Origin of the sequence: Kocuria sp. ChxB (assembly GCF_044359605.1) — a bacterium.
Lineage (GTDB): Bacteria > Actinomycetota > Actinomycetes > Actinomycetales > Micrococcaceae > Kocuria > Kocuria rhizophila.
Window position 1 is genome coordinate 921,321 of sequence record NZ_CP121123.1, and the last position, 57,158, is coordinate 978,478.

At 71.2% G+C, this 57,158-nt stretch carries 52 protein-coding genes and 1 tRNA gene (2 of these 53 cut by a window edge); 20 read left to right on the forward strand and 33 right to left on the reverse strand.

Annotated elements, in window-relative coordinates; genetic code table 11:
• The 3 genes from P8S73_RS03985 to ychF all read right to left on the reverse strand — a co-directional run.
• On the reverse strand, positions 1-41 hold the 5' portion of the coding sequence (locus P8S73_RS03985) for a site-specific DNA-methyltransferase (RefSeq protein ID WP_290147449.1). The gene continues 2,095 nt to the left of window position 1, outside the view; 41 of the gene's 2,136 nt are visible here — the first part of the coding sequence; it begins with the start codon at positions 39-41; its stop codon lies beyond the left edge, outside the window.
• A 125-nt stretch (positions 42-166) separates the two neighbouring features.
• Entirely contained in the window at positions 167-916 is a 750-nt protein-coding gene (locus tag P8S73_RS03990; protein WP_396350522.1) for a hypothetical protein, read from the reverse strand.
• Positions 917-1,071: 155 nt separating this feature from the next.
• Positions 1,072-2,175, reverse strand: coding sequence for a redox-regulated ATPase YchF (ychF, locus tag P8S73_RS03995; RefSeq protein ID WP_290147446.1), 1,104 nt, complete (start codon positions 2,173-2,175; stop codon positions 1,072-1,074).
• Positions 2,176-2,311: 136 nt separating this feature from the next.
• Between ychF and P8S73_RS04000 the strand changes: the two genes are divergently transcribed.
• The 5 genes from P8S73_RS04000 to P8S73_RS04020 all read left to right on the forward strand — a co-directional run bounded on the left by P8S73_RS04000 (position 2,312) and on the right by P8S73_RS04020 (position 7,326).
• Positions 2,312-3,238: an ABC transporter ATP-binding protein gene (locus P8S73_RS04000; RefSeq protein ID WP_396350523.1), complete on the forward strand. Its 927-nt coding sequence runs from the start codon at positions 2,312-2,314 to the stop codon at positions 3,236-3,238.
• Positions 3,239-3,346: 108 nt separating this feature from the next.
• Complete coding sequence (locus P8S73_RS04005) at positions 3,347-4,108, forward strand: ABC transporter permease (RefSeq protein WP_121241168.1); 762 nt, start codon at positions 3,347-3,349, stop codon at positions 4,106-4,108.
• A complete protein-coding gene (locus tag P8S73_RS04010; protein ID WP_121241170.1) occupies positions 4,105-5,445 on the forward strand; it encodes a sensor histidine kinase in 1,341 nt (446 codons plus the stop codon). The genes P8S73_RS04005 and P8S73_RS04010 overlap by 4 nt, the downstream gene beginning before the upstream one ends.
• Entirely contained in the window at positions 5,442-6,053 is a 612-nt protein-coding gene (locus P8S73_RS04015) for a response regulator transcription factor (protein WP_121241172.1), read from the forward strand. Before P8S73_RS04010 ends, P8S73_RS04015 begins: the two co-directional genes overlap by 4 nt.
• A 70-nt stretch (positions 6,054-6,123) precedes the next feature.
• Positions 6,124-7,326, forward strand: coding sequence for a DNA recombination protein RmuC (locus P8S73_RS04020; protein ID WP_257744376.1), 1,203 nt, complete (start codon positions 6,124-6,126; stop codon positions 7,324-7,326).
• 163 nt (positions 7,327-7,489) lie between these two features.
• On the opposite strand, the gene P8S73_RS04025 is transcribed toward P8S73_RS04020, so the two are convergent.
• Both P8S73_RS04025 and P8S73_RS04030 read right to left on the reverse strand, forming a co-directional pair.
• Positions 7,490-8,569 carry a 4-hydroxy-3-methylbut-2-enyl diphosphate reductase gene (locus P8S73_RS04025; RefSeq protein WP_019309567.1) on the reverse strand — a complete coding sequence of 360 codons (1,080 nt, stop codon included), beginning with the start codon at positions 8,567-8,569 and terminating at the stop codon, positions 7,490-7,492.
• The gene (locus P8S73_RS04030; protein ID WP_019309568.1) at positions 8,553-9,479 is read right to left on the reverse strand and encodes a hypothetical protein; all 927 of its coding nucleotides are present in this window, start codon (positions 9,477-9,479) and stop codon (positions 8,553-8,555) included. The genes P8S73_RS04025 and P8S73_RS04030 overlap by 17 nt, the downstream gene beginning before the upstream one ends.
• Before the next feature lie 58 nt (positions 9,480-9,537).
• Here P8S73_RS04030 and xseA point away from each other — a divergent pair, with 58 nt between their 5' ends.
• Both xseA and P8S73_RS04040 read left to right on the forward strand, forming a co-directional pair.
• Positions 9,538-10,857 carry an exodeoxyribonuclease VII large subunit gene (xseA, locus tag P8S73_RS04035; RefSeq protein ID WP_019309569.1) on the forward strand — a complete coding sequence of 440 codons (1,320 nt, stop codon included), beginning with the start codon at positions 9,538-9,540 and terminating at the stop codon, positions 10,855-10,857.
• Between the two features lie 102 nt (positions 10,858-10,959).
• Positions 10,960-11,250, forward strand: a complete 291-nt coding sequence (locus P8S73_RS04040) for an exodeoxyribonuclease VII small subunit (RefSeq protein ID WP_019309570.1) — start codon at positions 10,960-10,962, stop codon at positions 11,248-11,250.
• A 13-nt stretch (positions 11,251-11,263) separates the two neighbouring features.
• Here P8S73_RS04040 and P8S73_RS04045 read toward each other — a convergent pair whose 3' ends face one another.
• The 3 genes from P8S73_RS04045 to P8S73_RS04055 all read right to left on the reverse strand — a co-directional run bounded on the left by P8S73_RS04045 (position 11,264) and on the right by P8S73_RS04055 (position 14,159).
• On the reverse strand, positions 11,264-12,481 hold the full coding sequence (locus tag P8S73_RS04045; protein ID WP_019309571.1) for a pyridoxal phosphate-dependent aminotransferase: 1,218 nt from the start codon (positions 12,479-12,481) through the stop codon (positions 11,264-11,266).
• A gap of 110 nt (positions 12,482-12,591) precedes the next feature.
• Complete coding sequence (locus tag P8S73_RS04050) at positions 12,592-13,644, reverse strand: glycine betaine ABC transporter substrate-binding protein (protein WP_121241176.1); 1,053 nt, start codon at positions 13,642-13,644, stop codon at positions 12,592-12,594.
• Positions 13,641-14,159: an NUDIX hydrolase gene (locus P8S73_RS04055; RefSeq protein WP_019309573.1), complete on the reverse strand. Its 519-nt coding sequence runs from the start codon at positions 14,157-14,159 to the stop codon at positions 13,641-13,643. The genes P8S73_RS04050 and P8S73_RS04055 overlap by 4 nt, the downstream gene beginning before the upstream one ends.
• 37 nt (positions 14,160-14,196) lie before the next feature.
• Here P8S73_RS04055 and corA point away from each other — a divergent pair, with 37 nt between their 5' ends.
• Both corA and P8S73_RS04065 read left to right on the forward strand, forming a co-directional pair.
• Positions 14,197-15,228, forward strand: coding sequence for a magnesium/cobalt transporter CorA (gene corA, locus P8S73_RS04060; RefSeq protein WP_019309574.1), 1,032 nt, complete (start codon positions 14,197-14,199; stop codon positions 15,226-15,228).
• Between the two features lie 128 nt (positions 15,229-15,356).
• Entirely contained in the window at positions 15,357-16,433 is a 1,077-nt protein-coding gene (locus tag P8S73_RS04065; RefSeq protein WP_396350524.1) for a mechanosensitive ion channel family protein, read from the forward strand.
• A gap of 108 nt (positions 16,434-16,541) precedes the next feature.
• Here P8S73_RS04065 and P8S73_RS04070 read toward each other — a convergent pair whose 3' ends face one another.
• The gene (locus P8S73_RS04070) at positions 16,542-17,558 is read right to left on the reverse strand and encodes a LysR substrate-binding domain-containing protein (protein WP_019309576.1); all 1,017 of its coding nucleotides are present in this window, start codon (positions 17,556-17,558) and stop codon (positions 16,542-16,544) included.
• A 109-nt stretch (positions 17,559-17,667) separates the two neighbouring features.
• Between P8S73_RS04070 and P8S73_RS04075 the strand changes: the two genes are divergently transcribed.
• From P8S73_RS04075 to P8S73_RS04090, 4 genes are all read left to right on the forward strand, one after another.
• Positions 17,668-17,740: transfer RNA gene (locus P8S73_RS04075), tRNA-Ala, on the forward strand.
• Between the two features lie 170 nt (positions 17,741-17,910).
• Entirely contained in the window at positions 17,911-18,552 is a 642-nt protein-coding gene (locus P8S73_RS04080) for a pyroglutamyl-peptidase I (RefSeq protein ID WP_124109772.1), read from the forward strand.
• Between the two features lie 196 nt (positions 18,553-18,748).
• A complete protein-coding gene (locus P8S73_RS04085) occupies positions 18,749-19,228 on the forward strand; it encodes an ArsR/SmtB family transcription factor (RefSeq protein WP_396350525.1) in 480 nt (159 codons plus the stop codon).
• Positions 19,228-20,157: a cation diffusion facilitator family transporter gene (locus P8S73_RS04090; protein WP_019309579.1), complete on the forward strand. Its 930-nt coding sequence runs from the start codon at positions 19,228-19,230 to the stop codon at positions 20,155-20,157. The genes P8S73_RS04085 and P8S73_RS04090 overlap by 1 nt, the downstream gene beginning before the upstream one ends.
• Positions 20,158-20,191: 34 nt before the next feature.
• Here the strand turns inward: P8S73_RS04090 and P8S73_RS04095 are convergent, their stop codons facing one another.
• The 6 genes from P8S73_RS04095 to P8S73_RS04120 all read right to left on the reverse strand — a co-directional run bounded on the left by P8S73_RS04095 (position 20,192) and on the right by P8S73_RS04120 (position 26,683).
• Positions 20,192-21,376, reverse strand: coding sequence for a M20 family metallopeptidase (locus tag P8S73_RS04095; protein WP_124109773.1), 1,185 nt, complete (start codon positions 21,374-21,376; stop codon positions 20,192-20,194).
• 169 nt (positions 21,377-21,545) lie between these two features.
• Positions 21,546-22,730, reverse strand: a complete 1,185-nt coding sequence (locus tag P8S73_RS04100; protein WP_019309581.1) for a M20 family metallopeptidase — start codon at positions 22,728-22,730, stop codon at positions 21,546-21,548.
• A gap of 30 nt (positions 22,731-22,760) precedes the next feature.
• Positions 22,761-23,474 (reverse strand): DUF3253 domain-containing protein, encoded by a 714-nt coding sequence (locus P8S73_RS04105; protein WP_180956155.1) that lies wholly within the window; start codon positions 23,472-23,474, stop codon positions 22,761-22,763.
• Entirely contained in the window at positions 23,471-24,421 is a 951-nt protein-coding gene (locus P8S73_RS04110; protein ID WP_019309583.1) for a WcbI family polysaccharide biosynthesis putative acetyltransferase, read from the reverse strand. The genes P8S73_RS04105 and P8S73_RS04110 overlap by 4 nt, the downstream gene beginning before the upstream one ends.
• The gene (locus tag P8S73_RS04115) at positions 24,414-25,652 is read right to left on the reverse strand and encodes a glycosyltransferase family 2 protein (RefSeq protein WP_396350526.1); all 1,239 of its coding nucleotides are present in this window, start codon (positions 25,650-25,652) and stop codon (positions 24,414-24,416) included. Before P8S73_RS04115 ends, P8S73_RS04110 begins: the two co-directional genes overlap by 8 nt.
• Entirely contained in the window at positions 25,649-26,683 is a 1,035-nt protein-coding gene (locus P8S73_RS04120) for a hypothetical protein (protein WP_039102058.1), read from the reverse strand. Before P8S73_RS04120 ends, P8S73_RS04115 begins: the two co-directional genes overlap by 4 nt.
• Before the next feature lie 130 nt (positions 26,684-26,813).
• On the opposite strand from P8S73_RS04120, the gene P8S73_RS04125 reads away from it, so the two are divergent.
• Positions 26,814-27,434 carry a TetR/AcrR family transcriptional regulator gene (locus tag P8S73_RS04125; protein ID WP_396350527.1) on the forward strand — a complete coding sequence of 207 codons (621 nt, stop codon included), beginning with the start codon at positions 26,814-26,816 and terminating at the stop codon, positions 27,432-27,434.
• Complete coding sequence (locus tag P8S73_RS04130; protein ID WP_039102060.1) at positions 27,431-29,239, forward strand: MDR family MFS transporter; 1,809 nt, start codon at positions 27,431-27,433, stop codon at positions 29,237-29,239. Before P8S73_RS04125 ends, P8S73_RS04130 begins: the two co-directional genes overlap by 4 nt.
• A 111-nt stretch (positions 29,240-29,350) precedes the next feature.
• Here P8S73_RS04130 and P8S73_RS04135 read toward each other — a convergent pair whose 3' ends face one another.
• The 4 genes from P8S73_RS04135 to galU form a co-directional block, all read right to left on the reverse strand.
• Positions 29,351-31,258 (reverse strand): CYTH and CHAD domain-containing protein, encoded by a 1,908-nt coding sequence (locus P8S73_RS04135; protein ID WP_135009761.1) that lies wholly within the window; start codon positions 31,256-31,258, stop codon positions 29,351-29,353.
• Between the two features lie 84 nt (positions 31,259-31,342).
• Positions 31,343-32,041, reverse strand: a complete 699-nt coding sequence (locus tag P8S73_RS04140) for a hypothetical protein (RefSeq protein ID WP_135009759.1) — start codon at positions 32,039-32,041, stop codon at positions 31,343-31,345.
• A gap of 450 nt (positions 32,042-32,491) precedes the next feature.
• Entirely contained in the window at positions 32,492-33,136 is a 645-nt protein-coding gene (locus P8S73_RS04145) for a GNAT family N-acetyltransferase (RefSeq protein WP_135009757.1), read from the reverse strand.
• Between the two features lie 13 nt (positions 33,137-33,149).
• On the reverse strand, positions 33,150-34,058 hold the full coding sequence (gene galU, locus P8S73_RS04150; protein WP_059280932.1) for a UTP--glucose-1-phosphate uridylyltransferase GalU: 909 nt from the start codon (positions 34,056-34,058) through the stop codon (positions 33,150-33,152).
• Positions 34,059-34,168: 110 nt separating this feature from the next.
• Between galU and P8S73_RS04155 the strand changes: the two genes are divergently transcribed.
• The 3 genes from P8S73_RS04155 to cpaB all read left to right on the forward strand — a co-directional run bounded on the left by P8S73_RS04155 (position 34,169) and on the right by cpaB (position 36,094).
• Complete coding sequence (locus tag P8S73_RS04155) at positions 34,169-34,786, forward strand: 5-formyltetrahydrofolate cyclo-ligase (protein WP_135009755.1); 618 nt, start codon at positions 34,169-34,171, stop codon at positions 34,784-34,786.
• Positions 34,787-34,891: 105 nt separating this feature from the next.
• Positions 34,892-35,278: an FmdB family zinc ribbon protein gene (locus P8S73_RS04160; protein ID WP_135009753.1), complete on the forward strand. Its 387-nt coding sequence runs from the start codon at positions 34,892-34,894 to the stop codon at positions 35,276-35,278.
• Between the two features lie 141 nt (positions 35,279-35,419).
• On the forward strand, positions 35,420-36,094 hold the full coding sequence (cpaB, locus tag P8S73_RS04165; RefSeq protein WP_135009751.1) for a Flp pilus assembly protein CpaB: 675 nt from the start codon (positions 35,420-35,422) through the stop codon (positions 36,092-36,094).
• Between the two features lie 90 nt (positions 36,095-36,184).
• Here the strand turns inward: cpaB and P8S73_RS04170 are convergent, their stop codons facing one another.
• From P8S73_RS04170 to groES, 10 genes are all read right to left on the reverse strand, one after another.
• A complete protein-coding gene (locus tag P8S73_RS04170) occupies positions 36,185-36,349 on the reverse strand; it encodes a hypothetical protein (protein ID WP_235005026.1) in 165 nt (54 codons plus the stop codon).
• A 37-nt stretch (positions 36,350-36,386) separates the two neighbouring features.
• Complete coding sequence (locus P8S73_RS04175) at positions 36,387-40,229, reverse strand: ATP-binding protein (RefSeq protein WP_135009749.1); 3,843 nt, start codon at positions 40,227-40,229, stop codon at positions 36,387-36,389.
• Between the two features lie 96 nt (positions 40,230-40,325).
• Positions 40,326-41,924, reverse strand: a complete 1,599-nt coding sequence (gene guaA, locus P8S73_RS04180) for a glutamine-hydrolyzing GMP synthase (RefSeq protein WP_039102069.1) — start codon at positions 41,922-41,924, stop codon at positions 40,326-40,328.
• A gap of 42 nt (positions 41,925-41,966) precedes the next feature.
• The gene (locus P8S73_RS04185) at positions 41,967-42,560 is read right to left on the reverse strand and encodes a DUF3817 domain-containing protein (protein WP_124109781.1); all 594 of its coding nucleotides are present in this window, start codon (positions 42,558-42,560) and stop codon (positions 41,967-41,969) included.
• Entirely contained in the window at positions 42,553-43,533 is a 981-nt protein-coding gene (locus tag P8S73_RS04190; protein WP_124109782.1) for an SURF1 family protein, read from the reverse strand. The genes P8S73_RS04185 and P8S73_RS04190 overlap by 8 nt, the downstream gene beginning before the upstream one ends.
• 52 nt (positions 43,534-43,585) lie before the next feature.
• On the reverse strand, positions 43,586-44,707 hold the full coding sequence (locus tag P8S73_RS04195; protein ID WP_039102071.1) for a GuaB3 family IMP dehydrogenase-related protein: 1,122 nt from the start codon (positions 44,705-44,707) through the stop codon (positions 43,586-43,588).
• Positions 44,708-44,755: 48 nt separating this feature from the next.
• Positions 44,756-46,252 carry an IMP dehydrogenase gene (guaB, locus tag P8S73_RS04200; RefSeq protein ID WP_257744181.1) on the reverse strand — a complete coding sequence of 499 codons (1,497 nt, stop codon included), beginning with the start codon at positions 46,250-46,252 and terminating at the stop codon, positions 44,756-44,758.
• Between the two features lie 155 nt (positions 46,253-46,407).
• Positions 46,408-48,501: an acyltransferase family protein gene (locus P8S73_RS04205; protein WP_396350528.1), complete on the reverse strand. Its 2,094-nt coding sequence runs from the start codon at positions 48,499-48,501 to the stop codon at positions 46,408-46,410.
• A 198-nt stretch (positions 48,502-48,699) separates the two neighbouring features.
• Positions 48,700-50,286, reverse strand: a complete 1,587-nt coding sequence (gene groL, locus P8S73_RS04210; protein WP_039102073.1) for a chaperonin GroEL — start codon at positions 50,284-50,286, stop codon at positions 48,700-48,702.
• Positions 50,287-50,393: 107 nt separating this feature from the next.
• On the reverse strand, positions 50,394-50,690 hold the full coding sequence (gene groES / locus P8S73_RS04215; protein WP_012397747.1) for a co-chaperone GroES: 297 nt from the start codon (positions 50,688-50,690) through the stop codon (positions 50,394-50,396).
• A gap of 314 nt (positions 50,691-51,004) precedes the next feature.
• On the opposite strand from groES, the gene P8S73_RS04220 reads away from it, so the two are divergent.
• Positions 51,005-52,285 (forward strand): class I SAM-dependent methyltransferase, encoded by a 1,281-nt coding sequence (locus P8S73_RS04220; RefSeq protein WP_039102074.1) that lies wholly within the window; start codon positions 51,005-51,007, stop codon positions 52,283-52,285.
• Between the two features lie 84 nt (positions 52,286-52,369).
• Positions 52,370-53,515, forward strand: coding sequence for a glutamate--cysteine ligase (locus P8S73_RS04225; protein ID WP_039102075.1), 1,146 nt, complete (start codon positions 52,370-52,372; stop codon positions 53,513-53,515).
• A 52-nt stretch (positions 53,516-53,567) separates the two neighbouring features.
• Here P8S73_RS04225 and tsaD read toward each other — a convergent pair whose 3' ends face one another.
• From tsaD to P8S73_RS04245, 4 genes are all read right to left on the reverse strand, one after another.
• Entirely contained in the window at positions 53,568-54,650 is a 1,083-nt protein-coding gene (tsaD, locus tag P8S73_RS04230) for a tRNA (adenosine(37)-N6)-threonylcarbamoyltransferase complex transferase subunit TsaD (protein ID WP_039102076.1), read from the reverse strand.
• The gene (gene rimI, locus P8S73_RS04235) at positions 54,637-55,308 is read right to left on the reverse strand and encodes a ribosomal protein S18-alanine N-acetyltransferase (protein ID WP_039102077.1); all 672 of its coding nucleotides are present in this window, start codon (positions 55,306-55,308) and stop codon (positions 54,637-54,639) included. Before rimI ends, tsaD begins: the two co-directional genes overlap by 14 nt.
• The gene (gene tsaB / locus P8S73_RS04240; RefSeq protein ID WP_039102090.1) at positions 55,305-55,991 is read right to left on the reverse strand and encodes a tRNA (adenosine(37)-N6)-threonylcarbamoyltransferase complex dimerization subunit type 1 TsaB; all 687 of its coding nucleotides are present in this window, start codon (positions 55,989-55,991) and stop codon (positions 55,305-55,307) included. The genes rimI and tsaB overlap by 4 nt, the downstream gene beginning before the upstream one ends.
• Positions 55,992-56,083: 92 nt before the next feature.
• Positions 56,084-57,158: the 3' portion of an MFS transporter gene (locus P8S73_RS04245; protein WP_082019328.1), read on the reverse strand. It continues 434 nt past the right edge of the window; the window shows 1,075 of its 1,509 coding nt (coding positions 435-1,509); the start codon falls outside the window, past its right edge — the gene reads right to left on this strand; its stop codon occupies positions 56,084-56,086.

Genomic DNA, 57,158 nt, shown 5'->3' on the forward strand with positions numbered 1-57,158 from the left:
GCCTTGCGCGCCTGCCGAAGCAGTTCCGTCAGTCTCGACAATGGTGTGCCTTCCTCGCCCGCACTGATGACCTCGCGTGTCTACTTCTTACCACCAGAGGTTAATCCGCTACGGAACTCCACCACGTAGCCGACCCACCGTAAGCCTCGGTCAAGATTATTGCCCATCATTTCTCCCAATGGTTTCCGAACACAGACCGGGCTACTTGAAGATTAGCCCGGAGAGATTCGAGAACTTCATCCCGCGAGGCGATTACCGCGTCCGATCGCGTCTCAAACCACAGGGCCAGAAGCAAGTAATACGAAGCTAGGAACGCGAAGAACGGGTGAGTGTACGTTCGTAAACTCGCGTCGCTACTGACAAACGGTGAGAAGGATGACCCATGAAAACGCTCATTGCGCGCCGTGTATAGAACCAGCAGCACCAAGAATCGAGCTCGAGACGTTTCGTCCAGTTGAAAGGTCGGGTTTGGACCTATCTTGAGCACTTCCCCCCTTAGCGCACGACGCAAAAGCAAAGCGCCCTTCCGGCGAGCTTCCGGTGGGTCGATCCCATAAGTAATCTTCATGAAGTCCAGGAGTTCAAGAATTGCTGGCGTTGCCCGTTCTCTCACTCGATTCACGAGACCGAACTGGGCTTCCCCATCTAAAAATTCGACAATGAGCCGCTTGTACGCGTACTCACAAGTCTGAACTGGAACGCCAGCACATATCTCGGCGACTATGAGCGGATCCACTTTAAGTGCCGCAGATTCTAAACGACCAGTAACATGCCCGCCATGAAGTTGACTCGTCTCAAGTTCGAGGGCTTTCCAGGTTGAGTCGAACGCCTGGTCGACCCGGCCTGGGAGGGAATCGAATGCGTCAAGCAGGTAACTCAGTTCACGATGAAACTCGACGCCTTCAAGATTGTTCACGGCGACTGGCTTGAAGAACGAATCGGAATTCGCCTCGACTCGCTCCAAGAACGCCTTCTCAATGGGTAGCAGCGACCGAGGCTCAAGCACCCCCACTTCGGCCCATCGCGCGATCGCCCGAAGTCGTTGTTCGCGTTCGAAGGTCCGGTCAGATGTCACTTCCTGCCCCCAGATGTTAATCCGCTACGGAACTCCACCACATCCCCATCCTGCATCACATACTCCTTGCCCTCCATGCGCACCTTGCCCGCGGCCTTCGCGTCGGCCATGGACCCGGCGGCCATGAGGTCGTCGTAGGAGACGATCTCCGCCTTGATGAAGCCCCGCTCGAAGTCCGAGTGGATCACTCCGGCGGCCTTGGGTGCGGTGTCGCCCTGGTTGATGGTCCACGCGCGGGCCTCCTTGGGGCCGGCGGTGAGGTAGGTCTGCAGGCCCAGGGTGGAGAAGCCCACGCGGGCCAGCTTGTCCAGGCCGGACTCGTCCTGGCCCTCCATCTCCAGCATCTCGCGGGCCTCCTCCTCGGAGAGCTCCACGAGGTCAGCCTCGAGCTTCGCGTCCAGGAACACGCACTGCGCGGGCGCCACCAGCGCCTCCAGCTCAGCCTGACGCTCGGGTGAGGACAGCACGCCCTCGTCCGCGTTGAACACGTAGATGAACGGCTTGGCGGTGAGCAGGTTCAGCTCACGCAGGTTGTCGGTGTCGAGCTTCTCGGGCCCGGCGGCCTCGAAGATCGTGCGCCCCTCCGCCAGCACCTTCTCCGCGGCTTGGTAGGCGGCCAACTGCTCGGGCGAGCCCTTCTTGATCTTGACCTGCTTCTCCAGCTTGGGGATCGCGTTCTCCAGCGTCTGCAGGTCCGCGAGGATCAGCTCCGTGTTGATGGTTTCGCGGTCCGAGGCCGGGTCGATCTTGCCGTCCACGTGGATCACGTCCGGATCGTCGAACACGCGGATCACCTGGGCGATCGCGTGCGCCTCACGAATGTTGGCCAGGAACTGGTTGCCCAGCCCCTCCCCCTCGGACGCGCCCTTCACGATGCCCGCGATGTCCACGAAGGACACCGTGGCCGGCACGATCTTCTGCGAGTCGAACAGCTCCGCGAGCTTGTCCAGCCGCTCGTCCGGCAGGTTCACCACGCCCACGTTCGGCTCGATGGTCGCGAACGGATAGTTCGCGGCGAGCACCGTGTTGCGCGTGAGCGCGTTGAACAGGGTTGATTTTCCGACGTTCGGCAGACCGACGATTCCAATAGTAAGAGCCACGGTCCGCCATCTTACCGGGGCCGCCCGACGACGCCGCCACGCGACTCCGCGGCCCACCCCACCCCTGACACATGTCACGCCCCACTCGTGACAATCAGCAGTTCAGCGGCGACCCGCCGCACGGGAATCTGGACCCATGAACACCACACACCCACCGCAGCCCCACTCCCCCGCCATCCAGGTGCAGGACGCCGTCAAGACCTTCCGCACCCGCTCCGAGACGGTCCGCGCCGTGCAGGGTGTCTCGCTGGAGATCCCGCGCGGCGGCGTCGTCGCCCTGCTGGGGCCGAACGGCGCCGGGAAGACGACCCTGCTGGACATGGTGCTCGGCATGAGCGAGCCCACCTCCGGGGCGGTGAGCGTGTGCGGCGAGCGCCCGCGCGCGGCCGTGGCCCACGGGAAGGTGGGCGCGGTGCAGCAGGTGGGTGGGCTGCTCGCGGACCTGAGCGTGCGCGAGACCGTGACCATGATCGCGTCCCTCTACCCGGACCCACTGCCCGTGGACGAGGCGCTGGAACGGGCGGGTGCGGCGTCGTTCGCGCGCCGGAAGGTGGCCAAGTGCTCGGGTGGGCAGCAGCAGCGCGTCCGCTTTGCCCTGGCCCTGCTCCCGCGCCCCGAGCTGCTCGTGCTGGACGAGCCGACCGCGGGCATGGATGTGCAGTCCCGCACCGAGTTCTGGGACGCGATGCGCGCCGAGACCGAGCGCGGGCTCACGGTCGTGTTCGCCACGCACTACCTCCAGGAGGCGGAGGACGTCGCCGAGCGGATCGTCCTGATGGACGCCGGACGCGTCACGTTCGACGGCTCCGTGGACGAGCTGCGCTCCACGTCCCGGCACCACACCGTCTCCTTCGTGTGGCCGACCGGCGAACCGCTGCCCGAGTTCGCAGGCGCCACCGTCTCGCGCCGCTCGGAGTCCCGCGTGCACCTGCGCACGGAGGACGCCGACGCCCTCGCCCGCGAGCTGCTGACCCGCACCCCCGCGAGCGCCCTGGAGATCTCCCGCGGCGGCCTCGACGAGGCGTTCGCCGCGCTGGTCCGGCACGACGACGCCGCCGCGTGAGCCCGCGCGCGGCGCACCGTGGGCGGGGAGGAACCAACGCCACACTGCCCCGCCCGCGCGCCCGCAGCTCACACCCCTGAACCGCATCCCGACCCCGAGGAGACCATCATGTCCCTGACCTACACCGCCCACGACGTCCTGCGGAACGTCCGCGCGATCCCCAACCTGGTGTTCGTGGCCCTGCTGCCCGCCGTGCTGTTCATCCTGTTCGGCGCGGCGCAGGGCTGGTCCGACGCCCGCCTGCCCGGGGGCAACGTCTCCGCGTACGTGATGGTGTCGATGGCCGTCTACGGGGCCGTCACCGCCACCACCGCCATCTCCGCCGGCGCGGCCGTGGAACGGCTGCAGGGCTGGGGCCGGCAGCTCGCGCTGACCCCCATGGGCACGGGCGGCTACGCGGCCACCAAGGTGGCGGTGGCCCTGCTGATCGCCGTGCTGCCCGTGGTCATCGTGTTCCTGGTGGGGGCGTTCACCAACGCCTCTATGGATGGTCTCTGGCGCTGGGCGCTGGCCGCCGTGCTGTGCGTGGTGGTCTCGGTGGTCTTCGCGTTCTACGGGCTTGCCGCGGGCCTGATCTTCCGCTCGGACACCGCCGTGGGGGCCGCCTCCGGCGCGCTGGTGGTGTTCGCGTTCTTCGGCAACGTGTTCATGCCGCTCTCCGGCGGGATGCTGGCCGTCGCCCGCTTCACCCCCATGTATGGAATCGTGGGGATCGCCCGCTATCCCGTGACCGAAGGTGAGGTGGCCACCATGGGCGGTGCCCCGCAGACCGACAGCCTGCTGTGGCTCGTGGTCAACGCCGTGGCCTGGGCCGCCGTGTTCGGGATCATCGCGCTGCTGGCCGCCCGGCCCTCCACGGCCCGCCGATGAGCACCCCCACGAGGACCGCCCCGCGCCCACGCACCGAGGAGCCCGAGCACGACTGGTCCGACCTGCTGTTCGCCACCGTCTGGCTCGTGTTCCTCGTGATCCCCGCCGCGGCACTGCTGCAGAGCGACGAGCCGGTCTGGGCCACCGCCCTGGGACTGCTCGGACTGGTGCTCTTCGCCGGGCTCTACACGCTCTCCTGGATCCGGCACATCCTGGTCCCGCGCCTGAGCGTGCTGGGCAACGCCGTGCTGTGGTGCGTGGTCCTTCTCGTGCCGCTGGCCTTTCTGCTCCCAGCCTCCCCGTGGGGCATGACCTACATGGCGCCGTTCTTCGTGGCCGTGTGCGCGTTCCGGCTGCCCCTGCGCCAGGGGATCCTGGCCTCGCTCCTGATCGAGGTGGCAGCCCTGGTGCCGCTGCTCCTGCTGCTCCCCCGGGAGCAGTGGTTCTGGCCGCTGTTCGGCCTGGTCCCGTCCGGGCTGATCATCCTGCTCTCCCGCTTTGCCGTGGAGCGCTCCGAGACCCACGAACGCCTGGCCCGCGAGCTCGAGGTCTCCCGGCAGCGCGAGGCAGTGGGCCGGGACGTCCACGACATCCTGGGCCACTCCCTCACGGTCATCACCGTCAAGACCCAGCTCGCCCAGCGGCTCGTGGAGACGGACCCGCAGCGCGCCGTCGCCGAGCTCGACGACGTCCTGGCACTGTCCCGCGAAGCCCTCACGGACGTGCGCTCCACGGTCGGCAAGCTGCGGGACCTGGACCTGGGCGTCGAGCTCGTCCAGGCACGCGCGGCCCTGCGCGCCGCCGGGATCACCCCGCACCTGCCGTCCTCGGTCCCGCCCCTGGACGCCGCCACACGCTCGGCCTTCGCGTGGATCCTGCGGGAGGCCGTGACCAACGTGGTCCGCCACTCGGGCGCCGCGCACTGCCGCGTCACGGTCACCAGTTCGTCGCTGCGCATCGCGGACGACGGCGCACGGGCCGCGGGTGCCTCCACTCACCACTCAGCCCGGACCGGGACCGGCGCTCGTCCGGATGACGCGGCGCCCTCGACCAGCTGTCCGCGCACCGACGACGCTGCGGCGGATGCACCCACCCAGGACAAGGTGGCGCACGTCGGCCTGGACACGGAGCGGCCGGTGCGTGCCGGGGACCGCGGTGAGGCGCCGTCGTCGTGCTCCGGAACCGAGGAGAGCACCGGGGCCGGTGCCGCCGAGCCGGCGCTGCGAGAGGGCAACGGCATCCGCGGCATGAAGGAGCGGGCACGAGCGGCAGGATGTGACGTGACGGTCGCGCGGGATCCCCGGGGCGGCACGATCGTGGAGGTGAGGCGGGCATGACCGAGATCCGAGTGCTGATCGCGGACGACCAGGCCCTCGTGCGCGCCGGGCTGGCCGCCCTGCTGGACCTGGAACCGGACATCACCGTGGTGGCCCAGGCAGCGGACGGCGCCGAGGCGGTCGCTCTTGCCGGGAACCTCCCCGTGGACGTGGCCCTGCTGGACATCGAGATGCCGGGGCTCACGGGCCTGGAGGCCACCGAGCGGATCGTCGCCGCTGGGCGTGAGACGCGCTGCCTGATGGTCACCACGTTCGACCGTCCCGGCTACCTGCGGCGCGCGTTCGACGCCGGGGCGTCCGGTTTCGTGGTCAAAGACACCCCCGCTACGGAGCTCGCGGAGGCCATCCGGAAGGTGCACGCCGGGCTGCGGGTGGTTGACCCGGCCCTGGCCGAGAAGTCCCTGCTGGCGGGGCCCAATCCCCTGACCCCGCGGGAGCAGGACGTGCTGCGCGAGGCGTCCCACGGGGCCTCGGCGGGACAGATCGGGCGGGCCCTGCACCTCACCGCGGGCACGGTGCGCAACCACCTGTCCTCCGCGATCGGCAAGACCGGAACCGCCAACCGGACCGAGGCGGCGGCCGTCGCCGCGCGCAACGGGTGGCTGTAGCCTTCCGGACCCGTTGATGAGCTCCACCGGGACGCTTATGCGTGTCGGACGGAATTGTCATGGTGAGCGCATGGATGCTTCGGTGATGGCTCAGGTGTGGTGGTTGTGGGCGCTGTTCGCCCTCGTGGTGGGCATGGTGCTGGGGTACGTGCTGGCCCACCAGAAGTCGACGGCGCTGGAGACCGAGCTGGAGGAGGCACAGGGGCAGCGGCTCGCCGCCCTGCAGGACGCCGCCTCCGCCCGGGCGGCCGCCGAGCAGCTCGAGCAGCGTGTGGAGTCCCTCGAAGCGCGGGCCGTGCAGGACCAGGACGTCATGCGCGCGCTGGCACCGCTGAACGACCAGCTCTCCTCCGTGGGCCGGCACGTGAACCAGCTGGAGCGGGACCGTGCGCAGCAGTTCGGGGCCGTGGCCCAGGCCCTGGAGGCGGCCCGCACCACGGACCAGCAGCTGTTGCACGCCACCACCTCCCTGGAGGGCTCCCTGCGCTCCACCACGGCGCGCGGTGCCTGGGGTGAGATGCAGCTGCGCCGCGTGGTGGAGGCCGCCGGCATGACCCGCCACGTGGACTTCACGGAGCAGACGGTGCGCTCCACGGAGTCCGGCACCCAGCGCCCGGACATGGTGATCAACCTGCCCGGGGCGCAGACCGTGGTGGTGGATGCGAAGGCCCCCATGTCCTCCTACCTGGACGCCCAGGCCGTCCCCGCGGACGGCTCCCCCGAGAACGAGCAGCGCCGCGCCCAGCTGCTCGCCGCACACGCCAAGGCCCTGCGGGCGCACGTGAACACCCTGGGCACCAAGAAGTACTGGTCCGCGGAGGAGAACTCCCCCGAGCTGGTGATGTGCTTCGTGCCGGTCGAGTCCGCCCTGGCCGCCGCGCTGGATGCGGATGCCTCCCTGCTGGATCACGCGGCGCGTGCGAACGTGGCCCTGGTGTCCCCGGTGTCCCTGCTCGCCTCGCTCAAGGCCGTGGCGTTCAGCTGGCGTCAGGCCACCCTCACGGACAACGCACGAGAGCTGTACCGGCTGTCCCGGGAGCTCTACGACCGCATGGGCGCCGTGGGCAAGCACCTCTCCGACATGGGCGGTTCACTGCGGCGCTCGGTGGACGGCTACAACAAGCTGGTGGGTTCCCTCGAGTCCCGGGTCCTGCCCTCGGCGCGGAGGATTGCCGAGCTGGACCCCACGGCCACCGACTCCGAGGCGCTGGAGACGAGAACCGTGGAGTCCGTGCCGCGACCAGTCACGGCCACGGAGTTCGTGAACGACTGACCGCTGCCCAGGGCAAGGGCCTGGCACGGCGGCCCAGGGCAAGGTCCTGACGCCAGGGCTCGGGGGGACGAGGCGGTGCCAGGACTCAGCGAGAGGACCCGGAGCGCAGGCTCAGCGCGAGGGCCTGGATCCAGCGCTCAGCACGAGGTCTTGGCGTCAGGTCTCAGCGCGAGGGCTTGGTGCCGCGGCCACCCAGGCCGCGGGTGGTGTCCCCGTCCTTCGCGAGCTTGGCGCGCAGCTCCTTGGGCAGTGAGAACAGAATGTCCTCCTGGGCGGTCACCACTTCTTCGACCTCCCCGTAGCCGTACTCCGCGAGCAGGTCCAGGACCTGCTGCACGAGCACCTCGGGGACGGAGGCTCCGGAGGTCAGCCCCACGGTGGCCACGCCCTCGAACCAGGACTCGTCCACCTGGTTGGCGAAGTCCACACGCTCTGCGCGCCGGGCCCCGTACTCCAGGGCCACTTCCTTGAGGCGCACCGAGTTGGAGGAGTTCGCCGAACCGACGACCAGCACCAGGTCCGCCTGCGGGGCGATCTCCTTGATCGCAGCCTGGCGGTTGGAGGTGGCGTAGCAGATGTCGTCGCTGGGCGGGTCGATCATGTTGGGGAACTTGGCGCGCAGCCGGTTCACCGTCTCCATGGTCTCGTCCACGCTCAGGGTGGTCTGGGAGAGCCACACGACCTTGTCGGGGTCGTGCACCTCCAGGGTGTCCACGTCCTCCGGGGAGTTCACGATCTGGATGTGCTCGGGGGCCTCCCCGAACGTGCCCTCGACCTCTTCGTGGCCCACGTGGCCGATCAGCAGGATCTCGTAGTCGTTCTTGGCGAAGCGCACGGCCTCGCGGTGCACCTTGGTGACCAGGGGGCAGGTGGCGTCGATGGTGTTGAGGTTGCGGTCCTGCGCGGACTGCACCACGGCCGGGGACACCCCGTGGGCGGAGAACACCACGAGCGATCCCTCCGGGACCTCGTCGGTCTCCTCCACGAACACGGCTCCGCGTTCCTCCAGCGTCTGCACCACGTGCTTGTTGTGCACGATCTCCTTGCGCACGTACACCGGGGCGCCGTAGTGCTCCAGGGCCTTCTCCACGGCGATCACGGCCCGGTCCACGCCCGCGCAGTAGCCGCGCGGCGCTGCCAGGAGCACCTTGCGCCCGGTGACCGGAGCGGCGTCGGCAATCTCCTGGGGAGTGCGACGCACCCGGGGGACGGTGGGCATGGAGAGGTCAACCACGGTGGACATGACCACTATCGTAAGTGACCGTACGGACACGCACCACGGCGCCGATCACACCCGCCAGCGCCACGACCCCCGCCCAGATCATGCCGGTGACGCCGCGTTGCGTGAAGGACTCCTGCAGCAGCGAGACGATCTGCTCGGTCACGAGGTGCGCCACCGGGTCCACGGTGGCGGCGCCCACCACCGCGCGTCCGCCCGCGAGCGCCAGGGCGAGCACGATCCCCGTGCACACCACCCCCGCGACTCCCACTCCCGCGAGCGCGAGCCAGCGGCGCGGGGACACCACCACGGCGGCGATCCCGGCCGCGCCCGCGAGCCACGGCAGGACGTAGCGCCACTGGGCCAGCTGAACGAGGGCGTCCACCACCGCTCCCGTGTGCACGCCCGGGACGGTCACCGTGAAGTTCTGCTCGTCGATGCCCGGGGAGAAGCCCACGGCGTCCTCCACCTGGCGGTTCACGGCCTCCCCGAGCGCGCTGACGTCCACCACGAGCTCGTCCGGCGCGTGCCCGGCGGAGGGGGTCAGGGGGATGTTCGCGTCGTGGGTGTCGTTGAGCACCGCGAGCCACGCGCCCTCCTGCTCGGGCGCGGTCAGCCAGGACTGGGCGGAGTCCACCACCGTCTCGCGGATGGACTCGATCGTCCGGTCCACGGCGTCGATGCCGGTGGCTTTGTCCTCCAGGGCGCTGAAAGTAGCCCGGTCCAGCAGGGTGCGGACCAGCTCGTCCTGGAAGCTCGTCTCCGTGATCACGGACGCGGCGGTGTCCTGGAACCCGGAGGGCGAGAGCAGGTGGTCCTGCAGCCAGGACACCCCCAGCCACAGGGCGAAGCCTGCGCCGGCCAGCAGGGCCAGCGCAGCGGCGGCCACGCTGCGGAAGGCATCGGAGGGGTGGGGGAACGGCGAGGAGCTCACCGCTCCACTCTAGGGAGCAGCGGCTGTGCGTGTCCCCGACGGGTGATACTTATGTCCCATGGACACCTCGTCGTCTCCCAGCGCCGCGTTCCCCCCGGACGCCGAGCGCTCCGCCGCGCCGGCGGGTGCTCCGGCCGAGCTCCCCCGGCTGGCACGGGACACCACCCCCGAGAACCCCTGGCCGCTGAGCAAGCTCTCCCACTCCCTGCACGGCTGGGTCCAGAAGGCCCCGGACGCGTGGGTCGAGGGCCAGGTGATCGAGGTCAACGAGCGCGCCCGGGTCTGCTACGTGACCCTGCGGGACCTCCAGGAGGAGGTCTCGGTGAACGTGACCCTGTTCAAGAACGAGATGGCCCGGCTGGAGCGTCCCCTGGAACGGGGCTCGCGCGTGGTCGTGAGCCTCAAGGCGGACTTCTACGTCAAGACCGGGCGGCTCTCCATGCTGGGCCGAGACATCCGCCCCGTGGGCCTCGGCGACCTCCTGGAGCGCCTGGAGAGGCTGCGCCGGTCCCTCGCGGACGAGGGACTGTTCGACCAGACCCACAAGAAGCCCCTGCCGGTGCTCCCCCACCGCGTGGGGCTGATCACCGGGCGCAACTCGGACGCGGAGAAGGACGTGGTGCGCAACGCCACCAACCGGTGGCCGGGTGTGCATTTCGAGATCCGCGAGGTCCCCGTCCAGGGCTCGGGCTCGGCACGCGCCGTCATCGGGGCCCTCCAGGAGCTCGACGCCCTGGACGAGGTGGACGTCATCGTGATCGCCCGCGGTGGCGGTGCCTTCGAGGACCTGCTCTCGTTCAGTGACGAATCCCTGCTGCGGGCGGTCTTCGCGGCCCGGACGCCGGTGGTCAGTGCGATCGGCCACGAGAACGACCAGCCCCTGCTGGACCACGTGGCCGACGTTCGGGCCTCGACCCCCACGGACGCGGGCAAGCGCATCGTGCCGGACGTCCAGGACGAACGGCTGCGCCTCGGCCAGGCCCGCGCCGCACTGGACCGCGCCGTGGGTTCGATGCTCGACCGCGAGCAGCACGGCCTGGACACCGTGCGCTCACGTCCCGTGCTCGCACAGCCGGAGGGCATGATCCTGGTGCGCGAGGAGGACGTGGACCGGCTGCGCTCCCGCGCCTGGTCTGCCGCGAACTCCCTGGCCCTGCGGGCCCAGGACTCCGTGGTCCAGCTGCGCGCCCGGGTCCGTGCCCTGTCCCCGCAGCAGACCCTGGACCGCGGCTACGCCGTGGTGCAGACCGCGGACGGCTCCGTGCTCACGGACGCCGCCCGCGCGGAGACGGGCCAGTCCCTCACCGTGCGGCTGGCCGCCGGAGAGCTGGGCGTGGACGTCACCGCCGCCAGTACCCGTCAGCCGGGCGAGCGCTGAGGCGTTCGCCCGTCCCACCAGCGACCGGACAGGGCATCCGACCCGGGTCGCACAGCACCCGCACACCACGCATCACCAGGCACCACCACCGGAAGGAACACCGTGGCACAGCAGAACCAGAGCACCGACTCCCAGCAGAGCCCCCAGCAGGGCGCGCCGGACCTCTCCGACGTGGACCAGCTCGGCTACGAGCAGGCCCGCGAGCAGCTCGTGCAGATCGTCTCCCAGCTCGAGACGGGCGGCGCCTCCCTCGAGGAGTCCCTGCGGCTGTGGGAGCGCGGCGAGGCCCTGGCCACCCGTTGCGAGCAGTGGCTCGACGGCGCCCGGGAACGGCTCGACGCCGCCCGCGCCCGGCGGGAGAGCCGGGACCAGGCGGCGTCGGACGCCGAGTAGGAGCGGGACTGGCCTATTGCTGGTAGGTCGAGAGGAACTCGCCCAGGCGGTCCAGGGCGGTGTCCAGCATGTCCACCGCGGGCAGGGTGACCAGCCGGAAGTGGTCCGGCTTGCCCCAGTTGAACGCGGTGCCGTGGCTGAGCAGGATCTTCTGCTCCTTGAGCAGGTCCAGGGCGAAGCGCTCGTCGTCCACGATCCCGAACTTCTCCACGTCCAGCTTGGGGAACAGGTAGAGCGCGCCGCGGGCCTGCTCGCACGTGACGCCGTCGATCTCGTTGAGCTTGCGGTGGGCGATGTCCCGCTGCGCCTTGAGCCGGCCGCCGGGGAGGATGAGGTCGTTGATCGACTGGTAGCCGCCCAGGGCGGTCTGGATGGCGTGCTGCGCCGGAACGTTCGCGCACATGCGCATGTTGGCGAGCAGCTTGATGCCCTCCAGGTAGGACTCCGCACGCCAGTTGGGCCCGGTGATCGCGAGCCACCCGGAGCGGTAGCCCGCCACGCGGTAGGCCTTGGAGAGCCCGGAGAACGTCAGGCACAGCACGTCCTCACCGGTGAGGCTCGCGGTGTTGATCATCTCGGCGTCGTCGTACGTGATCTTCTCGTAGATCTCGTCCGAGAACAGGATGAGGTCGTGCTCCTTGGCCAGGTCCACGATCTTCTGCAGGGTCTCCTTGGAGTACACCGCCCCCGTGGGGTTGTTGGGGTTGATGACCACGATGCCCTTGGTGCGCTCCGTGATCTTTGAGGCCATGTCCTCGAGGTCAGGGTTCCACCCGTTCTCCTCGTCGCACTCGTAGTGCACGGGGGTGCCGCCGGACAGCGCCACGGACGCGGTCCACAGCGGGTAGTCCGGGGAGGGGATGAGCAGCTCGTCACCAGGGTTGCACAGTGCCTGCAGGGCCATGGTGATCAGCTCGGAGACGCCGTTGCCCAGGTAGACGTCGTCGGTGTCCAGGTTCATGATCCCGCGCGTCTGGTAGTACTGCACCACCGCGGTGCGGGCTGAGTAGATGCCCCGGGAGTCCGAGTAGCCCTGCGCGTTGGGCAGGTTCTTGATCATGTCCACCAGGATGGCGTCCGGTGCCTCGAAGCCGAAGGGTGCGGGGTTGCCGATGTTCAGGCGCAGGATGCGCTGACCCGCCGCCTCCATCTTCTCCGCCTGCTCCAGCACGGGGCCGCGGATGTCGTAGAGGACGTTCTTCAGTTTGTCGGACTGCTTCACCTTTGCCATGGGGCCAGACTACTCGCGGGTCCCCTGCGGTTCAGCGGTGCGACGCACCTGTCCGGGGTCCCCGGGTCGGTCCGCAGCACGCGCGGTGCCCCGCGGAACGCACAGCGGGATCAGCGGGGCTGCTCCCGGAGGTAGGTGGCCGCCTTCTCGGGGCTCATGGCCGGATCCTCACCGCCGGTGAGCCGGGTGATGGTGGTGAGGTCCTCGGTGGTGAGCTCCGCGGTCACGGCATTGACGCTGGACACTGCCTGGTCGCTCAGCTTCTCCGATCCCACCACCACGGCGTGCTCCGGGCGGAAGAGCCGGTTGGGGTCCTCCAGGGCCACGAGCCCGTCGTCCTGAATCACCGGTTCCGAGGACCGCAGCACGGCGGCCTGCACCTGATCGGTGAGCAGCGCGTTCACGAGCTCGTCGGTGGTCTTGTACTCGGGCGCGGCCTTGGGGTCGCAGTCGTAGTACGCCTTCAGGCCGGGCTCCCCCTGGGCGCTGTCCGCATAGTCGGTGGGCATCCCCACGGCGAGCTTGCCGCACTGCTTGCCCGCGCCGTCCAGGCTCTTGAGGTCGTACTGCGCGTCCGTGGCGGCGGTGACCACCACCTGGTCCGTGCGCTGGGCGCCGGAGGAGTCCAGCACCTCCAGACCGCTGGGCATCACGTCCGGCAGGGCCCGGTAGACGTCGTCCCCGGACGGCCCGGTCTCCCCCGTGATCCCCAGCAGCTGCCCGAGGGAGTCCAGGAGCCCGCGCGGGGCGTCGGTGTCCGCGGATGCGCTGGGCGCCGGTGTGGGGCTCGCGCCGGTCGCCTGCGAGGCCGGCACTTCGTGCTGCCGCGCGTAGACGTAGAGGTCGCCCGTGAAGTCCGGGACCATGGTGGCCCGCCCGTCCTGCAGCGCGTCGAAGATCTCCTCGCGGGTGGATCCCACGTCCACCACGGTGGCGGGCACACCGTCCGCGCTGAGCCGCTGCTGGTACAGGTGCGCGAGCACGCGGGTCTGGGTGTCCACGCCCGCGGCGATCTTCACGGTCTCGGGCCCGGTGGACGACGCCGCCGCGCTGGGTTCCCCGCCGTCGGCCCCGTTCTGCCCGTCCCCCGCGGAGCAGCCGCTCAGCAGCAGGGCACCCGTGGCGAGCACGGCCACGGCCCGGAGCCGCCCGGGGTGGGTCACCGGTCCCCGCCGGGCTCGGTGGAGACGTCCTGCTCGGCCACGTTCTCCGGCGGTGTGGCCGCCGCGTCCACCACGTCGCTGAGCCCCGCGAGGCGAAGCCCCTGGTCCACGAGGTCCAGCCGCTTGATCGAGCCGAGCTGCGAGAACGGGACCCAGGCGGCGTCGTCCGAGGAACCGTCCTGCTCCACCGCGAGATCACCGCCGGTGATGTGCGCGGTGTAGAGCACGCGGCACGCGTGGTTGCCGCGCGTGGTGGGGTCCAGGCGCTGCTCCGCGCTCATCCAGTAGCTGTGCACGCCCACGAGTCCGTCCGAGGCCACGTGGAACCCGGTCTCCTCGAAGACCTCCCGCACCATGGTCTCCTCGGGCTGCTCCCCCGGTTCCATGCCGCCGCCGGGAAGCGTCCACGCGCCCTCGAAATCGGGGTGGCGGGGGTTCCAGTGCGTGAGCAGGAGGTGCTCGTCGCGGGTGATCAGGGCGTAGGCGCCCACGCGGGAATCGAACGGCTGGCTCATGGCGGCCAGTCTAGTGGCGGACCCCCATAATGGGCGGGTGAGCATCGTGGAGAACGCCATCTATCGCAACGGCCGCAAGGTCGAGTCCCCGCGCTCCCTGGAGGAGACGTACAGCCTGCTGCGGCGGGTCATGGACCAGCCGGACGAGTCGGGCAGCGGCGAGGACACCGTGCTGGCGTGGATCGGGCTGTACCGCCCCGAGGCGGAGGAGATCCGCTCGCTCGCCGAGCACTTCCAGCTGCACGAGCTCGCCGTGGAGGACACCGTGCAGGCCCACCAGCGGCCCAAGATGGAGCGCTACGGGGACACGCTGTTCACCGTGATCCGCCCGGCCGTCTACCAGGACGAGACCGAGACCGTGGAGATCGGGGAGATCCACATCTTCACCGGCCCCAACTTCGTGATCACCATCCGTCACTCCGAGTCCCGTGGCGTGAGCCGGGTGCGCAAGCGCGTGGAGGCGGACCAGGAGCTGCTGTGCTTCGGCCCGGACGGGGTGCTCTACGCGCTGCTGGACCAGATCGTGGACGACTACTTCCCGGTGCTCTCCGGGCTGGAGAACGACATCGACGAGATCGAGGACGCCCTGTTCGCCGGGGAACCGAACGTGTCCCAGCGGATCTACGAGCTCGCCCGGGAGATCAACGACTTCCACCGCGGCGTGGCACCCCTGAGCACCGTGATGCAGCGGTACTTCGCGGGCTTCACCAAGTACGGCACCCACGAGGAGCTGCAGCACCGCCTGCGGGACGTCCTGGACCACGTGATCGCGGTGACCGGCAAGCTCGAGTCCATGCGCTCCTCGCTGACCGACGCCATGAGCCTGGACTCCACGCTCACCACGGCACGGCAGAACGAGGCCGCGATGGTGCAGAACGAGCAGATGAAGAAGATCTCCTCCTGGGCGGCCATCCTGTTCGCGCCGTCCATCGTGGGCTCCATCTACGGCATGAACTTCCAGGCCATGCCGGAACTGGAGTGGGCTTTCGGCTACCCCATGGCGCTCGTGCTCATGGTGCTCGTGGGCGTGGCGCTGTACGTGGTGTTCAAGGTCAAGGACTGGCTCTGAGCGTCTGAGCCGCCCCGGGTCTGCGTCGGGTCCGCGGGACCCGCCTGCCGACCGACGACGCCGCTCCCCCAGCTCCCGCCCCGGCCGCGCCAAGCGCACACCCACGGGCTGCGGATACGCTGAAGCCGATGCACAACCTCGAATTCTGGCTCGACAAACCCTTCCGCGTGCTCCTGGTGCTGATCGGGGCTGTGGTGGTCTCCGCCGTGGTGCGCCTGCTGATCCGCAAGGTCACCCGCGGCATCGCGCGCGGCACGCAATCCCGGATCGTCAAGCGCCTCGACCACGGCCAGTCCCGCTGGGTGCAGGACGCCGGGGTGGCCTCGGAGCGGCAGGCGCTGCGGGCCCGCGCCATCGGTGCGGTGCTGGCTTCGGTGGCCACCATCATCGTGTGGGCCATCGCGATCCTCATGATCATCTCGGAACTGGGCTTCAACATCGCCCCGGTGATCGCCTCCGCCGGCATCGCCGGTGTGGCCCTGTCCTTCGGCGCGCAGTCCCTGGTGAAGGACTACCTGTCCGGGATCTTCATGGTCGCGGAGGACCAGCTGGGCATCGGCGACTCCGTGGACCTCGGGGAGGCGATCGGCACCGTGGAGAACGTGGGACTGCGCGTCACCCAGGTGCGGGACGTCAAGGGCACCCTGTGGCACGTGCGCAACGGCGAGATCCTGCGGGTGGGCAACCAGTCCCAGGGCTGGGCCCGCTGCGTGCTGGACATCCCCGTGCCCTACGACACGAACATCGACCTGGTGGCGGACATGATCGAGCATGAGGCCCTGCTGGTGCGCCACGACCCGGACGTGGGCCCCAGCATCGTGGACGACCCCGAGGTGTGGGGCGTGGAGAACATCTCCGGGGAGAGCATCACCATCCGCCTGGCCGTCAAGACCGCTCCCCTGGAGCAGTGGGACGTGGCCCGGGTGATGCGCGTGCGGATCAAGAAGATGCTGGACCGGGACGGTCTGCGCATCCCCCTGACCAACCAGGTCACGGTGCGCACCGGCTCCGAGCCGGAGACCAGCGCGGACATGCCCACCACGTCCTTCCCCGTGCCGCGTGTGCCCACCACGGGCCAGGTGCGCACCACCCCGCTGCACCCCCACGGCTCGGCCGCGGACAGCCACACACCGGACGGCCGCACCCCCAGCCGGGACGAGACCGGCGAGGGCACCACATCCTCGGAACGCCGCGGGGACGGCTGAGCCACAGGCTCGGCCTCCGCTGCCACTCTTTCCGCAACAGACCCTCGCCCGACGCCGCTCGGAGCCCTTCCCGTCCGGCTCGACTCGTCCCGGGAGGCAGGCCCCGGCTCAGCGCCGCTTCTTGGACCGGCTGTTCTTGACCTTGCGCCCGGGCTTGCGGCGCAGCCCCGGCTTCGTGCTCGCCCCGGCCTTGGCCCACCCACCGGACTGGGGCTTGACGCTGCGCGTTGCCGGCTGCTTCTCCTGCGACTTCTCTGAGGCCGCAGGCTTCATCGCCCGTGACGGCCGCCCCTCTACCCCGGACGACGCCGCCTGGCCGGGCGCCGCGCCGTCGTCCCGCCCGCTGGACTCCTTGCGCCCACGCACGATGCCCACGAAGCGCTGCACCGCGCCCTCCATGTCCTCGTCCAGACCCCGGGGCCACACGAGGAAGACGGGGACGGTCGGGGCGTCCGTGAGTTCGCGGTGGGTGACGTCCTTGCGGGCGTGCAGCCGTGCCACGGACATCGGCAGCACCACGGGACCCACACCGGCGGCCGCGAGTTCCACGGCCATGGCGGCGTCGTCGATGTCCGCGTGTGCCTGGGGCGTGGACTCCTCCGCGAGCTGTGCCGTGGTGAGGCTGTCCAGGACCCCCAGGACGTCGTCGGTGCTCAGCACGGCCACCTGGAGCTCGTCGTAGAGGTGCACCGCGTGGTGAGTGGTGCGGAGGTGGTCCGGGTCGGGGTCCTCGGGCGACCAGTCGAGGCGGACGAAGCACGCGGTGACCTCCCCGGAGTCCAGGGCCTGCCGCCACCCGGCGGCCGTCAGCAGCTCGTCCCGGAGGACCGGCCGCATGCGGCGCTGGCGCCACCGGCCGAGCCACTTCCCCGGCATGACCCCGGGGACGTAGCCGACGGTGAGGAACGGCCCGGCGGCCTCGGGGTCCCCAGGGTGCAGGGCGTCCTCGTGAGCAGGAGCGTCGTCGTGGGCCGATGCGGGAGCGGCGTCGTCGTGGCCCGGGGCAGGCGCGGCGTCGTCGTGGCCCGGGGCGGGCGCAGCGGTGCCGCGAACGTCATCGGGGCCGTCTGCGGGATCTGCGGAGGAGAGCTGGGGCGAGGAAGGCGTGGGGTCCGCTGCGGTCATGGACCCACCCTAGGGCCAGTGCAGCCGCGGCGATCACCGCCCCGGGGCACCCGGCGCCCCGCGAATGTGCGAAATCCGTCCGGGAGGACTACAGTGACTCCTGTTGTTCGGGGCCTTAGCTCAGTTGGTAGAGCGTTTCGTTCGCAATGAAAAGGTCAGGGGTTCGATTCCCCTAGGCTCCACACCACGTCCACGGTCACGTGCTTTCGCACGAAGGATCGAGGGAACGCCGAGAAGGCCCTGGAACGCACCGTTCCGGGGCCTTCTTGCTGCCTCCGGTGGCTCCTGCCCCAGGGACACCGCGCATTCCGCGAGCATCGGCCGGTGCGCCGAGCGGCGATACGGTGGGCCCATGAAGATCCTCGTGACAGGCTTCGAGCCCTTCGGCGGTGAAACGGAGAACGCGAGCGGCACCGCCGTCCAGCGGCTCGGCGAGATCCCTGGTCCGGACGGCGTGAACCTCGCCACGGCGATCCTCCCGGTGACGTGGTCCGGCGCCGGTCCGGCGCTGCTGCGGGCTGTCGAGACCCACCAGCCGGACGCGATCATCGCGGTGGGAGAAGCGGGTGGCCGCGCGGTCGTCACTCCGGAGCGCTGGGCCAGGAACCTGGGGCACGGGCGCATCCCGGACAACGACGGTGTGGTGCGGGATGCCGCTCCCCTGGCCCCCGGGCCCGCACGCCTCGAGTCCCGCCTCGATCCTGCGGCTCTGACCCGGGCCATTCAGGACGCGGGAGTTCCCGCGGAGGTGTCCGAGGACGCTGGTGCATTCCTGTGCAACGCCGTCTTCTGGACCGCCCTGCACCGAACAGACCTGCCCGCCACGTTCATCCACGTGCCCGCGGTCAGGTCACAGGGAACCGCGAGCATCGGCGCCGAGACCGACCCGGAGAATGCCCGCGCGGAGTCCGCGCTGAACTTCAACGACATCACCCACGCCCTGGCCACGGCGGTGGGCGCCGCCGCGCGGCAGCTACGACCTCATCACTCTTGAGCGCCTCAGTGAGCGGCCACCGTTCACTGTGCAGCTCGGGCCGGAGCACTCCGCTCGCGGCACTGACGCGGTGGACTGCACCGGGACCGGGCCACCCTCCGGCGGCAGGTTCCTCGCGTCCGGTGAGCTCGTCTCGTCCGCCGCAGAGGTCTCCTCTAGGCAGACACATCCGCCTTGTCAGCGATATCATCGTTGCATGGCGATCTGTCCTACCGACCTCCCTGCACTCGATGAGCAGGCCACCCACGCGTACGCGCACCTCTTCCAGGCCCTGAGCGAGCCCACCCGCCTGGCGGTCCTGCAGCATCTGGCCTCCGGCGAGCACCGCGTGCGGGATCTCGTGGCCCACATGGGGCTTGCGCAGTCCACGGTGAGCAAGCACCTGAGCTTTCTGGCGCAGTGCGGGCTCATCCGTTCCCGCCCCGAGGGCCGCGCCACGTGGTACTCCCTCACGCACCCCCACGAGCTGACGGGACTCATCGCGGCGGCCGAGCAGCTGCTGGGCGCAACGGGCACCCGCGCGGTGCTGTGCACGCACCTGCACCACCCTCCCGCCAACCAGGAGCCCTTCCCGGACGGCCACCCCTCCGGGGTCCTTTCCGGGAACTCGGCCACGGGCGCCCCGCTCACCGGGGCCGCAGCTGCGCCGACGACGCCGCGGCAGGAGTCCCTCTGATGGGCGCCGGCCACGCGCACGACCACGGCGCTGGCGCGGGCGACCACCGCGGCCGGCTGTGGATCGCGTTCGGGCTGACCGCCGGAATGGTCCTCGCCCAGGCGGTGGGCTCCGTGCTCACGGGCAGCCTCGCCCTGCTCACGGACACCGTGCACGCCCTCACGGACGCCCTCGGCCTGCTGGTCGCCCTGGTGGCGGCCCACCTGATGCGCCGCCCTGCGAGTTCCAAGCACACGTGGGGGTTCCGACGTGTGGAGGTCATCGCCGCCCTCGCGCAGGCCACCCTCCTGCTGGGCGTGGGGATCTTCGCCGTGGTCGAGGGCATCAGGCGGCTGCTGGAGCCCCGGGTTGTGCCACCCACCGAGCTGCTCGTGTTCGGTGCGATCGGCCTGGCGTGCAACGTGGTCGCCATCCTGGTGCTCGCCTCCGGGCGCGGCGCCAACTTCAACATGCGCGCCGCGTTCCTGGAGGTGGCCAACGACGCCCTGGGGTCCCTCGGCGTCATCGTGGCCGCCGTGGTCATCGCCACCACCGGCTTCCAGCAGGCGGACACCGTGGCCGCCCTGTTCATCGCCGCGCTGATCCTGCCGCGGGCGGTCACCATCATGCGCGAGACCGCGGCGGTGCTCATGGAGTTCACGCCCCGGGGTCTCGACCTGGACCTGTTCCGCGAGCACATCATGGGGCTGCACCACGTGGTGGACGTGCACGACGTCCACGCCTCCACGGTCGCCACGGGCCTGCCCACCATCAGCGCCCACGTGGTGGTGGAGGACGAGTGCTTCCGGGACGGCCACGCCGCCGACCTGCTCAAGGACGTCAAGACGTGCGTGGCCGAGCACTTCGACGTCTCGGTCCACCACTCCACGTTCCAGATCGAGACCGTGGAGATCCGCGACTCCGAGTCCCACGAGGTCCTGCACGCCTGAGCCGGATCCCACTGCCCCGGGAGTGACCGGCTGATCAGTCCCGCTGCAGGCGCCGCCACGCGAGCTCGGCGAGCGCCGCGGCCTGGGTGCCCAGCACGGCGTCGTCGAACAGCACCGTGGGCGAGTGGTTCCAGCCGGGGTTCTCCTGGGCCAGCTCCGGCGGGCTGCACTCCAGGAAGAAGAAGCAGCCCGGGACCTCCTGGAGCACGAACGAGAAGTCCTCGGAGCCCATGAGCGGGTCCGCGTCCTGACGCACGTGCTCCTCCCCCACCAGCTCTGCCAGGGTGCGCGACACGAACGCCGTCTCCGCGTCGTCGTTGCGGGTGAGCGGGTACAGCACGGTCCACTCCACCTCGGCGCGCACACCGTGGGCGGCGGCGATGCCGTGGGCCAGCTCGCGCACGGCGGCGGGGAACGCCTCGTCGCTGGCCGCGGACAGCGTGCGAACGCTCGCGCCCAGGCTCGCACGGTCCGGGATCACGTTGATCGCCTCGCCCGCGGAGAGCTGCGTGATGGAGGCGACCACGGGGTCGAACACGCTGAACCGCCGCGTGATCATGGTCTGCAGGGCCGTGCCGAACTCGAGCAGCGCGGGAACGGGGTCCTTGGCGGTGTGCGGCTGGGACCCGTGTCCCCCCTCGCCGTGGAACGTGACGTGGAGGTAGTTGGCGCCCGCCATCGCGGTGCCGGGGCGGTACGTGAACAGCCCGCGTTCTCCGGGGAACACGTGGATCCCGTACGCGGCCACCGGCTTCTCGCCCGTGACCTCCAGCAGCCCTTCCTCGATCATGGGCTTGGCGCCGCCCGGGCCCTCCTCCCCCGGCTGGAACATGAACACCACGCTCCCGGCGAGCTCGTCCCGCCGCGCGCTCAGCAGGTGCGCCGCTCCCACCAGCCCGGCCATGTGCAGGTCGTGGCCGCACGCGTGCATCGTGCCGGTGGTCGAGGCGTACTCCAACCCGGTCTGCTCGGCCACCGGCAGCCCGTCCATGTCACCGCGCAGCAGGACCGTGGGCCCGGGCCTTGCGCCACGCAGCACCGCGACCACCGAGGACACCGAGCGCCCCAGGGTGACCTCCAGGTCCAGCCCGTCCAGGGCCTCGACGATCCGCTGCTGGGTCCACGGGAGGTCGTTGCCCACCTCCGGGTGGGCGTGCAGGGAGCGGCGCAGGGCAACGAGCTCCGGCTGCAGGGACGTGGCATGGTCGAGGAACGACATGGTGGAACTCCTTCACAACGGGAACGGGTGGGTGGTGGTCGGTGGGCCGCCAGACCACACGGCGACCCCCAAGGGGAACGTGGCGGCCCAGTCGATGGCGCACAGGTCCCGGCTCACAGGGCCCAGGAAGCGGCCCCGCACGAGGCCGGCCGGGACATCGGTGGGCGGCTCAGCCCCGCGCCACTCGCTCCCACGCCACCTCGGCAAGCGCGGCGGCCTGGTCCCCCAGGACGGAGTCGTCGAAGAGCACCGTGGGCGAGTGGTTCCAGCCGGCGTCCGCGGGATCCACCTCGGGCGGGGTGCAGTGCAGGAAGAAGTAGCACCCGGGGACCTCGCGCAGCACGAACGAGAAGTCCTCCGAGCCCATGCGGGGGTCCGGGTTCCGGGACACGCGCTCCGGGCCGAACACGCGGGCGAGCGTGTCGCTCACGAAGGCGGCCTCGGCGGCGTCGTTGACCGTGGGCGGGTACAGCGGGGACCAGTCCACCTGCGCGGTGAGCCCGTGGGCCGCGGCGATCCCGTCCGCGAGCTCCGTCACGAGCCGCGGGAACCGTGCGGACGTCTCCGGGGACAGGGTGCGCACGTCCCCGGAGATCCAGGCGCTCTCGGGGATCACGTTGTTCACCTCGCCGGCGGAGAGCCGGGTCATGGTGGCCACCACGGGGTCGAACACGCCGAACCGGCGGGTGACCATGGTCTGCAGCGCGGTGCCGAACTCGCACACGGCCGTCACGGGGTCCAGCGCGGTGTGGGGCTGCGAGCCGTGCCCGCCGCGTCCGTGGAAGGTCACGGTGAGGTTGTTGGCCCCGGCCATCGCGGTCCCGGGCCGGTAGCTGAACTGCCCCAGCGGCCCGGGGTTCACGTGGATGCCGTAGGCCGCCACCACGCGCTCCCCGGCGATGTCCAGCACGCCCTCCTCGATCATGGGCCTGGCGCCGCCCGGACCCTCCTCCCCCGGCTGGAACATGAACACGATGTTCCCGGCGAGCTCGTCCCGGCGCGCGCTCAGCAGCCTGGCCGCACCCACGAGGGCAGCGGTGTGGAGGTCGTGACCGCACGCGTGCATCGCCCCGTTGGTCGAGGCGTACTCCAGCCCGGTCTGCTCCACCACGGGCAGCCCGTCCATGTCACCGCGCAGCAGCACCGTGGGCCCGGGCCTCGCACCGCGCAGCACCGCGGTCACCGACGTGAGCGACTCGCCCTTCGTGAGCTCCAACCCGCACCCGTCCAGCGCGGCGAGGACCTGCTGCTGCGTCCACGGCAGGTCGGTGCCCAGTTCGGGGTTGGTGTGCAGTGTGCGGCGCAGCGCCACCAGCTCGTCGTGCATCCGGTGGGCGTCGTCCAGGAAGCTCACGTGCGGACTCCTCGGTCTCGGCGGGCGGGTTCACTCCCCGTCCGCGGGCATCCCCGCGAGGTCCGGTCCCGGTGCCAGCCGGATGGGACCGCGGGCTGTACAAGGGTCCACTGTCTCACCTTTTTGGGTGACTGTGACTTCTCCCACACCGGCCATCTCCCCCGCCACGTCCCGAATCTGCGGCATGAGGTCCCGCCAGTGCTCCCCGCCCAGGGTGCGGGCCACGTCCGACGGGCAGATGGTCTTCCCCGCCCGGTGCCGCAGCAGCGCCCGGATGGTCGCGGCCTCCCGTGCGCGCAGCCCGTCCTCGGTGGGCTCCTCCCACCACGGCTCCCCGCGCTCGCCCAGCGCCACCTTCGCGTCCTGCACGCGGTCCCGCGCGTGCTCGTCCCTGGACTTCACGGCGCGGCGCGCGCTCATCAGCTCGGCGACCAACTCCTTCCGGAACGTCTCGGGGATCCCGGTGTCCGTGGCCCGCCACTTCCGGCCCTTGACCACGATGTGGTGCCCGTCCGGGGTGCGTTCCGGGCCCGACGACGCCGCTGCGCCGCCTTCCTGCCCGTTCTCGCCCTGTCCCGCGGGCCCGTTCCTGCGGCCCTGGCCCGGTTCCACGGACCCGTTCCCGCGATCCTTGCCGGGTCCCGCCGACCCGTTCGAGCGGTCCTCGCCCGGTTCCGCAGGCCCGTTCGCGCTGTCCTCGCCCGGTTCCGCAGGCCCATTCCCGCGTGCCTTGTCCGTGCTCATGCGCTCAATCCCAGTCGTTGAATCAGGTGCTCGTGGCGCCGCAGCCCCGCGGCCACCACGGACGGGTGCTGTGCGTACCAGCGCAGGTGCTCGGCGGCGATGTCCTGCGCGGGAACGTGCTCCCCGTGGATGACCCAGTCCTCGTGCGGCCCACCCTCGAGCTCGGTGGGGTCGTACCCGAGGGCCTCGAGGGTGCTCGTCAGGATGGGTGCCCGGATGCCGCCCAGCAGCACCCGGCCCGGATCCGGGACCGGCGCGGACAGCCCCGCATCGTCCAGCACCGCCGAGGCCACCGCCCGCAGCACCCCGTTGCCCGGGTGGTTGATCACGTGCACCGCGTTGGGTCCAGCGGCGTCCAGCAGGGAGGCGGCGTCGAGCGTGCGGTGGGCGTCCTGACGCAGCCGGAGCTGGGCGAGGGACTCCTCACGGGCGGCCCGGGCGGCGTCGGCGGACGGCGGGGTGAGGTCCACGCGCCGCTCTCCACGGGCGGCTGCGCTGAGCACCCGGAGGTCGTGGTACGGCGCGATCGGCGGATCTCCGACCCCGGGAGCGCGCACGATCGCGAGCGTGGGCATGAGCGCGGTCCATCGCATCACGGGCACCCGCACCACCCGGGCGTCCGGGGACAGCCGCGCCAGGACGTCGTCGGTGCCCAGCGGCAGCCCCCGGTAGCCCTCCGCGATCGGCTGCGTGACCAGCAGGCACAGCCGGGGCAGCAGGGCGTGCAGGTGCGGCAGGTCCTGCTCCAGCAGCTCGTGCACCGGGGGCATCCGCACCCCGTGCCAGTCACCGGCGAGCGCGCCGTGCAGCAGCACGCGCAGGGACTCCGCCTGGCAGTTGCCGTGCACGGCGAACAGGGGCTTGTCCGGGAGCTCGCTCAGCCCGTAGAAGTCCCCGTAGTGGGCGCGGCGGCCCTCGTCCTGCGGGTCGAATCCCAGCTCAGCCATGGTGGCCCACCCTGTCCTCGAGTCGTCGGGCAGTGTCTGCGGGGTGCACCGCGCAGCCGGCGTGGTCACGGGGCATGCGCCGCGGAGAAGACTCCGCGCGGTGGACGGCGCGCACCGAGCGCACCGTGAGCACTCCCGGCACCTCGCTCTCTCCGCGCTCGCACCACACGCGCAGGGGCTCGTCCAGCGTCAGCGCAGCGTGGGCGTCCGCGAGCACCACGGCGCGCTCCAGCACCCCGGCCGGCGGCTCTCCCGTGCGCACGCGCGGGTCCGCGGCCAGCGCGGCCGGAACGTCCTGGCGGTCCACGAACCACAGCCCGGCGTCCGTGTCCCGCAGCAGGTGGCACGCGGTGAGATACGCCTCGGCGTCCTCGCGGTGGCCGTGCACGCGCACCACCGCCCAGGGCTGCTCGAAGACCACGCCGATCCCGCGCGTGCTCGGCAGGGGAATGCGCTGCGCAAGCGCGAGGGTCTCCGCGTCCTTCACAGCGCGTGTGTCCGCCCGCCCACCGAGGTCCGGGCCGTCGTGCCACGCCCCGGCCCCGGGCACGTGGGCGAGGTTCGCCCCGAGCTGGCGGCACCGGTGGGCGAGGTCCCAGTCCTCGCCGCCGTAGCCCACGAGGGACTCGTCGAAACCGCCGCAGCGCTCGAAGAGCTCCCGGTCCACGGCCAGCAGCGCACTGATGACCAGCCGGAAGTCCTCCACGCCCGCCTCGCGCAGATTCGCGGTGCGCGCGTAGCCCTCCGCGAGCCACGCGGGATCCTCCAGACGCCGCGCCCCGGGCACGTCCTCCCCCGCCACCCAGCGCAGCACGTCCGGGACGTCCAGCTCCGACAGCTCCGCGTGGTGACGCGCTCCCACGGCGAGCGCCCCGTGGCCGTCGTCCGCGGCGTCGCGGCCCGCGAGCAGCGCGGTGAGGAAACCCGGCTCGGGGATCATGTCCCCGTCCAGGAACACGAGCACCGTTCCCGACGACGCCCGCGCCCCCAGGTTGCGCGCGGCACCGGCTCGGAAGCCCAGGTTTTCCTGGCGCACCACCGAGCACGTGAACGGCGTGGCGGGAAGGACGGGCGGGGTGGCGGAGCCGTCGTCGGCGATGACGACCTCGAACTCCCGGGCGGTCATGTCCTGGCGGGCGAGGGCGGCGAGCAGCCGGTCCAGACCGCGTTGGTTCTCGAAGTAGGGGATCACCACGCTGAGGCGAGGCGGGGCGGCGTGCTCGACCGTCATGACAGCTCCCCGCCGCCGGTGATCTGCTCCCACTGCACGGCCGCGGCCACCGCACTGGACGGCAGGTCGGTGGTGCGCCACCCGTCCGGCGCGATCCACGTGCCCGCCGGATCCGCGAGGGCGCGGCACAGTGCACCGGGCAGATCATCGGTGAGGGTGAGCGCCCACGGAGCCCGTGCGGCAAGCTCCTCGAAGAACGGATGGGGCGTGACCAGCGGGCGGCGCCCGGCACTGATCCAGCGCCCCACGGACCCGGAGGCCGAGACGTGGGCGGGGGCGACCACCGGGACGGTGACCTGCTGCGCGGCGCGGGTCAGGGCGGCGTCGTCCAGGAAGCCCGTGGCACGGAAGGTGTGACCGGCGCGGCGGGCGGCACGGTCCAGCTGTTCCACGAGGTCCTCGTGACCGTCGGACGCGCGGCCGAGCGCGAGCACGTCCACGGGGAACGGCACGTCAGCCAGGGCATCCAGCACACGGTCGTGGCCCTTGCCGGGGTAGAGGAAGCCCAGCATCCCCACGGTGGGCCGCTTCCCCTCGGTGGGGTGCTCGCGCGCAGCGGCGTGCCGTCGAGCGGCGTCCCACGCCCCGCGCTCCGGCGGATCGACCGGCAGGGGCGCCACGAGCACGGGAGCACTGCCCGTGATCGGGACGTGCCGCGCCAACTGTGCCCGCTCGGAGTCGCTGCTCACGATGACGGTGCGGGCGGCGTCGGCCACCCGTGCGTAGCACGCGCGGCGGGCCTCGAACGCGTGGCCGTTGGCGGGCTGCGGGAGGTCGTGGAGCGTCACGGTGACCGGGCGGACGCGTGCGATCTGGACCACCGTGTCCGCGGCGCTGGCGGGCGTGGACCCGTAGATGCGGTCCGTGAAGTGCAGGTGCACCGGGGACCGCCCGGCGAGCAGTTCCGTGCGCACGCGGTCGAGGGGGCCCATGACCGTGGGCGCGTGCGGCGTGTGGGCCGCGAGGTTCTCCGCGTGCATCCGCACACCGTGCTGGGCGGGCCCCACGCAGGCCAGTAAGGGTGCTGTCACACGCCCACTGTATCGGGGCCCGCGGCCCTGCTCCGTGGGGGCTGGAGCGCTGAGGTGCCGTGAGCGGGATCATACACTCCGGGCAAACTCTGCACTTGTGCAAGTTTGCACGAGTGCATAAAGTTGGCGCGTGACACATCCACAACCTTCGTTGCGTGAACGGCACCGCGCGCGCACCCTCACGGAGATCCACCAGGCCGCGCTCGAGCTGGCCGCCAGTGGCAGCTTCTCCGACACCACGGTGGACGCGATCGCGGAGAACGCGGGCATCTCCCGGCGCACGTTCTTCAACTACTACGCGAGCAAGGAGGACGCGGTGCTGGGCATCACCCCGCCGCAGATCTCCGAGTGCGCGCACGCCCGCTACATGGACCGCAGCGCCGGGGACGAGTTCGCCCGGACCGTGCGGCTGTTCATGGACGTCCTGCGGGAGTCCACCGGGCCGCCCGAGTTCGTGTCCCGCCGCCGGGAGCTCGTGGACCAGTACCCCGAGCTCAAGCGGCGGATCGGCATCCACGTCAACGCCGCCGAGAACCTCGTGGTCTCCACGGTGGCCGAACAGGCCGGGCAGGGCGCCATGCCCCGCTCCGAGGAGACCACCCACGCCTACGTCCTGCTGGCCGGCTCGGTGATCAAGTTCGCCTTCCGCACCGACACCCACCTGGCCACCGTCTCCGACGACGCCGCCGTACAGCACGCTCTCGACCACGCCATCGGCGTCTTCCGCACCGCTTTCAAGGAGATTACATGACCGCCACCGCTTCCCGGGCCGCCGCCGGCCCCGCGACGGAAGAGAAAACCCCACACCTGGGACTGCTGTTCGCGAGCCTCATGATCGTCATGCTGCTCGCGTCCCTGGACCAGACCATCCTCTCCACCGCCCTGCCCACCATCGTGGGCGAGCTGGGCGGCGTGGACCACATGAGCTGGGTCATCACCGGCTACATCCTGGCCTCCACGGTGATGATGCCCGTCTACGGGCGCATCTCCGACCTCCTGGGCCGCAAGCCCGTCCTGATCGCCGCCCTGGTGCTGTTCCTTATCGGCTCCGGCATGGGCGCTGCGGCCGGAACCATGGGCTGGCTCATCGCCGCGCGCGTGGTGCAGGGCCTGGGCGGTGGCGGACTCATCATCCTCGCCCAGACCTCCATTGCGGACGTGGTTCCCGCCCGTGAGCGCGGCAAGTACATGGGCGTCATGGGCGCCGTGTTCGCCGTCTCCTCGGTGGCCGGCCCGCTGCTGGGCGGCTGGCTCACGGAGGGCCCCGGCTGGCGCTGGGCCTTCTCCCTGAACATCCCCCTCGGTCTGCTCGCGATCGCCGCCGTGGCCGTGTTCCTCCGTGTGCCGCCGCGTCCCCGCGAGGAGAACACGCGCATCGACTTCCTGGGCATGGCGCTGCTTGCCGCCACAACCACCTGCCTGATCCTGGTGTGCACGTGGGGAGGCACCCAGTACGACTGGACCTCCCCCCAGATCCTGCTGCTGAGCGCCACCAGCGTGGCGGGTGCCATCGCGTTCGTGGTGGCCGAGACCCGCGCCACGAGCCCCGTGATCCCGCTGGCTCTGTTCAAGGACCGCAACTTCACCCTGACCACCCTCACCGGCCTGGCCGTGGGCGTGGCCATGTTCGGTGCGATCGGCTACATGCCCACCTACATCCAGATGGTCAAGGGCGTGGACGCCACACAGGCCGGTCTGCTCATGACCCCCATGATGGGCTCCCTGCTGGTTGCGTCCATCGTGTCCGGGCAGATCGTCTCCCGCACGGGCCGCTACAAGCTGTTCCCCCTGGTGGGCATGACCATCATGGCTGTGGGTCTGTGGCTCATGTCCACCCTGGAGGTCTCCGACCCCACGTGGAAGATGTGCGTGTTCCTCGCCGTGTTCGGCATCGGCATCGGTCTCACCATGCAGATCCTGGTGCTGATCGTGCAGAACTCCGTGCCCAACCGGATCGTGGGCACGGCCACCGCCTCCAGCAACTTCTTCCGCCAGGTGGGTGCCACCGTGGGCTCCGCCGTGGTGGGTTCGCTGTTCATCTCCCGCCTGAAGGACCTGCTGGCGGAGAACCTGCCCCCGCTGCCTCCCCAGGCCTCCGGCTCCGTGGACGCCAACTCCTTCACGCCGGAGACCGTGCACGAGCTGCCGCAGATGATCCAGGACCCTGTGGTCCAGTCCTACAACGACGCGCTGCTGCCCATCTTCCTGGCCATGATCCCGCTGGCCGTGGTGGCGTTCCTGCTGCTGCTGTTCGTGGAGGAGAAGCCCCTGGCCACGCGTGTGGACCGCACCGGGACCGGCGAGATCTCCACTGTGCAGGCCACCGCCGCGGGGTCCGGGGCCACCACGTCCACTGGCCCCTCTGACCGCGTGGCGGACGCGCACATGTCCGCAGACCCCGCGGATCACGATGCCACCGAGCGTGAGGCCGAGCCCGTTGCGGCCCGGCCCGCCACCGGTGGCGCGGACGCCAGCACCACCGCCGTTTCCTCGGGTGAGGGACCTGCCCAGCGAACCCGCAGGTCAGGCCGCCGGGCACCGCGACACCGCGCCTGAGACCATCCGCGGAGCGGCCCCCACGAAGGAGCGCCCCGTCGACGACCACTCGTCGACGGGGCGCTCCCGTCTCCCGTGGCCCCGGTTCACGGACCGGGGCACCCGCGCGGGTCAGTCCTGCGAGGGCAGCTCGTCCCTCAGGTCCTCCACGAGGTCCTCCAGGATCTCGGCGGCCTCCAGCATCCCGTTGCGCAGCTCGGTGAGCTCCATCCCGTGGAGCACGCCCACCGCGTAGCGGTCCTTGCCGGTGCGCTGGAACGAGCGGGCGGCGCGCGCGAGCCACTCCTCCATGACCGCGGCGTCCGTGATCACCCCGAGGTCGTCCTGGTAGTCCTTGGCCACTGCGGCGGCGCGGATCCGCTTCTTCCCCGCCTTGGCGTGCGCCCGTCCCAGCGCCTCGGAGACGTAGCGCGCGGACTTCGCGGCCTTGCGGGTCTCGTGCAGCACCTCGAACGCCGCCGCGGTCTGCAGAGCGTCCTTGCCGGGCAGGGCGATCCGCTCCCCCACGTCCATGGCCATCTCGCTCAGCGAGACCTCGGCCCCCGGCTCGGGCGGGGTGGTGCTGGCCGTGACGACCACGCGGTTCAGCGCCGCGCCGAGCACCGCCTTGGCGAACTTCCTGTCGGACAGCGCCGCGGCCTCCTCCGTGAACCCCTCTCCACGACCGAGCGCGTGCAGGTCCCGGACCAGCTGGAGGTAGTCCTGACTGTCCAGCTCCCGCCGGACCGCCCGCCCGGTGCCGGTGCCCAGGTGACTGGCCGCCTCGCGCAGCTCCTCCTTGGCGGCACCGCTCAGCACACCCGCCGGCTGGCCGTCGAGCAGCACGTCCAGCCGCTCCAGGGCGACCTCCTGGTCCCGGGCGTCGCCGAGCACACGCGCCAGGTCCTTGAGCCGCTGCTCCATGTCCGCCACCACGTCCTCGGCCACGAAGCCCCGGGACGCCTGGAGCACGCTGCGCAGCGCCCGCGAGCGCACGCGCATCTGGTGCACCGAGTCCTCGGCCTCAATGCGCACGGCGAAGTCCCAGCGCTGCAGCTGCGAGGTCAGGTGGGAGATCATCTCCGCGAGGACGTCGGCCCCCGTGCGTTCCCCCCGGTCCCCGGTGTCGGACGACGACGCCGGGTCGTTGCCCTTCGCACGCCCGCCCCCACTGCCCGCCGAGCTCTTGCCGTTCTTCGTGTCCTTGCCGCCCTTGGACACCTTGTCCTTGGAGGAGCCCTTGTCCTTCTTCCTCCCCGAGCCCTTGTCCTTCGAAGAGCTCTTGTCCTTCGACGAGCCCTTCCCGGGAGACTGCTCCCCCTCGGGTTCCCCGGCACCCGGCGCGGACCCCGCGGAGGCGGCGTCAGCGGCGTCGTCGGACGTGACGGCGGCGTGCTCCGGCGAGACCACGCGCACCACGTCCCCGCCGTCCTGGCCGAGGGCCCGGGCGATCTTGGCCACCGAGGAGGACGGCTCCGCCCCCGCGGCGAACAGGACGGTCTCCACGGCCTCGAACACGGCCTTGGCCTGCTTCTCGGTGAGGTCGTCGCGCGTGAGCTCGACCTCGCACTCGGTCCACTCCCGGGTGACCCCAGCGCGCTCGTCCCGCGCAGAGACGGCGTCCAGGCACAGCTCGGCGTACTGCCCGTCCTCCGCGAGCACCGGGTACAGCGTGCGCCGCGTGTCCACGGTGGCCACGGGCTGGAGGTCCTCGCCCAGGGTGAGACCCAGCAGCACCTTGCGCAATGCCGCCGGAAGCCGGTCGGGGGCGGTCTTGAGGGGCTCGTAGTGCAGCTCGCCGCGCACCGCACCGGCCTCGTACTTCACGTGCCAGCCGTCGTCGCTGCCGCCGGTACGACGCCGCACGGCCACCGCGGAGCGCGCGAGCAGCAGATCGGCGGTGTCGTAGTACGTGGCGCTCATGTCGTGCTCCACGGGATCGCCCACGGTGAAGTGCTCCAGCTTGTGCAGCTTGAGCTTGGGCTTCTTCTTCCCCGCGACGTCGTACTTGCGCTCGATCTCAACCTGATGCGTGACCATGGTGCTCCCTGTGTAGAACGCGCCGCGGCCCTGTTCGGGATCCGCGGCGCGCTGCTGTCGTCAAATCGGTAGGTGCTGGAGGCGTCAGGCCCGGCGTCGCTTCAGGACGTCGTCCAGGTTCAGCGCCGCGCTCTCCTGCTCCCCCGCGCGGACCGCGTCCTTGAGGGACGTGGTGGTGGCCGCCGGGCGCAGCGGCACCCGCAGCGGTTCCGGTGCGCGGCGCTGCACCACGGGCGCCTGGGTGTAGAGCGGCTTGGGCACCGGGACCGGCTCCCACGTGGCCGCGGTGGATCCCGCGGCGGCCGAGCTGCGGGCCACCTTGAGGGCCTCCGCGCGCAGCTCCGCCACGCTGTAGGTCTTCTCCGCCGCGGGGCGCTCGGGCTCCACCGTCTCGGGCAGCTGCCCCTCGGCGGGCAGGTCCAGGGCGGCGTCCGCCTGCAGCTCCTGCTCCTCGCGGTCCTGACGGGCCTGGTCCTCGTTGTCGAAGATGGCGTGCTGGGCGGGGGCTGTCTGACGCGTGGCGGCCTGGGCCGACACGCCGGCGCGGTCGGTGACGGCCAGGTAGCGCAGACCCGCCACGCAGCCGGCCCCCAGCAGGAGCAGCACCACGGGCACGGCCCACGTGACGGCGGTGAAGGGCGCAGCGATTCCGGTGAGCACGGCGGCCAGGACGAGCGCGGCACCGGTCAGGAACACGATGGTGCGGTCCCACTTGATCCGGAGACCCGCCACGGATCCGCGGCGGACGGTGATGGCGGACGGCGCATGTGCCGAAGTGTCCATGGCTGTCGTCTCCCGTTCATGAAGCTGTACTGAGGCCGTGGCCCCCACTCTACTGGGCGCGCTGCGCGCGTGCTCGCGGGGACGGTCCGACGGGTGGAGCAGCAAATCCGGGGCCTCCACCTGGGCACGGACCGGAACACTGGTGCGCCTGGACACGTGCGGTGCGAACCACATCACGCACAGCACGATGATAGCGGCCAGGACCGCTGAACTGCTCACCCATGACAAACCCACCGTTTCAGGGTAGGGCAGGTGAGAAAGATTCCCGGGGTGGAATGAGCGTGTTGCTCACATCAATGTCATTCGATGGTCCTGGGGCGGAGTTCGGGTGCCCGTCAGCCGCACGTCGTCCGGTTTCAGGCCCGACCGGTGGACGCCCGGGGCCGGTCGCGCGACGGGCACAGCCCTGGGTCCGGCCGCTCGGCGCGCACCCGCGCGCCGAGCGGTGGGTCAGCGCAGCCCGCGCCGCACGGTGATGCCCTCGTCCTCGCCCGTGAACCGGCGCACGAGGCCTTCGGGAACCTCCTCGGCCGTGAGCGCGAAGCTGCGGTGGTCCGCCCACCGGCCGGCGATGTGCAGGAAACGCTCCCGCAGGCCCTCGTCCCGGAAGCCCAGTTTCTCCACGACCCGCAGGGACTTGGCGTTCTCGGGACGGATGTTGATCTCCATGCGGTGCAGCCTCAGGTGGTGGAAGCAGTAGTCGGTGGCCATGGCCACGGCCATCGGAGCGATCCCCCGGCCCGCCTGCGCGCCGTCCACCCAGTACCCCAGGCTGGCCGAGCGGAACGAGCCCAGGGTGATGCCCGAGACGGTCAGCTGCCCCACGAGCTCCTGCCGCCAGCTCACCGGGTCCAGCTCCGTGATCAGCCACGGCAGGGACTGCCCGGCCCGCGCCTGCTGCCGCATCTGCCGCACGAAGCTGCGGTACGACGGGGCCGTCCCCGCCGCCTCGGGGTTGCTCGCCTCCCACGGCTCGAGCCACTCCCGGTTGCGGTAGCGCACCCGGTCCCACTCACCGCGGTCACTCATGACCAGTGGGCGCAGCATCAGCCGCGCCCACTGGACGGTGACGGGCCACTCGGCTGCCGTGCTCACCCGGTGCGGGTCCTCAGACCTCGAGGGTCTTGGCGTAGTCCGCGATCCAGGACCGCAGACCCGGGCCGAGGTCGTCGCGCTCGCACGCGAGCTCGATGTTGGCCTTGAGGTAGGAGAGCTTGTCGCCGGTGTCGAAACGGCGTCCCTTGAACACCACGCCGTACATGCCGTGGGCGTCCTCACCGCGGTCCGCCACGGTCTGCATGGCGTCCGTCAGCTGGATCTCGCCGCCGCGGCCCGGTGCGGTGCTCTCGAGGATCTCGAAGATCTCCGGGTGCAGCACGTAGCGGCCGATGATCGCCAGGTTGGAGGGGGCGTCCTCCGGGGCCGGCTTCTCCACCAGTCCGTTGACCTTCACGTAGTCCTCGCCCTCCACGGCGGTGACGTCGGCGCAGCCGTAGGCGCTGATGCTCTCGCGCGGCACCTCCATGAGGGCCACCACGGAGCCACCCGTGCGCTCCTGCACCTCGATCATCCGGGAGAGCAGGTCCTCCTTCTCGTCGATCAGGTCGTCTCCGAGCAGCACCGCGAAGGGGTCCTCCCCCACGTGGATCTTGGCGCGCAGCACGGCGTGGCCGAGGCCCTGGGGGTCCTGCTGGCGCAGGTAGTGGATCTCCCCGAGGTCCGACGCGTGCTCCACCTCGGAGAGCAGGGCGTCCTTGCCCGACTCCTTCAGCTGGGCTTCGAGGGCGGGAACGCGGTCGAAGTGGTCCTCCAGGGCCCGCTTGGAGCGGCCCGTGATCATGAGGACGTCGTCCAGGCCGGCGTCCACGGCCTCCTGGACCACGTACTGGATGGCCGGACGGTCCACGACCGGCAGCATCTCCTTGGGCATCGCCTTGGTGGCGGGCAGGAAGCGGGTGCCCAGTCCCGCGGCGGGGATGACGGCCTTGTGTACGCGCTTGGTTTCGTGAGGGCTCATGGACTTAGGGTAAACGACGAGGCATCCGCGCCCCGGTTCCAACCCCGGAATCCGGCCGGTAATGCACTCCGTGTACTCCCAAGAGCGGACAGTCACCCAGGAGCGTGCCCATGGAACAGCCCTCAGGGGACCGCGCCGCCAAGGCAGCCCTGCGCGCGCACGTGATCGAACGGCGTCGTCACCGCAGTGCCGGGGTGCGCCGCGAGGCGCAGGCGGGCCTGGGGACGCACCTCACCCGGCTTCTCGCAGAGACCGGAGCGGGCGACGTCGCCGGCTTCCTGCCGCTGCCCGACGAACCGCCGCTGCTGCCGGCGCTCGAGGACGCCCACCGGCGGGGGCGGCGCGTGTGGCTGCCGGTCGTGGCCCCGCGGCGGACGCTGGCCTGGGTGCAGTGGCGTCCCGGGGCCGCGCTGGTGGACGGCGCCCTGCCCGGTCTGCGCGAACCCGCCGGCCCGCGGCACGGCCTGGAAGTGTTCGCGGCCGTCCGCGTCCTGGTGGTTCCCGTGGTGGCCGTGGACCGCAGCGGCGTGCGACTGGGCTTCGGTGGCGGCTACTACGACCGGTTCCTGGAGGCCCTCGAGACCGCCGGACACCGGCCCCGGACCGTGGCGTGCTGCTTCGCGGACGAGGTGCTCCCCGCCGGAGAGGTCCCGTCGGAGCCCCACGACGCGGTCCTGGCCGAGGTGCTCACCGAGCACGGTGTCGTGGCGCTGGGCGGGTCCGCCTGAGCGCACCCGTGTGCGCGGCCCGAGCTGGCGCGGTCGAGCGGGAGCCCGCGAGTAGGATGTGACGTCGGTGAACCACCGTCCCTCCCGCTCTCGAAGGAATCATCCGTGCCCGTTTACGCCTACGCCTGCAAAGACTGCGGCCATGCTTTCGACATCCGCCAGTCCTTCTCCGACGACGCCCTGACCGTGTGCCCCGAGTGCGGGGGCGTGCTGCGCAAGAAGTTCAACTCCGTGGGCGTGGTGTTCAAGGGCTCCGGCTTCTACCGCACCGATTCCCGCGCCGGGGCCTCCGGAGATGCCGACACGGCCTCCGGCTCGGGATCCGCCGGCGGGTCGGGGGCCTCCGGTGGTTCTGGAACCTCCGGGGACACCGCGGCCACCGGCAGCGGCTCCGGTTCCTCGGGAAGCAGCGCCTCGACCCCTTCGGCCGCGCCCACCACTGGATCGGGCTCCGCGACCACGACGTCGGGCGGTTCCGCGAGCTCCCGGTGACGCTCCCCGCCCGCTGATCCCACGCTCCGCCCGCGGCGAGCGCCCTGCACAGTCCCGGACCGGGTGCGGCAGAGCGTGGCGCAGTGCACCGCTCGTGGAGCGCAGGCCCGGAGATGCTCCGTGCCGCCCTAGCGTCCCGGTATGAGCTCACCGCCCCGTCCGCACTATCCCCTGGGTCTGAGGCTGCGCACCGCGGTGCGCCGGCGCCACCGGCTCGTGGCCGCCGCGCTCTGCGCGCTGGCCCTCACGATTGTGTTCCTCCGGCTCGCCCCGCCCGGTGACCGGACCACCCCCGTGGTGACGGCCGCCCACGACGTTCCCGCGGGCACCGCCCTGACCGCCGAAGACCTCACCGTGTCCGAATTCCCCGTGGACATCGCGCCGGCAGCGGCCTTCACCGACATTCCCGAGGCGGGCGGGCAGACCACCACCGTGGCGCTCTCACCCGGTCAGCCGGTGACCTCCACCAGCGTGCTGGGGCCCGGGGTACTGACCGGCCAGCCCCCGGGGACGACCGCCGCCACCGTGCGGGTGAGCGATCCCGCGGTGCTGCGTCACATCCGTCCCGGGGACGCCGTGGACGTCGTGCACCATGCGGACGACGCCTCGGCCGCGCGCGGCCGCCCGGTCGCCCGCTCGGTCACGGTGCTGTGGGCCGCGGCGTCCACGTCCGGAGGCGACACATCCCTGCTCGCCCCGGCCGGGACGGACACGGACTCCGGCCTGGTGGTGCTGGCCGCTCCACGGGAGACGGCAGCGAGTCTTGCCGCGCTCGAGGGTTCCGGCCGGGTGTCACTCGTCCTTGTGGCACCGTGACCCGCTGGACGGTGACAGCGCCCCGCTCGGACCGGGAGCGCCCCACGCAGTGCGGCGGGACGGAACCCGTGGCGCGGCCGGCCCGGACGGTCAGCCCCAGTGCGGGGGCCGCTGCTCGCGCAGCCACTGCTCGTGCCCGTCCGAGGTCCCGGCCTCCCGGGGGTCCGGGGCGTCCGAGCCGAGCGACGGCGTGGCCTCGCCCCACACGGAGCTGCCCAGGGCTCGCTCCTGGTCGGGGGCGGTCCCTCCGGTCACGCGCCGGTGCGACCCGCGCCGCCGGCCACCCGAGGTCTCAGCCGACACGGTCCGCGCTCCCCTGCCCAGCGCCCGGCGCCTGGGCGGCAGCTGACCCGGCCTCACCACCCGGGAGTCCCAGGTAGCGCTGCACGAGTCCGGCCACCGTCTGCGGATCGGTGAAGACCTCCACGGACCACAGGCTCACGTAGTTCCACCCCGCGCGCTCCAGGTGCTGCGGGATCAGCCGGGAACGTTCGCGCACGCTCAGGGCACGGCTGCGGTCGGAGCCGTCCGACTGCAGGGCCACGGGAATCCGGACGGGAGCGTCGTCGTCCCCGCGGTGCAGGACCGCGCCGGCGGAGAGCGACTCGGCATCCGCGTGCGCCGCCATGTCCACGGCGTGCGCGTAGCCGGTGTGCACGGTGGCTCCGGCGGCACGCAGCCGCCGCGCGAGGTCTGCCACGAGCGCATCGGTCGCGGCCCCGGGGTCGTCCACGGGTGCCGGGGCGCGCTCGGACGTGGTCTCCTCCCCGAACAGCACCTCGAGCATGTGGTACATGTCCTTGGCACCGTGCTGCAGCCGCCGCAGCTCGGTGTCCTTGGGGTGGATGGACGTCACGATGTGGGTGTGGCGACGCGAGCGGGTCATCCCCCGCACGAACGCCTGGCGGCCGTCCCGCTCGGAGAGCGATCCCAGCTGGGGGGTGCTGCGCCCGGAGGTGGTCCGTCCGAAGCCCAGCGAGAAGATCACGGTGTCCCGTTCGATGCCGGCCGCCCGGTGCAGCTCCACCACCCGGAAGGACTCGTGGCCCGGCGCGAAGAACTCCGCGGACTCCCCGGACTCGCGCAGCCTGCGCTGCACCGCCTGCGCCACGCGGGCGGCGTGCATCGCGCTCGCGGTCACCACGGCCAGCGAGCGCTCCGGGTGGCGCGCCGCGTGGGCGAAGACCAGGTCCACGGTGCGCTGGACCTCTGCCGCCGGGGCCTGGACGCCCTCGCTCCCGGCCGTGAGCACACCCACACCGTCCACCACGTACTCCGCGGAGAGACCCGTGGTGGCGCCCATGAGCTCCGAGGCGTAGGGCACCCGGGTCAGCGCGCCGTCGTAGAAGGCCTCGTTGAGGTAGGAGAACAGGCGGGGGTCCATGGGACGGCGCACCGAGGTCAGTGAGCGGGAGTCCACCACGCGGGACAGCGTCTCGAACGCGGAGTCCACCTCGGTCACGGGCTGCGGGGTGTCCCGCGCGCTCACGCGGGGAGCCACCGTGAACGGCTGCGGACCTCCCGCGTGGGGGTCGCCGAAGGCGATCACCTGCTCCGCCTTGACCACCGCCGGGAGCGTTGCCGCCAGCGGCGTGGACTCGGCGTCCAGGATCACGACGGCGTCCACGGCCTGCTCGTCACCGAGGGTCGCCGTGAGCACGAGCGGACTGGCCGTCCACACGGGCACCAGGGAGGGCGTGAGGCGCTGGACCCGGTCCAGCTCCTCGGTGCGGGCCCGTCCGCTGCGCAGCATGTCGCGCAGGGTGCGTGCCTCCCGCGGGAACCGCTTGGCATCACGGGCCCACCGTGTGGCCAGCTCGTGCTCCAGCCGAGCCGGGGCCGCGGCGATGTGCGCGGAGTCGGCACGCCGGAAGGCGGACTCCGTCCTGCGCAGCTGGGAACCGTCCGGCATGGCCACGAAGTCGTCTCCGCTGATCATGGCTTCGAGGACGGACTGCCACCACGCCAGCTCGAGCTCGTCGTCCACCTGCTCGGCGGGCACGCCCCGGGACTCGAGGTCCGCGAGGAACTCCCCCAGACCACGGGCCCGCAGGTCCTCGAGCAGCACGGTCCGCTCGGGAAGGGTGCTCAGGTGGGCCTCGTCGTTGATCAGTTCGTCCAGGATCACCTGGAGCTCGTCCACGGTGGCGGTCTCCAGCCGGGCCGCGGTGACCGAGCCCTCCAGGGCGATGGCCAGGCCCTCGAGGTCCTCCCGGAAGCGGCGGTGGGTGCGCAGGGTCTCCTCCGCGCGGTCGGACACGGCCGGCTGCTCCAGGGTGGTGGCCCACTGCCGCCAGCGGTCCCGCTCGGACTGCACCTTCACCAGCGCGGCGTGCAGGTCGGACAGGTGCACGCCCGGGCGGATGTACTCCTTGGCCGCCTTGCGCAGCCGGGAGCGCTGCAGTCCGCTGAGCTCGATCTCGTGGTCGCGGCGCCAGGACGCGGAGGCCGTGGCGGCAATCAGGTCCGTGACGGGGCGGTCGTAGATGTCCGGGGTGAGGTGGCGCAGCGAGTTGCCCACGTCGATCACCAGCTCGAGCTGCTGCTCCCACTCCGCGATCGTGGAGCCCACCCGCAGCCCGGACACGCCCAGGACGTGGCGCATGGCGGTGGACAGCGTGGTCAGCTCCAGCAGGAGGGACTTCGCGAGGTCGTGGGCCTGGCGGGCCTCGTCGTCGTTGACCAGGCGGGCACCGTGCCACGGGCCCGCGAGCGTGGCCGGGTCGAAGGCCCCCAGGGCGGCGGCGCGCTGCAGCTGGCGCCGCACCTCGCCGCGGTGGGACACGGCGTCGAGCACGGAGCGCCGGAAGCGCACCGTGGTCTGGGGCCCGGGATCCCGAGCGGTCAGCTCCGCGAGGGCCTGCATGGCCTCGTAGGGGGACGCCTGCCAGCGCGGCCGGCGGGTGTGCAGCGACTCCTCGTGCACGCGCAGCTGCTCCCGGGTGCGCTGCAGCGCCTCCCGGATCGGCTCGGTGTGCGGTTCCTGGGTGCGCTCGTTGCGGGCCACCGCGCGCACGAGCCGCTCGGCGACGTCGTCCGGGCTCAGGTGGGAGCCCAGCGGGAGCACGAGCGAGTCCAGTCCCGTGCGGTTCCAGGCGCGGTTGAAGGCGGCCAGCGTGGTGCGGGACTCGCCCAGCACCAGCACACTGCGCCCGCGGTGCACCAGGGCGCCCACGGTGGAGACCACGGTGTCCACCGCGGCGGTTCCCACCGGGGTGCCCACCACGAAGCTCTTGCCCTGCTCCGCGAGGTCCACAACCTCCTGCTGGTTCGCGTCCAGGTCCGTGAGCAGCAGCTCGTCCGCGGGATCCCGCTGGTCCAGGGCGGGGGCGTCGTTGGTGAGGGCGTGCACCACGGGCAGCTTGCCCACCTCGGAGTTCTTCAGGCGCGCCAGGTCCTGCACCAGGCGGGTGCGGGCCACCACGTGCTCGTCCGCCGGACGCTCGTGCAGGTCCGCGAACGTGGAGACCACCAGCTGGTGCTCCACGTGCATCCCGGGGACCTCCACAGCGAGTTGCCGCAGGGTCTCGAGCACAGGGGCGGGGTCCAGCTTGCGCGTGCCGTACGCCAGCCGGGACATCTCCGCGGTGGCCAGCTCCACACCGTGGTCCTCCCGGAGCCTGCGCACCAGCGCGGGGTTCAGGTGCGCCGGTCCCACGATGTGCAGCTCGAAGTCCTTGTGGTCCGGGCGCAGCTTCACGGTCACCGGCGCCAGCAGGACCGGGGCGATGAAGCGCCGCAGCCCGTCCGCCACGGGGTCCGCGAGCCAGGAGGCGGTGCCCGCCGCGAGGTATGCTGCGTCCAGCCCGTGACCCACGGACAGCTCGTGGATCTTGGTGCGCAGCGCACGGGCGGAGCGCACCGCGCGGTCGTACGCGGGGGTGTTCTGGTGGATCATCGTGGACAGCCGCGTGGGCCGCTGCATCAGCAGCTGCGCCTGCCCCGAGGAGTTGGCCTCCGTGAGGTCGATGCACACGTTGTCCACCTGGTTGAAGTCCAGGAGAGTGTCCGGCCCCGTGTACGCGTCCATCTGCTGGGTCCACGCGCGCAGGGACACGCGGGGGTGCTCCTGGGGCCCCGGCGTGGCGTCCGTGTCCTGGGGGGTGGGTCGCGGGCTGTCCTGGGGTGTCGGCATGGTGCTCCTACTCACGAGTGCGCCGGTCCGCGCGCCACGGGGGACGTGGGGCCGACCGGCGCACCGGGACTGACGATGGCTCTCAGAGGGCGGGGATCACTCCCACTCGATGGTTCCCGGCGGCTTGGACGTCACGTCCAGGACCACGCGGTTGATCTCCTCGACCTCGTTGGTGATGCGGTTGGACACTCGGGCCAGCAGCTCGGAGGGTAGCCGGGACCAGTCGGCGGTCATGGCGTCCTCGGAGCTGACCGGGCGCAGCACGATCGGGTGGCCGTACGTGCGGCCATCACCCTGCACGCCCACCGAGCGGACGTCCGCGAGCAGGACCACGGGCATCTGCCAGACCTCGTCGTCCAGGCCCGCCCGGGTGAGCTCTTCACGGGCGATCGCGTCAGCGCGGCGCAGCACGTCCAGGCGCTCCTGCGTGACCTCGCCGATGATGCGGATGCCCAGGCCCGGACCCGGGAAGGGCTGGCGGCCCACGATGTTCTCGGGAAGCCCGAGCTCGCGGCCCACCGCGCGCACCTCGTCCTTGAACAGGGCCCGCAGCGGCTCCACGAGCTCGAACTGCAGGTCCTCGGGGAGTCCGCCCACGTTGTGGTGGCTCTTGATGTTGGCCGCGCCCTCGCCACCGCCGGACTCGACGACGTCCGGGTAGAGGGTGCCCTGGACCAGGAACCGCACGGGCTGGCCGTCCTGGGCCTCCTCGCGCAGCACCTTCTCCTCGGCGGCCTCGAACGCGCGGATGAACTCCCGGCCGATGGCCTTGCGCTTGGTCTCGGGGTCCGTGACGCCCTTGAGCGCGTCCAGGAAACGGTCCTGCTCGCGGGCGATGTGGAGCTTGACGCCCGTGGCGGCCACGTAGTCCTTCTCCACCTGCTCGACCTCGTCCTGACGCATCAGCCCGTGGTCGACCAGGACGCACGTGAGGCGATCGCCGATGGCGCGCTGCACGAGGGCCGCGGCCACCGCGGAGTCGACGCCGCCGGAGAGCCCGCACAGCGCCTTGCCGTCGCCCACCTGGGCACGGATCGCGGCCACCTGCTCCTCGATGATGTTGCCGGTGGACCACGTGGGGGTCAGCTGCGCGCCGTTGAAGAGGAAGTTCTCCAGCACCTTCTGGCCGAACGCGGAGTGCTTGACCTCGGGGTGCCACTGCACGCCGTAGAGGCGGCGCTCGCGGTTCTCGAAGGCGGCCACGGGGGCACCCTCGGTGGTGGCCAGCGTGGTGAACCCCTCGGGGGCGGCCGTGACGGAGTCTCCGTGGCTCATCCACACGGTCTGCACGTCCGGGGTGCCGTCCAGCAGGGTGCCCACGGCGGTGTCCGGGCACGTGGCGGTGGTGGCGCCGTACTCGCGCACACCGGTGCGCTCCACGGTGCCGCCCAGGGCGTTGGCCATGACCTGGAACCCGTAGCAGATGCCCAGCACGGGCACCCCGGCCTCGAACAGCTCGGCGTCGCGCTGCGGCGCACCGGGCGCGTACACGGAGGCGGGACCGCCGGAGAGGATCAGCGCGGCAGGGTTGCGCGCGAGGATCTGCTCGGTGGACCAGGTGTGCGGGACGATCTCGGAGTACACGTTCGCCTCGCGGACCCGGCGGGCGATCAGCTGCGCGTACTGCGCACCGTAATCGACCACGAGGACCGGGCGCTGCTCCAGTTCGCTCAGGGTGTCAGGGGTTTCAGTCACGCCCTCAAGTCTAGAACACGCACGGGCCTCCCCCGGCGGGGCTCAGTAGCGCTTGGCCGCCTTGGGGTTGGCCGCGAGCTCTGCCTCGGTGGAGCGGTGGATCTTGCGCTCCACGATGAAGGAGAGGAACGGCACCACGCCGCCCAGGGCCATGACGACGAGCTGGGCGAAGGGCCACCGCATGAGGGACCACACGCGCAGGCACGAGAGGAGGTAGAACACGTAGAACCAGCCGTGGACGATCAGGATCCACGTGGAGATGTTCACGCCGCCGGCCAGGTTCTCCAGCTCCAGGTTCTGCCACCCCAGCGCGACGGTCTCGCCCGTCACCTTGTCGGTGCCGCCGGCAATCAAATCGTAGCCAAATCCGTAGCGGGTGATCATCTCGACCACGAGCAGCAGCAGGAAGGTGCCGGAGATCCACGCGAACACCTTGTAGATCGTCAGCGCGCCGCGGATCTGCGCCTCGGTGCCGCCGAAGCGGCGCCGGGGCTTGAGCGCCGCGGCCTTGGCACGCACGCTGTCCGGCACGGTGGCCCGCTCGGGGCTCGCGTCCTCGGGGGCGCTCACCCGCACGCCGTCGGTGCGGCGGACCGGGCGGGGCTGCGGATCGGAGTGCGGCGTGGGGTCAGTCATCAGAGGCTCCGTTGTCGGATCGCGGGGTGGCGCGGGGCCCGGCGGAGCGGTCCGCCCCGGCCACCGCGGGCTGGTCGTCGAAGTAGTAGTAGCGCTGGTCCTGGGCGTCCCAGTAGTAGTAGGACTGCTCGGACTCGTCCCAGAAGTAGTCGCCGTCGAAGTAGAAGTACTGCTCGGGGTTCTGACGGCGCAGGTAGTCGTCCCGCACGAAACGCCACCACAGGAAAACCGCGAAGCCCGCGAACACCACCCACTCCACGGCGTAGAAGAGGTTCAGCGCGTGGACGGACGTGTCCGTGGGCTGCTGGTCGATCTGCAGCTCTGCGAGCCCCTCCCCCATGGGAGCCGCCGACGCCGCCAGGGTCCCTTCCGGCGTCACGGGCGCGGGCTGCGCGGCCGGGTTCTCCGAGAACGAGGCCACGTACCCGGCGTACACCGGAGCGTCCCACAGGTTGCTCAGCTGCGCCGAGGCCACGGTGCTCACCTGGTCGGCGGGCAGGGCCTCGCTCGGCAGGGGCGACTCCGTGGGCATGAGCCTGCCGATCACCCGGACCTCGCCCGACGGCGCGGCGGGCACCTCGTCCGGGGAGGCCACCCACCCGCGGGCCACGGCGATGGAGAGGTCCTCGTCCGCGGCGTCCCAGCGGTCCTGCGAACCGGGGATCACCAGCTGCGAGACCACCCAGTACCCCGAGTTGCCGTCGTGCAGACGTCCGGGCACCAGGACCGTGGAGTCGGGGGCGTAGCGCCCCGTCACGGAGACCACGTGGTCCGCCTGCTGGGCCGAGGTCGGCTCGCCGGGGGTGGTGACGGTCTCGAGCGCGGAGACACGGTCCTTGGCAGGGTCCGCCACCGTGGTCGCACTGCGGGACGCGTTCAGCTGCCACGCGCTCAGCCCCACGAACAGGGACGCCACGAGCAGCGCCACGGCCAGGAAGGCCAGTGAACGGGGGCGCAGCGCGGTTTTGAGCACGACCCAACACTACTGGCCCGCCCTGGGCGTTCTCCAAACCCCCGGCGTCCGCTCAGCTGCGGATGACCACCTCGGCCCGCTGGAACTCCTTGAGGTCCGAGTATCCGGTGGTGGCCATGGCCCGGCGCAGCGCGCCCATCACGTTGGAGGAGCCGTCCACGTGGCGCGAGGGCCCGTTGAGCAGCTCGTCCAGGGGACCCACCGTGCCCACGTGGGTGCGCACGCCGCGGGGCGAGTGCGGGTTGTGCGCCTCCGCGCCCCACAGCCAGCCCTGCCCGGGGGCCTCCTCCGCACGGGCCAGCAGCGTGCCGAGCATCACGGCGTCGGCGCCCATGGCAATGGCCTTGACGATGTCGCCCGAGGTGCCCAGACCGCCGTCGGCGATCACGTGGACGTAGCGCCCGCCGGACTCGTCGAGGTAGTCGCGGCGGGCCGCGGCGACGTCCGAGATGGCCGAGGCCATGGCGGCGTGGATGCCCAGGATGGACTCGGTGCGCAGGGACGCTCCCCCGCCGAAGCCCACGAGCACGCCGGCCGCGCCCGTGCGCATGAGGTGCAGTGCCGGGGTGTAGCCCGCGGCACCGCCCACGATCACGGGGACGTCGAGGTCGTAGATGAACTGCTTGAGGTCCAGCGGATCCTGCGTCTTGGACACGTGCTCCGCGGAGACTGTGGTGCCGCGGATCACGAAGAGGTCCACGCCCGCCTCGAGCACCGTGCGGTAGTGCTCCACCACACGCTGCGGGGACAGCGAACCGGAGACGATCACCCCGGCCTCGCGGATCTCCGCCAGCCGGGCGGTGATCAGCCCGGGCTGGACGGGCGCGGAGTAGAGCTCCTGCATGCGGCGCGTGGCCTGCGGAAGGTTCTCCGAGCTGAGGTCGGCGATCTCGTCCAGGACCGGCTGCGGGTCCTCGTAGCGCGTCCAGAGGCCCTCGAGGTCCAGCACGCCCAGCCCACCGGCGCGGCCCAGGTCGATCGCGGTGGCCGGGGACATCACCGAGTCCATGGGTGCGCCCACCACGGGGATGTCGAACTGGTAGGCGTCGATCTGCCACGCCGTGCTCACGTCCCGGGGATCGCGCGTGCGCCGGGAGGGCACCAGGGCGATCTCGTCCAGGCTGAACGTGCGGCGGGCGCGTTTGGATCGCCCGATTTCGATGTCGTAGCTCACGTGGGGTCCTTTCACCGCGCAGGGCGCACGGGGGATGTGCGGTGCGGGTCAGCGCTTGTAGTTGGGGGCTTCCACCGTCATGGTGATGTCGTGCGGGTGGGACTCCTTGAGCCCGGCCGGGGTGATCCGCACGAAGCGACCCTTGTGCTTGAGCTCGTCCACGCTGTGCGCGCCCACGTAGAACATGGTCTGACGCAGCCCGCCGTCCAGCTGGTGCAGCACGGAGGACAGCGGCCCGCGGTAGGGCACCTGACCCTCGATGCCCTCGGGGATCAGCTTTTCGTCGTCGGAGACGTCCGCCTGGAAGTAGCGGTCCTTGGAGTAGGAGGTGTTCTTGCCGCGGGACTGCATGGCGCCCAGCGAGCCCATGCCCCGGTAGGCCTTGAACTGCTTGCCCTGCACGAACACGAGCTCCCCCGGGGACTCGTCGCAGCCCGCGAGCAGCGAGCCGAGCATCACGGAGTCCGCGCCGGCCACGAGCGCCTTGCCGATGTCGCCGGAGAACTGCAGGCCACCGTCCGCGATGAGCGGCACACCGGCGGGAATCGTGACCTGGGCGGCCTCGTTGATCGCGGTGATCTGCGGGACGCCCACGCCCGCGATGATGCGGGTGGTGCAGATGGAGCCCGGACCCACGCCCACCTTCACGGCGTCTGCGCCGGCGTCCACGATCGCCTGCGCACCGGCGCGCGTGGCCGCCTGGCCGCCGATCACGTCCACGTGCGCCGCCGCGGACTCCTTCTTGAGCCGGGCGATCATCTCCAGCACGCCCTGGGAGTGGCCGTTGGCGGTGTCGATGAACAGCGCGTCCACCCCGGCTTCCACCAGGGTCATCGCGCGCTCCCAGCCGTCGCCGAAGAAGCCCACGGCGGCGCCCACGCGCAGCCGCCCCTCGTCGTCCTTGGTGGCCAGGGGGTACTGCTCCGCCTTGGTGAAGTCCTTGACGGTGATGAGCCCGGTGAGCCGGTCCTGCTCGTCCACCAGCGGCAGCTTCTCGATCTTGTGCTTCGCGAGCAGCGCGTGGGCCTCGTCCTTGCCCATGCCCACCTTGCCCGTGACGAGCGGCATGGGGGTCATCACGTCGCGCACCAGGCGGGTGTCGAAGTCGCTCTCCGGCAGGTAGCGGGTGTCGCGGTTGGTGATGATGCCCAGCAGCCGCTGGTCCTCGTCCACCACGGGCAGCCCGGAGACCTTGAAGTAGCCGCACAGCCGGTCCAGCTCGGCGAGCGTGGCGTCCGGGGACACCGTCACGGGGTTGGTGATCATCCCGGACTCGCTGCGCTTCACACGGTCCACGTGGTCCGCCTGGTCCTGGATGGACAGGTTGCGGTGGATCACACCCATGCCGCCCTGACGGGCCATGGAGATGGCCATGGCGGACTCGGTCACGGTGTCCATGGCGGCGGAGAGCACGGGCGCCTGCAGCGTGATCCGGCGCGAGAGGCGCGTGCTGGTGGAGGCCTCCGAGGGGATCACGTCCGTGTTGCCGGGGAGCAACAGGACGTCGTCGTAGGTCAGTCCGGTGAAGCCGAACGGATCGTCCATGAGTGCCGTGGGCACGTTGTCAGACACGGGTAGTCCCTTCCACGCGAGAATGTCGCCCCCAGTCTACGGGCCGGGCCGCGCGCTCCCCCCGCCCCACAGCCCTCGTCGTCACGGGTGCGTGCGACGACGCCGCTGCCGCGCCCCGCGAGCTCGCCTCAGCCCTCGGACTCCACGGCCGCCACGAGGTCCTCCCGCAGCAGGGGCGCCATGCTGCGCGCGTAGTCCCACGTGAGGTGGTGGAAGTCCAGCCACACGTTCACGTTGCCGATCACGGGAGCGCACACGTCCTGCGGGCAGATCAGGGGGGTGGGGTCGATGCCCGTGTAGCCCGGGATGGACTCCAGGGACCGCGCGGGGTTCTCCGCGGCGAGCACCTCGTCCTTCTCCGTGGTGCAGGACGGGTCCTCGCGTCCCTTCTCCGCGACGCACCGGGTGGGGTCGTAGCCCAGACGGGGGTTGTCCCGGAACCCCACCACCGTGGTGCCGTCCGCAGTGAGGTCCCGGACGATCGGCTCCAGTCCGGCCACGGTGTGCTCGGCTGCCCCGTCCATGAGTTCGGCCCGCGTGGAGGTGGTCAGAACGGCATCGGGCTGCAGCTGGTCGAGGTATTCCAGGACCGCCTCGTTGCCCTTCCGGCACTCCGGGGTCTGGCCCTCCACGCCCAGTCCGCACCCGGGCTGCAGCACGGAGACCAGCTGCCAGTTCTCCTCCTCGGCCACCGGGATCACGGCACCCATGTACTGCTCCATGTGGGAGTTGCCCACCACGGCGACCACCTTGGTGGGATTCTCCACCGGCTCGGTCTGGCGGCAGAAGCCCTGCGCCACCGAGTTCTGGGAGGTGAACTCGCCGCTGCAGCGCTCGGGCAGCCCCACCCACTGGTCCGTCGTCGAGGCGGGCAGCGCCGGAGCGTCGGGGTCCCCCTCGAACTCGAAGCCGGGCTCCAGCACCCGGGCGCCGGGGTTGTTGAGCTCCGCCTGCGCCTCGAGCTTCGTCTCCCGTCGTTCCTCCACGGCTGCCCAGGAACCCGCCACGGCCAGCACCAGGCTCATGCACACCGCGATCACCAGCCCCAGCCGCCAGTTCTTCGCCTCCGGCCACGCCCAGTTCTTCAGGGGCGTCTCCACCAGACGGGTCAGCAGCAGCGCCAGGAGCACCGAGACCACCACGATCGCCACGCCGGAGCGCGGCCCCGCCACGGGGCGGTCACGGACCACCAGGTAGGTGATCAGCAGGGGCCAGTGCACCAGGTAGAGGGCGTAGGCCGAGTCACCCATCCGCACCACCGGACCCCACGAGAGGAAACGGTCGAATCCCCACCGCGAACCCGACTGCCCGGCCACGATGATCGCCGCGGCAGAGAGCAGGGGCCACAGTGCGATCCACCCCGGGAACGCGCCCTGCACGTCCACGAGGATGCCCACGGACACCATGCTCACGAAACCAGCCCATCCCAGAAGCACCCGCAGCCCACGGTTCGGCCGCAGGTACGGAATGGCCAGAGCCACCAGGGACCCCAGCGCGAACTCCCACAGCCGGGCGCGGGTGTCGAAGTACGCGAACGCCTGCTGGGTGTGCGTGGTGATCACCGAGAACGCCAGCGAGACCGCGAAGACCGCCCCGAAGCACACCGCGAGCACGGGCACGCTGCTGCGCCCCGTGCGCCGCTTGACCAGCCACGCGAGTGCGAAGATCAACGGCCAGACCAGGAACACCTGACCCTGCACCGACAGCGACCAGAAGTGCTGGAACGGGGACGCGCTGGAGTGGTCCGCCGCGTAGTAGTCCACGGCGTTGAACGCCAGCGACCAGTTCTCCACGTACAGGATCGACGCCACACCTTGGGAGCGGAAAGCGGCTGCGTCCTGCACCGGGTAGAACAGCCACAGCAGCACGAAGGTGCCCAGGACCACCAGCGTGGCCAGGGGCAGCAGACGTTTGAACGTGTGCAGCCAGTACCGCCCCAGTGCGAGCGGACGCCCGCCCTCGATCTTGCGCACGAAGGACGAGGTCATGAAGAAGGCGGAGATGAACAGGAAGATGTCCACACCACCGGAGACCCGGCCCATGAACACGTGGTAGACCACCACGAGCAGCACGGCCACCGCGCGCAGACCCTGCACCTCGGGACGGAACCCCGAGTACCGGGACACCCGGTCGGAGGGTCTCGATCCCCCGGCGCCGCCGCTCCCCGCACCCCAGGGAGGGGTCCTCGCGGACTCGGGAGACGGGACCGTGGAGAAGTGCATCGCATCAGGTTAGGCCGGGGGCGCAGGCAGGTCCAACCACGGCTCCGCTCGCGCGGACCCCCGGTGGGCCGCGTGCTGGCCTGCGCACAGCACGACGGCGGCCCCCTCCCGCAGGAGGGGGCCGCCGTGCCGATCAACCGCTCACCACGTGGCGCGTGCCGCAGAGGGCGGGGCGCTCACTGGAGCGACGAGGGGTGATCAGTCCTCGTCCTGGTCCTTCTTCTCGGCCACCAGGGTCTCGGTGGTGAGCACGAGGGCCGCGATGGAGGCCGCGTTCTGCAGAGCGGAACGGGTGACCTTCACGGGGTCGATGATGCCCGCCGAGAGCAGGTTCTCGTACTCGCCGGTCAGGGCGTTGTACCCGTTGCCGGGCTCCATCTCGGCCACGCGGGAGGCCACCACGTTGCCGTCCTGGCCCGCGTTCTCCGCGATCCAGCGCAGGGGCTGCGTGAGGGCGCGGCGCACGATGTTCACGGCCGTGGCGGCGTCGCCGTCCAGGCCGAGGTCCGTGCCGTCCAGGGACTTCGAGGCGTGGACCAGGGCGGAGCCGCCGCCGGCCACGATGCCCTCCTCGAGCGCGGCACGCGTGGAGGACACGGCGTCCTCGATGCGGTGCTTGCGCTCCTTCTGCTCCACCTCGGTGGCGGCGCCGACCTTGATCACGGAGATGCCGCCGGCGAGGCGCGCGAGGCGCTCCTGCAGCTTCTCGCGGTCCCACTCGGAGTCCGTGCGCGCGATCTCGGAGCGGATCTCCGCCACGCGCTCGGCCACGGCGTCGGAGGAGCCCGCGCCGTCCACCAGGGTGGTCTGGTTCTTGGTCACCGTGATGCGGCGGGCGCGACCCAGCTGGGAGAGCTCCACGCCCTCCAGGGAGATGCCGAGCTCCGGGGTGATCACGGTGGCGTCCGTGAGCACCGCGAGGTCCTGCATGATCGCCTTGCGGCGGTCGCCGAAGCCGGGGGCCTTCAGTGCCACGACGTCCAGCGTGCCGCGCAGCTTGTTGACCACGAGGGTGGACAGGGCCTCGCCCTCGACGTCCTCGGCGATGATGGTCAGCGGCTTCTTGGCCTGCAGCACCTTCTCCAGCACGGGCATGAGGTCCTGGATGGCGGAGATCTTGCCCTGGAACAGCAGCACGTAGGTGTCGTCCAGGACGGCCTCCTGGCGCTCCTGGTCCGTGATGAAGGACGGGGACAGGTAGCCCTTGTCGAACTGCATGCCCTCGGTGACGTCCAGCTCCACCTCGGTGGAGGAGCCGTCCTCGATGGTGATGACGCCGTCCGTGCCCACGGTCTCGAAGGCCCGGGCGATCAGCTCGCCGATCTCCTCGGACTGGGCGGAGATCGCGGCCACGTGGGCCACGTCCTTGCCCTCCACGGGGCGGGCGTTGTCCAGCAGGCGCTGGGACACGGTGGCCACGGCGGCCTCGACACCGCGCTTGATGTCGCTGGGGGCGGCACCGGCGGCCACGTTGCGCAGGCCCTCCTTCACGATGGCCTGCGCGAGCACGGTGGCGGTGGTGGTGCCGTCACCGGCGACGTCGTTGGTCTTGGTGGCCACTTCCTTGGCCAGCTGGGCGCCGAGGTTCTCGTACGGGTCCTCGAGCTCCACCTCACGGGCGATGGTCACGCCGTCGTTGGTGATGGTGGGCGCGCCCCACTTCTTGTCCAGGACCACGTTGCGGCCGCGGGGGCCGAGGGTGACCTTGACGGTGTCGGCCAGGCGGTTCACGCCGGCCTCGAGCGCTTTGCGAGCGGTGTCGTCGAACACCAACTGCTTGGGCATGTGAGTTGCTCCTTAGGGAACCGGGAAGACTGCGGAGACGACGCACGCGGTGCCCGCGGCCCGTTCCCGGGCGGGCGGGCACCGCGTACGAAAAGGGTGTGGAGAAGCTACTTCTCGATGACGGCCAGCACGTCGCGCGCCGGGAGCACCAGGTACTCCTCGCCGTTGTACTTGACCTCGGTCCCGCCGTACTTGGAGAAGATGACCAGGTCACCCTCGTTGACGTCCACGGGGATGCGGTTGCCCTTGTCGTCCACGCGGCCCGGGCCCACGGCCAGGACGGTGCCCTCCTGGGGCTTCTCCTTGGCGGTGTCCGGGATGACCAGACCGGAGGCGGTGGTCTGTTCAGCGGCCAGCGGCTGAACCACGATGCGATCCTCGAGGGGCTTGATGGAGACCGACACGATCTCTCCCTTTCTTCTAGGCGTGTGAGACGGTGTGCGTCCGCCGCGTGCCATGGGGTCCCATGACGGCGAGCGCCACAGGCCAGTTGGCGTGCCAACCGTCGTCGCGGTGCCGATTGAGCGCCTGGCCTTTAGCACCCTCCAGGGGAGAGTGCTAATAGCACTGTAGGGACGCGGGCCGCGCCCGGTCAAGACGCGCCCGTGCCACTCCCCTGTGGGCTGAACGGGCCCGGCCGACGCCGCTCGGGAGCCCTCCTGCCGCGCGTCACGGCCGCGGCGCCCGCTCCGCCTCCGGGGCGTGATGTGATGGTCGGGTGACTGCACCCACCGCTCCGGACGACGCCGAGGCCCGCGGCCTGGCCCGCCTCCTCACTCCCGAGGGCCGCCACCTGCTCGACGCCCTCCCCCCGTACGACGCCTCGGCCTCGCTCGCGCTGAACAAGTCCCTGCGCGACCAGGGCCACGACCCCGAGCTCGTGGCCGCGGCCCTCACCCAGTCCCGACTGAGGGAGAAGGCCCGGACGAAGTTCGGGGACTTCGCGCGGCAGCTGGTCTTCACGCGCGACGGCGTGGAGCAGGCCACCCGGTGGTCCGTGGCCGCCCTGCACGCCCAGCGCTTCGCCCAGGCGGGCGCGGAGCACGTGGTGGACCTCGGCTGCGGCATCGGCGCAGACTCGCTGGCGCTCGCGGCCCTGGACCGTACGGTCACCGCGGTCGAGCGGGATCCCCTCACCGCCGCGGCGGCCACCGTGAACCTCACGGGCTGGCCCCGGGCCCGCGTGCTGTGCGCGGACGCGCAGGAACTGGATCTCTCCGCGCTGGAGAACGGCCCCGTCCACGGGGTGTGGCTGGATCCGGCTCGCCGCGTCACGGGCGGTGGCCGCACCCGCAGGATCTTCGACCCCGAGGCATTCTCCCCTCCGCTGTCCTTCGTCACGTCGCTCGCGGAGGCCGGACTCGCCGTGGGCGCGAAGATCGGACCCGGGATCCCCCACGAGCACGTGCCCGAGGGCGCGGAGGCCCAGTGGATCTCCGACCGCGGGGACGTGGTGGAGGCCGTCCTGTGGTTCGGGGCGGTGCGCCGCCCGGACGTGGTGCGCTCCGCGCTCGTGCTGGGCGGGGGCGCGGAACCCGGCTCCGCGGCGTCGTCGGCGGCGGAACTGACCTCCGGCTCCTGGGACTCCCCGGCCCCCGAGGGCCCCCTGCTGGGCCCCGTGGGCCGCTACCTCTACGAGCCCGACGGCGCCGTGATCCGCGCGGGGCTCGTCACCGACCTCGCGCGGCGCCTCGAGGCGCACCTGGTGCACCCGGACATCGCATACCTCTCCTCGGAGACCCTGGTGGAGACCCCGCTGGCCCGCGCGTACGAGGTGCGCGAGGTGCTGCCGCACACGGTCAAGGTGCTGCGCCGGTGGGTGCGGGAGCACGACGTGGGCACCCTGGACGTGAAGAAGCGCGGCACGGACGTGACCCCTGAGCAGCTGCGGAAGCAGCTCGCGCCGCGCGGCACGCAGCGCGCCACCCTGGTGATGACACGCGTGGCCGAGCCCGGCGGGGAACGTCGTGTGGTGCTGGCCGTTAACCCCCTACACTGAGAGCCCCTGCGTTCGGACCGCGAGCCGCGGCCACGCTCCAGGACGCAGCAGCCGCTCCCGGCGAACCCATGAGAGGACCACGCCGTGCACATTGACTTCGAGATCTCCGACAACTCCACCCTGGGTGTCGAGTGGGAGGTCGCCCTGGTGGACCGGGACTCCGGAGAGCTCGCGCAGCGGGCGCAGGAGGTCCTCGAGGCCGTGGTGTCCGAGTACCCGGAGCTCGGCGAGGAGGGGGACCACCCCCAGGTCACGGGCGAGTTCCTGCAGAACACCGTGGAGATGGTCACGGGCGTGTGCCAGAACGTCCCCGAGGCCCTCGAGCACCTCTCGCAGACCCAGGACCGGATCCGGGAGGTCACGGACCCGCGCGGGCTCGAGATCTTCGCGGCGGGAACCCACCCGTTCTCGGACTGGGCGGACCAGCCGGTGGTGGACGCGGAGCGCTACTACAAGGTGCTGGACCGCGCGCAGTACTGGGGCCGTCAGATGGTGATCTTCGGGCTGCACGTGCACGTGGGGGTCGACCACCGGGACAAGGCGCTGCCCGTGCTGGACGGGCTCATGAACTACTACCCGCACCTGCTGGCGCTGTCCGCCAACTCGCCGTACTGGTGCGGCCACGACACCGGCTACGCCTCGCAGCGCGCGCAGCTGTTCCAGCAGCTCTCCACGGCCGGGCTGCCCTTCCACTTCGACTCGTGGGACGAGTACGAGGCCTACGTGGCGGACCTGATCGCCACGGACGTGATCGAGGAGACCTCCGAGAACCGCTGGGACATCCGCCCCGTCCCACGCTTCGGCACGGTGGAGATGCGCGTGTGCGACGGTCCCTCCAACCTGCGTGAGGTGGGTGCGCTGACGGCCCTGACCCAGTGCCTCGTGGAGTCCTTCTCCCGCACGCTGGACGAGGGCGGCAGCATCCCCGTGATGCCCCCGTGGCACCACCAGGAGAACAAGTGGCGTGCCGCCCGCTACGGCCTGGACGCCGTGGTCATCAAGGACGCGCAGAACCACCAGACACCGCTCACCGAGGACCTCACCGACGTGCTGAACCGCCTGGAGCCGCTCGCCGCGGAGCTCGGGTGCGCCCAAGAGCTGGCCTACGTGGAGACCATGATGAGCGGTGAAGCCGGCTACCTGCGCCAGCGCCGGATCGCCCAGGAGAACGGCGGGGACCTGCGGGCCGTGGTGCGGGACATCGTGGCGCAGAACCGCGAGATCCGCTGACCCCGGGGCCGGTCCGGGCAGGTCGCACCGGCGCAGTCCGGGTGGCGCGGACTCAGGCCGGAGCGGGCACCGACACCGTGGTCACGGGCAGTCCCGGATCCGCGGTGAACTCGATGCCCGTGGGTGCCACGCCGCGCGTGACGAGGCGGGCACCGAGGGCCGCCACCATGGCCCCGTTGTCCGTGCACAGGGACAGCGGCGGGACCACCACGCGGATCCCGCGCTGCGCGCAGCGCGCCGTGACGACCTCCCGCAGCCGGGAGTTCGCGGCCACTCCCCCGCCCATGAGCAGCGTGGTGATCCCGTGCTCGGTGCAGGCCAGCACGGTCTTGCGGGAGATCACGTCCACCACCGACTCCTGGAAGCTCGCGGCCACGTCCGCCACGGGCACGGGCTGACCGGCGGCCTCGAACGCCTCCACCACGCGGGCCACGGCGGTCTTGAGCCCCGAGAACGACATGTCGTAGCGGTGCCGGCCGGGATGCTCCGCCGAGCCCATGTACTTGCCCGCGGTCAGCCCGCGCGGGAACCGGAACGCCTCGGGATTGCCGCCCTTCGCGGCCCGGTCGATGGCCGGCCCACCGGGGTAGGCGAGTCCGAGCAGGCGGGCCACCTTGTCGTAGGCCTCCCCGGCGGCGTCGTCGATCGTGGCACCGAGCAGGCGGACGTCCTCGGTGATCTCTCCCACCGCGAGGATCTCGGTGTGCCCGCCGGAGACGAGCAGCGCCCCCAGGTCCTCGGGCAGGCTGCCGTCCCCGTCCAGCAGGCCCACGCCCACGTGGGCCACGAGGTGGTTGATCGCGTACAGGGGCGTGCCCGTGGCCACCGCGAGCGCCTTGGCCGCCGCGACGCCCACCATGAGCGCGCCCGCGAGTCCGGGCCCGGAGGTCACGGCGATCGCGTCCACGTCCGCGAGCGTCACGTCCGCCGCGGCGAGCGCCTCGCGCACCGTGGGCACGAACGCCTCGAGGTGCGCGCGGGAGGCGATCTCGGGGATCACCCCGCCGAAGCGCACGTGCTGCTCCATGGACGAGGACACCGTGTTGGTCAGCAGCTCGGTGCCGCGCACGATGCCCACGCCGGTCTCGTCGCACGAGGACTCGATGCCCAGCACGAGGGGCTCAGCGGTGCTCATGGATGGTCCTTCCGTCCGCGCTGCGCTCCTGCGGTCCGGGTGGGACCAGTTCGCAGCGCATGATGAGTGCGTCGTGTCCCGGACCGTAGTAGTGGGCCCGGGTGTGGATGTGCTCGTAGCCGAAGCGTCGGTACAGGGCCTGGGCGCGTGGGTTGTCCGCGCGCACCTCGAGCATCATCTCGGTGGCCCCGGCGCGCACGGCCGCCTCGTGCAGCACGCGCAGCAGGGTGCTTCCCAGACCCTTGCCCTCGTGGGCCGCGGCCACGGCGATCGTCTGGACGTCCCCCACCGGCGGGATGCACATCATCCCCGCGTACGCCACGATCTCCTCGTCCCGGGTGACCACCCAGTACTGCCGGGTGGGGTGCGCCAGCTCCTCGTCGAACATGGGCCGGGGCCACGCGTCCTCGGGGAACAGCACGGTCTCCAGGGCGTGCACGGCGTCCAGGTCCCCGGGCTGCATGTGCCGCAGGGCGTGCCCCGCGGGGAGGGACGACGCCGCCGCGCTCGCCGCGCCGTGCCCCTCCCGCGGGTGCGCGGTCGTTTCTGCGCCCCTCCCCTGCGGGCCTGCGGAGAAGTGGTTCCCACCGGGTCCGGCGGCGGGTCCAGCGGCGAGGTGCTCGCCGGGATGCTCAGCGGGGTTCTCGGCGCCGTTCACGAGGTCACCCGCTTGAGCGATGCGGGCACCTTGGCGTCGGAGTCGCGCAGGTACAGCGGGGAGGTGTCCGTGCTCAGGGGTGTGCCGCGGCTGGTCAGCGCCCAGCCCGCGCGGGCGAGGTCCGCGGCCGTGGGGTGCAGTTCCTCGGTGCCGCGCAGGGGGTGCGCGAGCCGGTCGGGGTACAGGCCCGCGCCGGGTCCCGCGCACGGCAGGTCCGGGAGCTCCTCCGGGGCGCCCACCTGCGGGGCGGACACGGGCGTGGCCGAGGTGCCGGCGGCGTCGTCGTCCACGCGGTAGTGGCGCCAGTAGAGCTCCTTGCGGCGGGCGTCGATGGCCACGAGGAACTCCGGGTGCCCGGCGGTGCGGACGGTCGGGGCCACGCGGTGGGCCACGGCGTCCAGGGAGCACAGCCCGTGCACGGGCAGCTCCCACGCGAAGCCCAGCGCCCGCGCCGTGGCAAGACCCGCGCGCAGACCCGTGAACGGGCCGGGGCCCGTGCCCACGAGCAGCGCGTCCAGCTCCGCGCCCGTGACCCCCTGCGCGGACATCAGACCACGCACCGCCGGAGCCAGCGCCTCCGCGTGGGAACGCGTGTCCGAGGTGGCGAACTCCCGCAGCACCTCACCGTCACGGGACAGCGCCACGGAGGCGATCGAGGAGGAATCCAGACTCAGCACAAGCACCCGCACAGTCTAAGCCCGCCAAGCAGCAGCCCCTCCGTGCCGGATCCCCGAGGGGAAGGGCACGGAGGGGCTGCGAGCCGCGGCGCGGGAGGCTACGCCTGCGTGGTCAGCTGCTGGGCCGCCTTGGCGTTGCCGCGCTCGATCAGCCCGAACAGCACGCGGTAGGCCACCAGGCCCAGCAGGGTGATGCCCACGAGCAGCCACAGGATCGTGGAGAAGTAGTCGCCCTCGGGCGTGGTGCCCACGCTGAGGCCGCTGAACCAGGTGGGCCTGCCGGACATCAGCGTGGCCGTGTACGCCACGCCGATCGGGGAGGCCACGTTGATCACCAGGTTGTAGAAGCCCACGGCCACGCCGGACTTGGAGGCCGGCATGAGCAGCAGCGCGCTGGACATCAGCGGCGCGTACAGCAGGCCGAAGCCCACCGAGAACATGGCCATGGCGATCACCATGGCCACCACGGAGACGTTGATGAACACGCCCGCGACCGCCAGGGACAGTGCCAGCAGGCACAGCGCCAGCGTCACGGCCTGCTTGGAGTCCAGCCGCTTGCTGACCCGACCGGACATGGCCGCCGTGGAGGCACCCAGGATGTAGCCGGGGATGGTGAGCAGGGAGACCTTGTCCATGGCCATGTCGTGCACACCGTGGATCGCGAACGGGAACAGGAAGACGAACGCCAGGTTGACCGAGTAGATGATGAACACGACCACCAGCGCGCTGATGTAGGGGCGGTTGGTGAAGAAGGACGCGTCCACCAGGGCCTTGGGGTTGGTGCGCACGTGGATCACGAACAGCACGGTGGCCACGACCACGGGGATCCACCACCACCACACGAACTCCTGCATGAACATGATCAGTCCGGTGGCGATCACGCCCACGAGGAACAGCCCGTAGACGTCCACCCCGGAACTGGTCTGCTGGACCTCGTCCGGCACGCGGGTCTTGATGAACGGCAGGGACAGCAGGATGATCAGCGGGATCAGGAACATCCAGGTCCAGGACACGTACGTGGCCAGGAAGCCGGAGATCAGGGTGCCGATCAGCGAGGCCAGCTGGAAGGACATGTTGGAGAAGCCCAGGTACTTCTTCAGCTCCACGCCCTCGAAGTGCTTGGTCACGTACACCACGTAGAGGGTTTCCGCAGCGGCCAGGCCGGCCGTCTGG

Coding starts and splice junctions, on each gene's coding strand:
- P8S73_RS04105 (WP_180956155.1), bottom strand. CDS start 23,474: ATGAGCACGGACAAGGCACGCGGGAATGGGCCTGCGGAACCGGGCGAG.
- xseA (WP_019309569.1), top strand. CDS start 9,538: ATGGACACCTCGTCGTCTCCCAGCGCCGCGTTCCCCCCGGACGCCGAG.
- P8S73_RS04025 (WP_019309567.1), bottom strand. CDS start 8,569: ATGTCCACCGTGGTTGACCTCTCCATGCCCACCGTCCCCCGGGTGCGT.
- P8S73_RS04055 (WP_019309573.1), bottom strand. CDS start 14,159: ATGAGCCAGCCGTTCGATTCCCGCGTGGGCGCCTACGCCCTGATCACC.
- P8S73_RS04015 (WP_121241172.1), top strand. CDS start 5,442: ATGACCGAGATCCGAGTGCTGATCGCGGACGACCAGGCCCTCGTGCGC.
- P8S73_RS04065 (WP_396350524.1), top strand. CDS start 15,357: ATGCACAACCTCGAATTCTGGCTCGACAAACCCTTCCGCGTGCTCCTG.
- P8S73_RS04020 (WP_257744376.1), top strand. CDS start 6,124: ATGGATGCTTCGGTGATGGCTCAGGTGTGGTGGTTGTGGGCGCTGTTC.
- P8S73_RS04205 (WP_396350528.1), bottom strand. CDS start 48,501: ATGCACTTCTCCACGGTCCCGTCTCCCGAGTCCGCGAGGACCCCTCCC.
- tsaD (WP_039102076.1), bottom strand. CDS start 54,650: ATGAGCACCGCTGAGCCCCTCGTGCTGGGCATCGAGTCCTCGTGCGAC.
- P8S73_RS04085 (WP_396350525.1), top strand. CDS start 18,749: ATGGCGATCTGTCCTACCGACCTCCCTGCACTCGATGAGCAGGCCACC.
- guaB (WP_257744181.1), bottom strand. CDS start 46,252: ATGGACGATCCGTTCGGCTTCACCGGACTGACCTACGACGACGTCCTG.
- P8S73_RS04135 (WP_135009761.1), bottom strand. CDS start 31,258: ATGGTCACGCATCAGGTTGAGATCGAGCGCAAGTACGACGTCGCGGGG.
- P8S73_RS04090 (WP_019309579.1), top strand. CDS start 19,228: ATGGGCGCCGGCCACGCGCACGACCACGGCGCTGGCGCGGGCGACCAC.
- P8S73_RS04095 (WP_124109773.1), bottom strand. CDS start 21,376: ATGTCGTTCCTCGACCATGCCACGTCCCTGCAGCCGGAGCTCGTTGCC.
- P8S73_RS04110 (WP_019309583.1), bottom strand. CDS start 24,421: ATGGCTGAGCTGGGATTCGACCCGCAGGACGAGGGCCGCCGCGCCCAC.
- cpaB (WP_135009751.1), top strand. CDS start 35,420: ATGAGCTCACCGCCCCGTCCGCACTATCCCCTGGGTCTGAGGCTGCGC.
- P8S73_RS04045 (WP_019309571.1), bottom strand. CDS start 12,481: ATGGCAAAGGTGAAGCAGTCCGACAAACTGAAGAACGTCCTCTACGAC.
- P8S73_RS04175 (WP_135009749.1), bottom strand. CDS start 40,229: ATGCCGACACCCCAGGACAGCCCGCGACCCACCCCCCAGGACACGGAC.
- P8S73_RS04185 (WP_124109781.1), bottom strand. CDS start 42,560: ATGACTGACCCCACGCCGCACTCCGATCCGCAGCCCCGCCCGGTCCGC.
- P8S73_RS04155 (WP_135009755.1), top strand. CDS start 34,169: ATGGAACAGCCCTCAGGGGACCGCGCCGCCAAGGCAGCCCTGCGCGCG.
- P8S73_RS04140 (WP_135009759.1), bottom strand. CDS start 32,041: ATGGACACTTCGGCACATGCGCCGTCCGCCATCACCGTCCGCCGCGGA.
- P8S73_RS04000 (WP_396350523.1), top strand. CDS start 2,312: ATGAACACCACACACCCACCGCAGCCCCACTCCCCCGCCATCCAGGTG.
- P8S73_RS04005 (WP_121241168.1), top strand. CDS start 3,347: ATGTCCCTGACCTACACCGCCCACGACGTCCTGCGGAACGTCCGCGCG.
- P8S73_RS04070 (WP_019309576.1), bottom strand. CDS start 17,558: ATGACCGCAGCGGACCCCACGCCTTCCTCGCCCCAGCTCTCCTCCGCA.
- P8S73_RS04130 (WP_039102060.1), top strand. CDS start 27,431: ATGACCGCCACCGCTTCCCGGGCCGCCGCCGGCCCCGCGACGGAAGAG.
- P8S73_RS04080 (WP_124109772.1), top strand. CDS start 17,911: ATGAAGATCCTCGTGACAGGCTTCGAGCCCTTCGGCGGTGAAACGGAG.
- P8S73_RS04010 (WP_121241170.1), top strand. CDS start 4,105: ATGAGCACCCCCACGAGGACCGCCCCGCGCCCACGCACCGAGGAGCCC.
- groL (WP_039102073.1), bottom strand. CDS start 50,286: ATGCCCAAGCAGTTGGTGTTCGACGACACCGCTCGCAAAGCGCTCGAG.
- galU (WP_059280932.1), bottom strand. CDS start 34,058: ATGAGCCCTCACGAAACCAAGCGCGTACACAAGGCCGTCATCCCCGCC.
- P8S73_RS04115 (WP_396350526.1), bottom strand. CDS start 25,652: ATGACGGTCGAGCACGCCGCCCCGCCTCGCCTCAGCGTGGTGATCCCC.